The following is a 57,671-nucleotide window of genomic DNA, read 5'->3' as shown; positions in this document are numbered from 1 at the left end:
AGCCGTAACTGAGTCATAGACATCCTTATCTCCACCACTAGCAATACCCAGATTGCCAGAAATCAATTCCACATTTTCAATTAATTGATTACGTTTAATATAGTCCGTTAAGTCCTCTTTCAGTAGGTTTTGAATCATAAATGAATCAGCACCTACAGATTTTAAGTAACTAGCCGCATCAAAGGTTCTTGACCCTGTACGTAGAGAGAAATTACGTGTATCCACAATCATACCCGCTAACATAGCAGTTGCTTCAATTCGTTTGATTGGTTCACTTTCTTGATTTTGATACTCGAAGAACTCTGTAATTAACTCACTTGCAGAAGAAGCATAAGGCTCAATATATTCTAACAATACATTATCCGGTACTTCTTCCCCCTTACGGTGGTGGTCAATAATAATAACAGGTCTATTCGGTGTAATCAAGTCTGGTGCAGTGGTAATTGACGGACGATGTACGTCCACCAAGAATAATAGTGAATCCTGTGCCATCAACTCTTCTGCTTGTTCAGGCGAGATAATTGATTCCGCAATTGATTCATCCTTACGTAACTCCACCAATAAACGTTCAATATCAGCATTAATACGACTTTCATCAATAATCACATAACAAATTTGGTTATTCATTTGAGAAATACGACGAATACCCAAGCAAGCACCAACAGCATCCATATCTGGATAATCATGCCCCATAACGAATACTGAAGACGTGTTTTGAATCATTGTTGAAATAGTATTGGCGATTTGACGTGAACGTACACGTGTACGTTTTTCCATAGGGTTTGTCTTACCACCATAATAACGCGCTTTTTGATTTTTAGTACGGACAACGACTTGGTCACCACCACGACTTTGCGCAAGATCTAAGTTAGACTGTCCTTGTTCAGAAATATCATCCACATCAATAACGTCATCTTTCTCCTGGTATGAAATCCCCATAGAAATCGTTAATGGTGTATTGGCCTTTGATGTTTTCTCACGAAGGCTGTCAACGACCCCAAACTTGTTCTCTTCCATTCGAGACAACTGACCATAGGTTGATACCAGCAAGAAATGGTCATCATCCAAACGTTTAATATAAGAATCATAGTTCTTAGCCCACTTAGATAAATCACTCGTTACCAAGTTGTCAATCATAGATTTTCTTCTATCATTCATTGAAGATACCGTTTCATCATAATTATCGATGACAATATGACCAATTACAATACGGCCAAGGTCAGCATTCTTAGCAATAATGCCGTACTTGGTTGCATCAATAAAGTACATAGCATGCTCATCTCTTAAATAAGTTACCTCGAAATGCGCATTCTTCCACTGGAAGCGTTTAGCTTTCAGTGACGGGTCTTCACGGAATTCCTTGTACAATTCAAAAATTTCTTCATCTAAATCATTAATATCTAATCCAATGATTTCCTTCTGGTAGAAGTACTTTTGTAAAAAGGGGTTTACCCATTCAATTGTTGGGTCATTTTCATCGAATACAATAATACCAATAGGCATCTTCAACAGAATTTCGCTTTGCACAGATTTAATCTGATTACCTAATCCTAAGATATATTCACTCAAGGCGGTTAACATCTGGACCAAAGTAAAACCAAGTAAACCTATTACAACAACAACCAAACTAACAATTACAAAACCCATTTCTAAACTAACTGTTGCACTAATACCAATCACGATAATTAATAATAATAGCGCAATAATAAGTGGCCATATAATTACCGACTTCAATAAGAAAGAAGGAATTTTAGACTGCCAATTCTCTCTTTTCATAATAATCTCCTCTAGGTCAAAATTCGACACTTTATCATATACCATTTTAACACAATCTTAAAAAACAATCATTTTTATATATTTTACGCTCTATACAAACATATGTTCTTATTTGATCATAATGGAGCTGTTGATTTCTAGATAAAAAATTTATTATCAACATATTTTATAAAAATTCCATGTGTTGTAAAAATAATCTAAACCCCTATCATATAAGCATTTTGAAAATGGATAATCTCTTCCAATTGCTATGGTCTTATTTCTAGGTCGGAAGCATAAATACTTTTAAACGTTTTAGGTAAGTAAAAAATAGATATAGCATTCTTTAAATCGGTATCATTCATATCTTATTAGAAATACCAAAGTTGAAAACTTCATTAAGAGATATCCGACATAGATGTTTCACGTGAAACATTCATATTAATTATAGCGAGTCCTCAAGATTGCATGCTTTATAATATCTATATCCCTCCGGTACAGAAATCTTCCCACAATCCACTAACAATTGCTTCTAATGATGATATATCATTCTATCAATTTACCTTTTATTAATCTTATCCACCTAGCAAGTTAATCCTAAAAGCAACTGATTATTATACAGGCCTATCAATATTCACTAGAAGCTACTTGTTCACCGTACCTCAAATTGATGAATGAAAGCAATTATCCAATAGCTAGCTGCTAGCTACAATTTGAATGGATTTTGTCCAAAATTTCTTTTTATCATTACTAGCTCTATACCAACTATGATTTTTATTAAGATAAGAATGGATACAACTTCCGTAAATCTCTGATTGATAATCCCCATAATTTTACCGATAGCTCAATTAGTACCGTCGTAATTGTTTAATCATTAGTCACATATCTTTATATGGTAACCACCTATAGAATAAACCAGATATGATTAACTAACGGCCTTAATGACAATAGAATGGAATGCTACATAAACTCTCTATTCCTTACCACGAGTCGATATTGAAAATAAGTCGACAATTAATGATGTTTCACGTGAAACATCATGGAAGGTCAAATTGACTTCCAGTTTATTGGAGTTATGAAGTAGCTGCTGTATAATCTTAAATCAGCAGGACTCATACGGTTAGTCTTGGTTAGTCTTATCTATAATAATTAGAAATTTAACTTACTAGCTATTGAATAGCTACAATTACATCAACACATCATATTATCTACTAATCTTAGTCTTTAATGAAGTTCTTTAGTTTACTACTATAGAATGTTTTAAAATAACACACAGTGCTAAAAATAAATATTTGTGTCACAGAAAACTCAATATACGCCATTAAAATCTCTTACCACTAGTATTTTGCCTTTACCTGCAACATATAAATCCTATTAATCTTACAACCTTCTATTTACACCAAAGTAATACTAACCGAGTCTTCTTTTATGGAGGAGATTTGTTTCACGTGAAACATAATTAATCACGCTTTTTTTCTATATTTATAAAAATATTCTTTTGTAAAAGAAAGAAAGTAAAAAATTATTTATCAATGTAATTTAGCAACTAAAACATCCATCTATAGCAGTAACCATGAGCGGCTAATAATTATTCCTAATATATCGAACGTTATCCAAATGTGGCGGGGGTCTATTGCTTTTTTCTCTTTAAACATTGATTTGGAAAGATCACCCTGAGTTAATCAGTTTGTATAAGGGTTATAAACCTCAGGCATTTAACAGTTACCACACATAGAGGGATTTTCGAACGTTTCACGTGAAACATTTCTCTAGATTTATGAAAAATCCTAATTAAAGGTATCCGCATCTTGATAATATGTAAGTCATTTATAATCACAGAAACTTTTGTAACTAATTGTAGTAAAGCATCAATTTTACTTTTAACAGGTGAAGGAAATGGTGAATGGGATTGATTCTAGAAACCGGTACCCTACAAACTGTCTAAAATAAACCTTATTAATAGGATATTAGCCAAAAAATACAGTGAAAAACTCATGCATTAACCCTTCATTGAACAAGATATTGGTCAATCATAATATATAAGAGAAATTCAATAAATAGATCCTCATTAACTCTTGCCGGCTACTAAAAATAACCCATTAAGGAAGGATTGGAATAAGATAAGCAAGTAAGAAGGGCGCGCTTATTAATACATTTCCACGTGAAATGTCATTAAAATCAAGCAACAAATGATTCTTCTTATTCTACTTTTCTTGGTTATATGTATACTTCTCTCCGTTATTCACTTATTTCAAGTGTAACTAACACCGTACCTATCTAAATTTTCTTTAACTTTTCCTATTAGCTTGTTATATCAATACTTCCTTCTTCTTTTTGCAACCTCATTCGCTTGTGAAATTTCACATCTATATTCACTTGAAAAAAGATACTCCACCTATTCTTCTCTACTTTTGCTGCCTAATGAATATATCTCTTTACTTTTATACGAATAATTATGATCTTTTTATTACTTATCTTTTATCTACTTTTTACCTTACTTACCCTGATTTTTTCACATAAACCCACTTTCAATCCATATCCTCTTTTTAAAATTTGCAATCTTTTCACGTAAAACCCCTTCACTGTACTACAACAATTAGTAGTCGTATATGTTATATATCCTTACATGATATAGGCTATTTTTTCTTCTTATTTCATTACCAAATACTTACGTACCATCAATTTATCCACATCAATATGCAGCTACAACTATTTTTAACAATAGGTTTCACGTGAAATATCCATTTAAGTAAACATAATCGGTTAGAATCTACCTATTTTCATATGTGAATAAATCATTTATACACAGGAATCTACTTAAATTTTTGATTTTTATCCACAAGGTAATTAGCTACAGCCACAGGGGAATCCGAACGATTTTTCGACTTAGTCACAGACTTATCCACAAACACATGTTCCAACTTTGAATATAATTTTCAAGCGGCTTAATTCATTTCTCTTCCTATTATTAAAACAATAAGAGATAGTATTAAAAACGATTAAGAAAATTGTTAAGAAATTATGAACAAAGAGCTATTTTTCCTTAAAATTTCATTCTGGTTCATGTAAAGTATTTTAAAACCGAAACAATTAGAATTAAATTATAAAATTTATTGAAATATCATTTTTAAAGGAGCCGAAACCATGTCCTCTAACCAGGTATTATTAGAAATTAATCATTTACATACAGGATTTCGTTTTGGCAATGAGTACTTTAATGCTGTCGATGATGTTACTTTGACTTTGAATGAGAATGAGGTCCTTGCCATTGTAGGGGAGTCAGGGTCTGGTAAAAGTACTTTAGCTACCTCGATTGTTGGTTTACATAATCGAAATAATACGCAAATCCAAGGAGAAATTCTCTATAGAGGGAATAATCTTTTAGAAAATAGTGAAGCGCAGTTTAACAAAATTAGGGGAAATGATATTGGGATGATTTTCCAGGATCCTTTAGGTTCTTTAAACCCCTTGATGACAATACAAGATCAAATTGAAGAAACTTTATTGTATCATTCTGGTTTATCCAAATCTCAACGTCTTGCGAGGGTGGAGGAACTATTAACACAGGTTCAAATCCCTCATCCAAAACGTGTGATGAAACAATATCCGCATGAATTATCTGGTGGTATGCGCCAACGTGTAGTGATTGCAATTGCTTTAGCAAACAAGCCAGCCATTATTATTGCTGATGAGCCGACTACTGCCTTAGATGTGACTGTGCAGGCGCAAATCTTAGATTTAATGAATGATATTCAAGATGAGACGGGATCTGGCATCCTATTAATTACCCACGATTTAGGGGTAGTTGCACAAACGGCAGATAAGGTAGCCGTGATGTATGCCGGTGAGGTAGTTGAAATTGCTGATGTGTTTGAACTATTTAATAATCCAAAACATCCTTATACGCGATCACTACTGAATTCAGTGCCACACGAGCTTGAGAGTGAGGAAGATGAGCTTCATGTTATTCAAGGGACTGTGCCTTCACTGCAAAACCTGCCAAGAAGGAGTTGCCGTTTTGCTAGTCGTATTCCATGGATTGATGATAGTGAGCATGAAGAAAATCCGACCATGCATGAGCTGGCCCCAAATCATTTCGTGAAATGTACTTGTTGGCAGCATTTCCATTTCCCTGAGGAAGCGGATGTTGCGGACTTGAAGGAAGGGGTCGAGTAATGGGATTTATTGAAGTAAAAGATTTGAAAGTACATTATCCTATTCGCGGCGGATTCTTTAATACGGTACAGGACAATGTATTTGCCGTGGATGGTGTTGATTTAGAAATTGAAAGTGGTAAAACTTACGGCCTAGTTGGTGAATCAGGTTCTGGCAAGACGACTATCGGCCGTGCCATTATCGGTTTGGAGAAGGCGACTGCTGGACAGATTTTATATGAAGGAACCGATGTCACCAATAAAGCGCGGAAGCGATCTGGTAAATACGGCGAGTATAACCGTAATGTTCAGATGATCTTTCAAGATTCGACTATGTCCTTAAATCCGAAGAAACGGATTTTAGATGTGATCGCTGAACCAATTCGCAATTATTATCAATATCCCGAAAAAGAAGTGAAGCATCGGGTAATCGAGCTGTTAGAGATTGTTGGTTTGAATGAAGATACAATCTATAAGTATCCGCATGAATTCTCGGGTGGTCAACGGCAACGTTTAGGGGTTGCGCGGGCTGTAGCCAGTAACCCTAAACTGATCATTGCCGATGAACCTACTTCAGCCTTGGATTTATCGGTTCAAGCGCAGGTTTTAAACTTTATGAAGCAAATTCAAAGTGAATATAACTTGAGTTACTTGTTCATTTCCCATGACTTAGGGGTTGTGGAACACATGGCAGATGAAATTGCCATTATGCATAAAGGACGATTTGTTGAGCGTGGTTCCAAGAAAGAAATTTTCAATAACCCGCAACATATTTATACCAAACGGTTATTGGCTGCAATTCCTGAAATGGATCCGAATAAACGTGCTGAGATTAAAGCACGACGTCAGCAAATTGATGCTGAGTATCAAAAGACGTCTAACATTTATTATGATGAAAATAATCGTGTTTATAATCTATATCCATTCTCAGACAATCATGATGTTGCCTTTGATCAATCATTGAAAGGGGGCAATTAATATGTGGAAGACAATATTTAGAAGAGTTCTGCTGATGCTCCCGCAAATTTTAATTTTGAGTATCTTAGTATTCGCGGTAGCTAGATTGATGCCTGGTGACCCTTTCACAGGGCTTATCACACCAGAAACTGATCCTTCAACGATTGAAGCCTTGCGTGAACGGGCTGGTTTGAATGAACCGATTATCGTCCAGTATTTTAATTGGTTGAAGAATGCCTTCCAGGGTGACTTTGGGATGTCTTATACCTATAAAGTGCCAGTATCCACTTTAATTGGTGGACGGGCGGTTAACACGATCTTCCTGTCACTGCTCACTTTGATTTTTACCTACTTAATAGCCATACCGCTTGGGATTTTATCAGGTCGTTATAATAATACTTCTTTTGATAAAGGGGTCGTATTATACAACTTCATTTCCTACGCAATTCCTACTTTCGTACTTGCCTTACTAATGGTTTGGCTGTTCGGGTATGAGTTGCAGTGGTTCCCAACAAATGGGTCGGTATCTACTGGATTAAGTGATGGCACACCTGCTTATTACTGGGACCGATTCTACCATATGTTACTACCAGCAATCACCTACGCCTTGCTTGGTACAACAGGAATCATCCAGTATTTGCGGAGTGAGGTAATTGATGCAAAACAGCAAGACTATGTGAAGACGGCTCGGTCTAAAGGGGTACCTGAGAATGTGGTGTACAACCGTCACATTTTTAGAAACTCGCTATTACCAGTGGCTTCAACATTTGGTTATGAAATTACGGGTTTAATCGGGGGTTCAGTATTTATTGAACAAATCTTCGCTTATCCTGGTATGGGTCAACTATTCATTCAATCGATTACTAGTCGTGACTATTCGGTCATTACTGCCCTGGTATTGATATTTGGTATCTCAACAATTCTAGGTACGCTACTTTCTGACATTATTATGACGATTGTAGATCCTCGTATTCGGATTGATTAGGGAAGGGGTGATGACGAATGGAAAATTATAAAAAAACAACTGACCAAGATGCGATTGCACAAGAATTAGCTAGTGCACCGCCAACTGGTTTGCGCGTAATTTGGCGTGAATTTTTAAAAGATAAACTAGCACTATTTAGCTTAATCTTCTTTATCCTTATTATTCTTGGGGTATTCATTGGGGCAATTGTCATCGACCAAGATGAAGTATTGCGAATTTCTCTATTAGATTCCTATATGCCACCTAATGATGATTTTATCTTAGGAACTGATTCCGGTGGTCGTTCTATTTTTGGCCAACTAATTATAGGTGCTAGAAACTCCATTACGATTGGTTTTACCATTACGGCACTGACAAGTATCGTTGGAATCACGGTTGGCTTGGTTGCTGGTTACTATGGTGGTATTATTGATAATTTCTTGATGCGGATCATTGATTTTATCATGTTACTTCCAACCACCATGTTGATCATCGTATTTATCACACTGGTTTCAGACTATAATGTGTGGACATTCATCCTCATCATGAGTGCCTTCTATTGGGTAGGGCAAGCGCGGTTAATCCGTAGTAAAGCCTTATCTGAGAGTCGAAGAGATTATATCTCAGCATCAAGAACGATGGGGACACCAACTTACAAGATATTATTTAGGGAAATTCTCCCGAATTTAAGCTCTTTGATCATCGTAAATGTCACTTTGAACTTTGCCGCAAATATCGGTATTGAAACTGGGTTAAGTTATTTAGGATTTGGGTTACCTACTTCCACACCTAGTTTAGGGACATTGGTCAGCTACGCTCAGTCACCAGATATTCTGGAAAATAAGACTTGGGTATGGCTACCTGCATCACTACTGATTTTAGTATTGATGCTTTGCATTAACTATGTGGGTCAAGCATTAAAACGATCTGCAGATGCAAAACAACGTTTAGGGTAATTATATTTTTAAAAATTACAACATCACAATTTAGTTTAGGAGGAAAGTGTATGAAGAAATGGTATAGGTTATTGGGTTTAACAGCTGCAGCCAGCTTGGCTTTAGTGGCGTGTGGTAACAGTGATAGTGACAGTGAAACTGCAGATTCATCTTCTAGTAGCGAAAGTGGTGAGGTAGTTGCACCTGAACTAGCGGCTACAGTCGATAATGAAGGTGAAGCAATTGATGGTGGTACTTTACAAGTTGGTTTAGTAACGGACTCACCTTTCCAAGGTATTTTCTCTTGGGAGTTTTATGAAGATGCTTATGATGCAGAAATTATGCAGTTTGGTTTCGATTCATTATTTGGCACTGACGATGACTTCCAAATTGACGACTCCGGTAAAGCCACGTTGGCATTAGATCAAGAAAATAATAAAGCAACAATTACCTTAAAAGAAGGTTTGAAATGGTCTGATGGTGAACCATTAACTGCCGAAGATGTTATCTATTCTTACGAGGTAATCGGTCACCCAGACTACACTGGTATTCGTTATGATGGTACCTTCCAAAACGTAGTCGGTATGGAAGAATACCATAGTGGGGAAGCTGATACGATTTCTGGTATCACACAAGTTGATGATGTCACTGTTGAAATCGAATTCCAAGAAGTAAGCCCTTCAATGCTTCAAGCAGGTGGGGGTGTTTGGTCATACGCAATGCCTAAACATTATCTAGAAGATGTTCCAGTAGCTGAATTAGCTTCATCTGAGAAAATCCGTTCAACACCAGTTGGTGACGGTCCTTTCCGTATTACTAAAGTAACACCAGGAGAGTCCGTTGAATATGAAGCCAATGAATACTACTGGCAAGGTGAACCTCAATTAGACAACGTTGTCGTTGAAGTAGTGCCTTCAAGTTCGGTTGTACCAGCTTTAGAAAATGGAAAATATGACGTTGCTTTAAGTATGCCAACTGATTTATATGCAAGTTATGCAGAATTACCTGGTTATACATTACTCGGTCGCGAACAATTATCTTATACTTATATCGGATTTAAGCTGGGTAAATGGGACGCTGAAGCCGGTGAAGTTGTTTATGATGAAGATGCCAAAATGGCGGATAAATCCCTTCGTCAAGCAATGGGGTATGCTATTGATAACGATGCTGTAGCACAACGATTCTATAATGGTCTACGTTCCAATGCAAATACCGTTATTCCACCTGTATTTGGTAGCTTTGGGGCAACAACTGAAGAAGTACCTGGCTATAGCTACGATCCTGATAAAGCTAACCAACTATTAGATGATGCTGGTTATGTAGATACAGATAACGATGGTATTCGTGAAGATTCAGATGGTGAACCATTACAAATTAACTTTGCCTCTATGGAAGGTGGAGAAACGGCTGAGCCAATTGCACAATACTACACCCAAGCATGGAATGAAGTTGGATTAGATGTCCAATTAACAGATGGTCGTTTACTAGAATTCAACAGTTTCTATGACCGTATTGAAGCAGATGATGAAAATATCGATATCTATCAAGCTGCTTGGGGTACTGGTAGTGATCCTGCACCAAATGGCTTATATGCTCGTAATGCTGCCTTTAACTATACACGTTGGGCGACTGAAGAAAATGACCAATTCATGGCTGACTTTACAAGTTCAGAAGCCTTTGACGAAGAATTCCAACGTAATACCTTTGTTGAGTGGCAAAAATACTTCTCTGAAGAAGCACCAGTTATTCCAACATTGTTCCGTCAACAAGTTATGCCTGTTAACAACCGCGTAAAACACTTTGACTACGCGCATAACCCAGCGGATGACTTCGGATGGCACACAGTTGAAGTGACAGCAGATGCACCCGTATCAGAATAAAGTGATTTTAACTAGATATTACAACCACTTTTAGATAGTGATTAGGCGTACATGGCGTGGCCATGTACGCCTTTTTATTAGATAATTTTAATTTATTTGCACATTTATTAGATTTTCTTCATTTTACCTATTGCAATCATTATGATTTTGCGTTATATTAAATTCACATTAGAAAACGAAAGAGGTAGTCTCATGAAAAAGACAGCACAAGTGGTCATTATTATTAATAAACAGGACTTTACGAATTAGTGAGTTTCACTAATAACAAATCGTAAGTCCTATTCGTGCTTGTTAATGCTGAATGGGACTTAGGCCTCCCACCAGCGCGTGGGGGGCCTTTTCTTTTGCTAATAAATTGCTGATATTGTTACTTAGAAATTAAACTTAAAGGAGTTGCTCAATATGACTGACAAATTAAACTGGGATGAATTAGATTTTTCTTATACGGAAGTACCATACCGCTGGCGTGCATACTGGAAAGATGGCGAATGGTATAAAGCAGGATTAGAAACAGATCCTCAATTACCAATTCGTGAAGCTGCTCCAATCGTCAACTACGGCCAAGGGGTATTCGAAGGTAATAAAGCTTATGGTACAAAAGATGGCAAGATCGTTTTATTCCGTCCAGATGAATTTGGTGAACGTTTAAACCGTGGTGCTCGTCGTATGGCGATGCCAGAAGTACCAGTTGAAGAATTTGTCCGTGCCTGTAAGGAAGTTATTAAAGCTAACCGTGACTATGTGCCACCATATGGCCACAATGGTGCTGCAATGTTCATCCGTCCTATGTTATTAGGTATCGGTGACCACGTACAAGTATCAGCAGCCGAAGAATACTTATTTACAATCTACGTAACACCAGTTGGTCCTTTATATAAAGGTGGATTAGCACCACATAACTACATCATCGACCACGAACATGACCGTGTAGCAGCTGATGGTACTGGTAACATCAAAGCAACAGCTAACTACGCATCAACATTAGCAACAGCTAAACGTATCCAAGAATCTGGTTACGATGACGTATTATACTTAGACCCAGCAACACATACTAAAGTAGATGAATTCTCATCAGCAAACTTCTTTGCTATCGAGAAAGATACAAACAAATTTGTAACACCTAAATCAGACACGGTATTACCTTCAATCACTAAAAAATCATTGTTATGGTTAGCGGAACATCGTTTGGGCTTAGAAGTTGAAGAGGGCGATATTAAAGTAGATGACTTTGACAAATATTCTGAAGCAGGAGCTATGGGTAACGCGGCTGTTATTTCTCCAGCTGGTTCTGTAACATACAAAGACAACCGTCACGTATTCTTCTCAGAAACTGAGGTTGGTCCAGTATCACAAAAATTATACAAAGAATTAACGGGTATCCAATTTGGTGAATTAGAAGCACCTGAAGGATGGATCGTAGACGTTGATGAAGATTAATCATTTTGCCAAATGCCTTTTAAACCAGGCATAAATTAGTTTAAAAGGCTGATTATGTAGAAAGAAGGAAGATAAATATGTCTCTATCAGTAAACCTACCAAATTTAACAATTGGTGTTGATGCCTTTGATGCAATTGATGAATATTGTAGTCAATTTGGTACAACCGTCGCGATTCTAGGTGGTGAAAAAGCCTTGGCAGCCAGTAAGGAACGTTTAACTGCTGCCCTAGAAAAATCATCATTAGAAGTGGCAACCGTACAAGTCTACGGTAAGGAAGCTTCATATACCAACGTTGAGAAAATGAAAGCGATCAAAGAAGTGCAAGATGCGGATATGATCTTTGCAGTTGGTGGGGGACGCGCGATTGATACAATTAAGGTAGTAGCTCGTGACTTAGACAAACCATTATTCACTTTCCCAACTCTAGCTTCAGTTTCAGCGCCAACTTCGTCAGTATGTGTTATGTACCATGATAACCATGAGATGGCTGGTTTAGCTTATCGTAAAGCACCAGCTGACCATACCTTCATCGATACACAAATCATCGCTGAGGCGCCTGTTGAATACTTATGGGCTGGTATTGGTGATTGTATGTCTAAAGAAGTAGAGACTAGTTTTTCTTCACGTGGCAGAGACCTAAGCTTTGAAAATCGTTTAGGTGTAAATATTGTCAAAGGTACGAATGATAAATTGATGGCTGTTGGTGCTGAAGCTTTAGAAGCTGTACGTAACCAAGAAGCAAACCAGGCTTTAGAAGATGTTGTTCTTGAAATTATTGGTGCATCAGCTTATGCGTCTGTATTAGTGGAAAATGACATCAACTCAAACATGGCACATGCCTACTACTATGGCTATACTGTTCTGCCACAAGCTCATGAACACTTACACGGTGAGGTAGTATCATATGGTATCTTGTTATTACTAACAATGGACCAACAATTTGAATACCGTGATCGCATGAAAGCATTCATGGAATCAATTAAATTGCCAACTAAATTGGCAGCTCAAGGGGTAACAACGCAAGAAGATATCGACAAATTAGTTGATAAAGCGATGACTATGGACGATTTAACATTCTCTCCATATACCATTACCCGTGAAAAATTTGAACAAGCAATTAGAGATGTTGAAGCTTTAGACTAATCAGATTTTCCTCCTTAGAACATGAGATTAAACAAGTAATCAACATACTTAACATAGGAATTCTCCTAAGAACGAGTTGTGACTAGTGTCACAGCTCGTTTTGCTTTATCATATAATATGTAAGCGTATTCTAAATTACATACTAAAGGAGTTTATTTATGAAAATTGAACACGTTGCTTTATGGGTGACTGACTTAGAACTTGTCAAAGCATTTTATGAAAAATACTTTGAAGCCAAGGCAGGTGACCGCTACCACAATCCTAAAACGCGTTTTTCATCATACTTTTTAAGCTTTGATGAGGGCAGTCGACTAGAATTAACAAATAAAAAGCATTTAAGCCCCCGTGTTGCCGATGCTTTGGGTTATGGACATATTGCCCTAGCAGTAGGCAGTAAAGAGGCTGTAGACGAAAAAACAGCCCTATTAGTCGCAGATGGGTTCCCACTTTTATCTGGGCCACGAACAACCGGGGATGGTTACTATGAATCTGTAGTCCAAGACCCAGAGGGCAATCTGGTCGAAATTACGACGAATTAAGTTAGTTTAAACGTAGAAAAAAACCATTTCACCAGAAGGCGAAATGGTTTTTTGATTAGTATTAGTCTGCTGTAGTAAATGGAATTAAAGCCATAATACGAGCGCGTTTAATACCAGCTGTTAAAGTACGTTGGTGTTTTGCACATGTACCAGTTACACGACGAGGTAAGATTTTACCTTTTTCAGAAATATAACGTTTTAATAAATCTGTGTCTTTGTAATCTACATGATCAATGTGGTTAGCGCAGAAGAAACATACTTTTTTACGTCTACGACCACCGCGGCGTTGTGCTGCCATATTTTTTACCTCCCTTACTTATACCATTAGAATGGTAAGTCATCATCGGTAACATTGATTGAACCAGAACCATCATTAGATGACGGAAATGGGTTATCGTTACCATTGTTAAATGAAGAGGAGTCTTGATTAAAGCTGTTTCCACCAAATGGATCAGCATTTTGGTTGTTATAGCTGTTGTTGTTTGCGTTATTGTTATTAAATCCACCAAAACCACTGTTATTATTATTATCAGAGGCAGGGCGGCTTTCAGTAACTGATTTTGATTCTAATAAACTAAAGTTATCAACCAAAATCTCAGTAACGTATACACGTTGTCCTTGGTTATTCTCGTAGTTTCGAGTTTGGATGCTGCCTTCAACACCTACTAATGAACCTTTACGGGTAAAACGCGCAAAATTCTCTGCTGCTTTACGCCAGATAACACAGTTAATAAAATCTGTCTCACGTTCACCTTGGGCATTTTTAAAGTTTCTTTCAACGGCAACGCTGAAAGATCCAACGGCAACGCCACTTTGCGTATAACGCACATCAACGTCACGAGTTAAACGGCCGACCAGTACAACATTATTAATCATGAAATAACTCCTCTCTCACGAAATATGTATTGTTAATTAGTCTTCGATTTTAGTAATCATATGACGTAAGATATTGTCATTGATTTTGGCAAGACGGTCGAATTCGTTGATTCCTTCCGCATCGTCAGCTTCCATATCAACTAAGTGGTAGATACCCTCTTTGTAATCGTTGATTTCGTATGCAAGACGACGTTTTGCCCAGTCTTTAGATTCATTAATTGTTACACCGTTTGAAGTTAAGATTTGATCGAATTGTTCAACCAAAGCTTTTTTAGACGCTTCTTCCATATCAGGACGAATAATGTATAAAACTTCGTATTTAGTAGTGTTTTCACTCATCAGACTTTTGCACCTCCTTTTGGTCTATTGGCTCTCAACATCCCTGAGAGCAAGGAGAGTATATAATACTCACAATAAAATATTTTAGCAAAACATTCAATATAAATCAAGTAATATCTATAATTTGAAATGGATATTTTTTATATATAGTTTATTACAATATTATTCTTCTGATTCTTCATGATCTGGTAATGCGTCATCTGCGAATTCTTGCATACGAGAAATCATTTCATCAGAGGGTTCATCTGCTAATTGGGCATCAATAGCAGTTTCATTTTCTAGAGGTGTTGCTGCTAATACTTCTTCAATTGCTTCTACTTTAGCAATTGCTGATACATGTGAATCTTCAGCTAGACGGATTAAACGCACCCCTTGTGTTGCCCGGCCTGTTTGCGAAATATTTTTCGCATGGAAACGAATAGCTACACCTTGGTTGGTCATTAACATGATGTCTTCTTCTCCTGAAACGGTTGTTAAACCGACTAAGATACCATTTTTCTCGGTAACATTAATGGTTTTAACTCCTTTACCACCACGGTTTTTAATACCATATTCGCTGGCTGGTGTTTGTTTACCGTAACCTTTTTCAGTAACCACTAACACATTGTCATCTGGTCCAAGTACGGACATACCAACCACTTGATCGCCGTCATTTAAACGAATACCGCGAACACCTGTAGCGGTCCGCCCCATGCTACGGACGTTTGTTTCTTGGAAACTTACGGCATAACCATCTTGGGACGCGATAATAATGTTGTCATCACCACTAGTTAAGACGACTTTCACTAATTCATCGCCTTCAGCTAGTTTCAAGGCGATTAACCCATTGTTACGGATATTGAAGTAGTCACTTGCATTGGTACGTTTTACAGTACCGTTTTTCGTTACAAATAATAAGTGTTCTTTTACTTCTGCTTCTTCAATTGGGGTCACGTTGATCATGGCTTGAACAGTTTCGTCTTGTTGTAAGTTCAATAGGTTCACAACTGGAATCCCTTTTGCCGCGCGACCAAACTCTGGAATTTCATAACCTTTAGAGTGGAATACGCGACCAGTGTTGGTGAAGAATAGGACTGAGTCGTGGGTTGAGGTAGATAACATGGTTTCAACGAAGTCGTCATCGTTCATGCTCATCCCTTTAACCCCTGTACCTCCACGATTTTGAGCTCTAAATTCTACATCATCAATACGTTTGATATACCCATTTTGCGTTAAGGTAACAATCACGTTACTTTCTTCAATCAGGTCTTCATCATCGATATTGTGGATTTCACCAACCATTAACTCTGTACGACGGTCATCACCGAATTTACTTTCGATTTCAATTAATTCATCGTAAATGATTTGGTAACGCATTGTTTCAGATCCTAATACTTGGTTTAAGTAGTCGATTTGCGCCATTAATTCGGCGTGTTCTTTATCAATTTTCTCACGTTCTAAACCAGTTAGACGAACTAGACGCATGTCTAAGATAGCTTGCGATTGTTTATCTGATAGCTTGTAGTCCTCGATAAAACGGGCTTTCGCTTCGTCACCTGAACGTGATGTACGTAAGATATTCACAATTTCGTCGATATGGTCTAAGGCAATTTGCAACCCTTCTAGGATGTGGGCACGCGCTTCAGCCTTGTTTTTCTCGAAAATCGAACGACGACGGATAACTTCTTCTTGGTGAAGTAGGTAGTTTTGTAGAATTTCTTTCAAGCTTAGGGTACGTGGTACACCATTTACAATGGCTACCATGTTAATACCGAAGTTTGTTTGTAATTGCGTGTATTTGTAAAGGTTATTGACGATTACAGATGCGCTGGCATCTTTACGGCATTCAATAACGACACGCATACCTTCACGACCAGATTCGTCACGTACAGCGGTGATGCCTTCTACCCGTTTGTCGCGAGCTAGTTCAGCGATACGTTCGACTAATTTAGCCTTGTTCACCATGTAAGGAATTTCATGAACGATAATCCGTTCTTTACCTGAAGACAAGGTTTCAATGTCTAATTTAGCACGGACAATGATTGTCCCTTTTCCAGTCTCATAAGCCTTACGGATACCTGATTTCCCGATGACAATACCACCGGTTGGGAAGTCTGGTCCTGGTAAAGCCTCCATCAATTCGTTGGTTGTTGCGTCAGCGTTCTGCATTAAAATTTTAATAGCGCCGATGACTTCGCTTAGGTTATGGGTTGGGATATTGGTGGTCATCCCAACTGCGATACCGGTTGTCCCGTTTACTAATAGGTTAGGAAAGCGAGCTGGTAATACTTCTGGCTCACGCTCTTCACCGTCATAGTTAGGAATAAAATCAACGGTATCTTTATTCATGTCACGAACCATTTCGTGGGCAATCTTACTCATACGTGCTTCGGTATAACGCATAGCTGCGGCTTGGTCACCATCGACTGAACCGAAGTTCCCGTGACCATCCACTAGCATGTAGCGGTAAGAGAAGTCTTGGGCCATACGCACCATTGATTCATAGATAGCTGAATCCCCATGCGGATGGTATTTACCCATTACGTCCCCAACGATACGGGCTGATTTTTTATAGGGTTTATCTGAGGTTACCCCTAATTCATTCATTCCATAAAGGATACGACGGTGAACGGGTTTTAAGCCATCACGGACATCCGGTAGGGCACGCGCCACAATAACTGACATGGCATAGTCAAGAAATGACGTCCGCATTTCTTGCGATATCTCACGTTGTGGGAATTGTTCTTTAATCTCTTCACTCATGAAACTTTTCCCTCCTTACTATAAATCGATGTTGGCGTAGGTAGCATTCTCTTCGATGAAGTCACGTCTTGGTTCAACGTGGTCACCCATCAACATATTGATGATTTTGTCTGCTTCTACTGCATCGTCTACGTTTACTTGTAATAATGTTCTATTAGTTGGGTCCATTGTAGTTTCCCAAAGTTGTTCAGCGTCCATTTCACCCAAACCTTTATAACGTTGGATGGCTGGTTTTGGTGTTGCTGGTATAGTTTGTAGGTATTCTTCTAACTGCTTGTCAGTATCTAGGTAGACAATCTTTTTACCTTGACGGACTTGGTATAAAGGTGGCACTGCGATATAGACATAGCCAGCGTCCAAGATAGGGCGCATATAACGGTAAATTAAGGTTAATAGTAATGCACGGATGTGGGCACCATCGACATCGGCATCAGTCATAATAACCAATTTGTGGTAACGTGCCTTGGTAATGTCGAACTCATTTTGCCAGCCTGTACCCATTGCAGTAAATAATGAACGGATTTCTTCATTGGATAAAATTCTGTCCATCGATGCTTTTTCAACGTTCAAGATTTTACCTCGAATCGGCAAGATAGCTTGGAAGTGACGTGAACGGCCTTGTTTCGCTGATCCGCCGGCCGAGTTCCCCTCAACGATGAATAATTCAGATTCTTCTGGATTACGGCTTGAGCAGTCGGCTAATTTACCAGGTAGGTTAGAAATCTCTAGCCCTGATTTTTTACGGGTCATTTCACGTGCTCTTTTAGCAGCTAGACGTGCCTTAGACGCAACAGTACCTTTATCGACAATACGGCGGGCAATTTGCGGATTCTCTAGTAGGAACGTTTCAAAATGCGTCGCAAATAAATTATCGGTAATCGTCCGAACTTCAGAGTTACCTAATTTCATTTTAGTTTGACCTTCGAATTGAGGATCTGGGTGGCGGATGGATACAATTAATGTGATCCCTTCACGCACATCTTCACCAGTTAAATTATCTTCATTTTCTTTAATGAGTTTTTGTGAGCGGGCATAGTTATTAATCACACGAGTAAGAGCAGTCTTAGCTCCTGATTCATGCATACCACCTTCAAAAGTATGGATATTATTCGCAAAACTTAAGATATTTGAGTGGAAGCCATCCGTGTATTGTAAAGCTACCTCTACTTCAATCCCATCTTGCTCATCTTCAAGATAAATCGGTTGTTCAAATAAAACATCTTTATCTTTATTCATGTACTCAATATATTCTTTAATCCCACCTTCATAGTGGTAAGAAGCTGTTTCTTGGTTTTCTGATCTAGCATCCATTAAAGAAATCCGTAAGCCCTTATTCAAGAAGGCTAACTCACGGACACGTCGGTTTAAAACTTCAAATTCAAAGGTGGTTGTCTCGGTAAAAATCTCTGCATCCGGTTTAAAATGCACAACCGTACCATGGGTATCTGTATCACCAGTTTGTTCAACATCCGACACAATAGCGCCTTGGCGGAATTCTTGGTGGTAGATGCGGCCATTTTTATGGACATATACATGCAACCATTCAGAAAGGGCGTTTACAACAGAGGCCCCCACCCCGTGAAGACCACCGGATACTTTATACCCGCCACCGCCGAATTTACCACCGGCATGTAGGACAGTAAAGACTGTTTCTACCGCTGGACGACCGGTATTTGACTGGATATCAACGGGAATCCCGCGACCATCATCGACAACTGTTATGGAATTATCTTTTTCAATGGTGACTTGGATGTGACCCGCAAATCCTGCTAGGGCCTCATCAATTGAGTTATCGACAATCTCCCATACTAAATGGTGTAAACCACTAGCTGAAGTTGACCCGATATACATCCCTGGACGCTTACGTACAGCTTCTAGACCTTCCAATACTTGAATTTGGCTAGCATCATAGTCTTTCGCCAATTCGCGTTTCTTGGCCATTTTTTCTTCTTCAGAAACAAGGTCCTCTGGTTGGACGAGTGCTTCTTCATTGGTCAACATTTCATTTTCATTGTTGTTGTTTTCATTAGCATTGTTTGCCATTTTCCCACTCCTATTACGTGAATTATTCAATCTCAATAGCGCCATGGGATTTTAGGCCACGCCTAACCCGCACGCTTACTTATTCCGCTATCGCGCCTGCATCAATATTGAAAACCCTTGGTTCTTCAATTAATTCTCTTTGAATACCATCTAAACTTGTTGTTGTTAAAAAGGTTTGGACTTTCGACTGTATAGACTTCAATAAGTGGGTTTGCCGCTCATCATCTAATTCACTGAGTACGTCATCCAATAGTAAAATAGGGTATTCCCCTAAAACTTCATGCATGCATTCGATTTCTGCTAATTTCATACTCAATACAGTCGTCCGTTGCTGTCCTTGGGAACCAAATTTCTGCACATCACGGCCATTCACCTTAAAGGTCAAATCATCCCGATGTGGACCAACCAAAGTAACCCCTCTGGCAAATTCATGGTCTTTCTTCTCTTTAAATTTCGTCATCAACTGCTGGTAAATGGCATCTTCAGTCATATCTAAAGTCAACTCAATTGGACCACGATAAGCTAAAGTCAACTCTTCAAGCCCATGTGAAATGGTTGAATGGATGGGTTTAGCCCATGATTCCAGTTGGCCTACAAAACGTAGCCGTTGGTAAATAACATGGGTAGCAGACGCCGCTAACTGTTCAGTGAGAATATCTAAATAAATTTGATCTTGGGTTTCTTTATATAATAATTGCTTGAGGTAGGCATTTCGTTGCTTTAATAATCGATTATATTGAACCGACTCATACAGGTATTTCGGGCTCATTTGCCCAAGCTCCATATCAATAAACTTCCGTCTAAGTTGCGGGGCACCTTTAATCAGTTCTAAATCTTCCGGGGCAAAAAGGACCACATTCAATTTGCCAATATAATCACTCATCCGGTTTTGGTTTAAATGGTTCACTTTTGCGCGTTTACCAGATTTCGTGATGGTTAGCGCTAATGGTAAATCTGGATTCGTTCTCGTTGATATACTACCTTCAATACGCGCAAAGTCTTGTTGCCAACGGATGGTATCTTTTTCATTGGCCGTACGGTGACTTCTTGCCAGTGACATCATATAAATAGCCTCTAATAAAGATGTTTTCCCCTGGGCATTCTCGCCAATAAAGACGTTCACCCCAGGAGAAAATGTGACTGTTAGATCTTCATAATTTCTGAAGTCCTTTAACTTAATGTCATTCAGCTGCATGTCCATCACCATGCGCTTCATGGCTTTCGATGATAAATTCACCTTCATTCGGTATTGCAATAACCATACCTGGATACAATTTACGTCCACGTCGGTTATCAATTTCACCGTCTACAACGACATCATTTTCTTGTAGATACCATTTCGCTTCTCCGCCAGTACCTATCGCACCAGAAATTTTTAATAACTGACTCAATGTAATATATGCTGTTTTAATTTTTACGATTTCAGCCATCATTTCACCCCACATTCATCTTCCAAATTCGCTCTTCACATAAAATAAATCGTCTCTTCTTGCCATCACCGGACACAGCTAGTGGTCCTTAGCAGATTCAACGATTTCACTTTTATTTATACACCCTTAATTATACGCTAATTTACCGTATTTAGCAAATAAAGGCCCTGTATTAAAAGTTGGCATTTTAGATAGGGAAATACCTAGAATCTTACTTAAAGGGCTTAAAAGTCAAAAATTGGCACATTTTTATATGTAGACCGAAAAAAAGGACCAAAACCAGTAAATGATTTTGATCCTTATCCATTTGGCTAACCATATGAAAATGATTTGACCTTCGACATCAATTTTTAGCGGCTTCTGTCATTTCTCCAATTAGCTTCAATTAACCTCTTGGTGTACGAATTGGGGTAATCAATTGAACGAAATTGAAGTTATCAGTTTGGTCACTTGGTAATAGGGTGAAGGGGTGTGAAGATGACTGGAAGCCAATTTGCACATTTTGTTGACCAAATGATTTCAACGCTTCACGTAAGTAATCAGGGTTGAAGGAAATTTCTAAAGCTTCCCCTTCAGCTTTCACTACATTGATTTCTTCTTCTACATTCCCAACTTCAGCAGATTGACTAGATAAAATAATATCTTGGTCTGAAATATTCAAACGAACCACATTATTTTTACCTTCGTGGCTTAAAATCAAAGCACGTTCAACAGCATTCACTAATTCACTCGCTGCCACTTCAATAATTGTTGAGTGGTCATTAGGTAATAAACGGTCTGTATTCGGGTAGTTACCTTCTAGTAAACGAGAGTATAGGTAAATATTACGAGCTTTAAACAATACTTGATTGTCTGTCACCATCATCTCAATGTCTTCATTACTATCCACAATACGGATTAATTCTTGTAATGAACGACCTGGAATATTGATATCTAACACTGTATCACCAGCTACTTCTGGCATTGTTAACGGCATAATGCGTTGACTTAAACGATGAGAGTCAGTTGCAACTGCTTTTAACTCACCATTCCCAATTTCAAAATGAATCCCAGTGAAAATAGGGCGAATTTCTTGGTTAGATACAGAAATAATGGTTTGGTTGACCACTTGTTTGAAGGTATCTGTTGGTAATGCGTAAGTTTGTTTTGCATCGATTTCAGGTAAACGTGGGTATTCACTACCATTAATCCCATTTAATGTAAATGATGCACGGTCAGAAGTGATTTCTGTTTGGAAGTTTTCAACAACTTCTAAATTCATCATATCTGATGGTAATTTCTTCACTATTTCACCTAAGAAACGAGATGGTAAGACAATATCACCAGTGGCTTCAATTTTTAATTTATTGTCATCATCTTTAGCATCAATAAACGCTTCAATGGAAATTGTTGCATCAGATCCAGTTAAATAAAGTCCTTCTTCTTTAACTGAGATTTTAACACCTGTCAAAACAGGTATCGTTGTTCTTGAACTAATTGCTCTTTGAACGTCCGTCAAATTTTGAATAAAAACAGACCGATTAATAGAAAATTTCATGTGTGCACTCCTTGTATATATATTTTAATTATAGATAAAAAGATAGTAATAGTAATAGGCCCTGTTAATCTTGTTGATAACTTTTAGAAAGCTTGTCAAAATACACTTTTCCACATGTGTATAACCTGTTGAAAAAACAGAGAGGTTATGAACAATTATCCACAACCTCCTTTTCTTACCTATATTTTAGCATAAGTCATTTCAAACTTAGACTCAGATGATGTAGATAAGTCATTATTTTTCTAATAAACGACGAATACTGTCAACATCACGTTCTAACTCACTTTTTTCATCGATATCCTTTTTAATCTTGTCATAAGCGTGAAGGACTGTCGTATGGTCTTTACCGCCGAATTCCTGCCCAATTTTTGGTAGGGAAGCATCTGTTAATTCTCTACTTAAATACATGGCAATTTGGCGTGGAACCACGATTTGGCGTACCCGTTTCTTCCCTTTAAGATCAGAAACCTGCAAATTAAAGTATTGGGCCACTGTCTCAAGGATATTTGGAATGGTCGGTGAATTACTTTTCACATTGCTCTTGTAATTTCTGAGCGCTTTAGCTGCAGTATTTGGCGTTAAGTCCTCTTGGTTCATGACCGCAAAGGCCTGTACACTAGTTAAAGCACCTTCCAATTCACGAATGTTGGAGTCAATTTGTCCAGCAATATATGAAAGGGTATCGTCAGGAATTTGTAAGCCATTGACGTTGGCCTTATTACGCAAAATGGCAATCCGTGTCTCTAAATCTGGCGGTGTAATATCCGTTGATAAGCCTTGCTTAAAGCGGGAAACTAACCGGTCTTCTAACTCAGGGATCTGACTGGCGTCACGGTCACTGGTTAATACGATGTGTTTATTATTATTATAGAGCACGTTAAATGTATGGAAGAATTCTTCCTGGGTAGACTGTTTGTTCCCAATAAATTGAATATCATCCACTAATAACATATCGACTGTTCGGTACTCTTGGTGGAAGGCGTCTGTAGTGTTCTTACGAATGGCATTAATAAAGTCATTGGTGAAGGTTTCACTAGAGACGTATTTTATTTTAGCATTAGGGTTTGTCCGTAATACTTCATGGCCAATTGCTTGCATCAAGTGGGTTTTACCTAACCCTACACCACCGAAGAAGAATAGGGGATTGTAGTCGCGGCCGGGGCCCTCTGCAACAGCTAAAGCTGCTGCGTGAGCCATTTTATTGCCTTCACCGACGACGAAGTTATCAAAGGTATATTTTGGATTTAATAGATCTGATCCGTTGTCTTCAATATTGTCATTATGGTTGTTTACTTGAATTTGATTGGCTGATTGTGACCGATCATCTTTTAAACTCACGACTAGATTCACGTCATGGTTTAAGTATTCAAATAAAACTTGTCGAATCTGTATCGAATAATGTTTCTCAATATGGTCCTTGTGTAGCACTGAAATGGCTTTTAAATACAAGGTATCATTCTCAAAGGCAACAGGATCTAGGTCTTTAATCCAAGTATCGAAACTTGTTTTAGGCAACTCTTCTTTGAAGTATTGGGTGACGTAATCCCATAATCGGTTTAATTCACTCATATATTTCCTAGCTCCTTAGTGTACAAAATTTTTATATCAAACATATTGAACTATGTTAGTACGACGAAATTTTAAATTCGTTAAGCTCATTCATAATATCATGAAAAAAAACAGTTTTCCACAGAAAAATTAGGATGTGAATAAAAATAATACCAACTTTTGATAAATGTTTTCCACAGGATGTGTATAAACCTGTTAGCTTTTTACCAGATTAAAAGTCTTGTGTATAATTATGCTTGTTTAAAGGTCAATTTATAAGGGATTTTGATGAGTTATCAACAGGTGGGGAAAAGTTTTGCAAAACTGTGGATTTGTTGAAAAGTCTTTTAAAAACTTTTGGGATAAATCAAAACTTGCAGCAACTAACCACAGGCTTGTGCAAATTTCGTACACACTTTGTGAATAAGAGTTTACCATTTTTTTCTTCACATAGTTTGTGAAATTTAAAAAGGGAGTTTGTGAAAAAAGGGGACATCAATTTAGGGAGGATTTTTCTTTTTTCAGAAATATCTGTTATAATATAGACGAGTTTTACCGGTCGAAAACCGTGAAAAAAACCAATATTTGTACAAAAAGTATTGTGATATGGGGTATGATGTGGTAAAATCTTGATTACGAGTGCGAAATTTCGCACCTGAAATTGAATTTCGACTTTTTATTGTATATAATATTACAGTCGTTTTATATTAATAAAAAACGAAAGACTTAATCGCAACAGGAGGTGCAAGTAATGAAAAGAACATACCAACCTAAAAAACGTCATCGTCAAAAAGTTCACGGTTTCCGTAAACGTATGAGCACTAAAAACGGTCGTCACGTTTTAGCAGCTCGTCGTAGAAAAGGAAGAAAAGTTATTTCTGCATAAGATCACATTAATATGTGGTCTTTTTTTATTAAGGAGGCGAACTTACGTGCGGAAATCTTATAGAGTCAAATCTGAGAAAGATTTTGGCCAGGTATTTCATCACGGTCATAGTACTGCGAATCGCCAATTTGTTATTTATCGATTGGAGAAGGACCAACCCCATTTCCGGATTGGTATCTCTGTCGGTAAGAAAATTGGAAACGCTGTTACCCGTAATGCAGTGAAGCGAAAAATTCGTCAAAGCATTACCGAACTTAAGGCAGGCATTGATCCGTCTAATGATTTTATCGTGATTGCTCGTAAGCCAGCTGCAGATATGACAACAGCTGAAGTGAAAAAAAGTTTGATTCATGTGCTATCTTTGGCAAAAATTTATCATCCGATAAAAGAGGATACAAAAGCAAAGTCATTACCACATGAATAGTAGAATTCGTGGAGGATTTGTAAAAATTGAATATTCGAAGTAAAAAAATGTGGAAGATTTTAGCAATCACCATGATGGCTGTTATCTTTCTAGCGGCTTGTGGGACAAGTCCAATCGATGAGAATTCGACAGGTTTGTGGGACCGTTACATCGTCTATAACTTTTCACGTATTATTGTGTGGTTATCAGATATCTTTGGTAACTATGGTGTAGGGATTATTGCCTTTACCTTGATCATTCGTATCATTTTGATTCCATTAACCAAGTACCAAACACAAAGTACTGAAAAAATGCAAATGATGCAGCCTGAGCTAAAAGCCTTGCAAGAAAAATATGCATCTAAGGATCCAGAGACTCAGCAAAAATTACAAGAAGAAACAGCCAAGTTAAATGAAAAATATGACTATAGCATGTGGTCTGGTTGTTTACCAATGTTAATTCAATTGCCAATCTTGATGGCCTTATACCAATCTATTTCCAGAACAGAAATTCTAAGCCAAGGTCACTTCTTATGGTTAGAATTAGGAGTTCCTGACCAACTATTTGTAATCCCAATTATTGCAGCTATTCTAACATGGTATAACACACGTTTGACAACGATTGGTACACCAAATAGCAATCCATCAATGGCGATGATGCAATGGACAATGCCAGTAATGATTTTATTCATGGGTGTAACCTTACCATCAGCAATTTCACTTTACTGGGTGGCGTCCACTGGATTTACAATTCTTCAAACATTAGTGATGAATAATCCTTTTAAGAAGCGTGATGCACGCGAAGATCAAATTCGTAAAGAGAAAGAGCTAGAACGTCGTTTAGAAAAAGCAAAACGTAATCCTAATGGTAAGAAGAAATAACAGGAGGTTCTTGTATTGAAAACTGAAAGATTTGAAGCGACTTCAGTCGATGCTGCTATTGCCAAAGGCTTGCAACAACTTCGGTTGGCGCGAGAAGATGTTGAAGTTCAAGTAATTCAAGAAGCCAAAAAAGGATTTCTCGGTTTAGGGGCAAAGGATGCGATTGTAGCCATCCATTACCCTGAACGAGAAGTGTCCGAAATTGATGCCACAACAGATGATTTATTTTCCTTCTCTGATTTAGGTCAAGAAAACACATCAGCAGTGGTGCCATCTGAGGATTTAGAGGATCAACCGTCTGAAAATACAGATACAGAAATCAATTCAGTAACAGATGAAATCGAAGAAGAAGTTGTTGAATCAACAAGTTTTGAGGAAGCGCCAGAGACTCAAGGCGCTGAGTCTGAATCAGAGCAAGAAGTTGAAGAGGAACTTGCCTCTGATGAAGTGACTACTGAAAAGTCTGAACCATCAATTAATGAAGAAACTTTTACTAAAGAAGCAACTATTGCTGAAGTAGAAGTTGAATCAGAGGAAGCGGCAGCTGATGAGGCTGAAACGCCTGTTCAAGCGGACCAAGACTTAGAATTGGTAGATGAAGACTTCAAAGATGTGGAACATGTTGCTGAATACCTGATAGACGTGTTGGCATCTTACCTAGTAGACGCCAATATTGAGGTTGAAGACCGTGGTCGTACTGTTATTTACAATATCCAAACTGAGAAAAAAGGGTTGGTTATTGGTAAACACGGTAAGATCATTAATTCATTAGAAACACTTGCCCAGGTGATGACCCACCAATATGTGCGCCCACATGTCAAAGTGATTGTAAATGTTGGCAATTATCGGGAAAGACGTCAAGAAACCTTAGCGAGATTAGCACGTAAAACAGCGGACCAAGTAGCCAATTCAAAACAACCTGTTTTCTTGGACCCACTACCTGCTGCGGAACGTAAAATTATCCACGCGCAATTGGCTAGATATTCATATATTGCGACCCATTCTGAAGGGAAAGAACCGCATAGATATCTAGTTGTATCTTACAAAGATTAAAACTAATAAAAATATTAACAGCAAACGACCCCCATTATCACTGGATATTGAGGGTCGTTTTTTTCTGGTTATTATCGTAGTATTCACTCATTTCCTTATACAAATTGCCCCAGATTCACATCATATAGACCATTATCTGTTAGCCGTAATTCTGGAATGACCGTTAAGGCAATGAAAGATAGGGTCATAAACGAATCGATAGATTCAGGTACACCAAGTGCTCTAGCATGCGCCACCATCTTATTTAATTGCGCTTGTACCGTTTTGCCTGCCTGGATACTGATAATACCAGCCAATTCTAGTGGTAGGGCTGCAACAATTTCCCCTTTAGAAGCAATCACATAGCCCCCTTGAATACGGTCCAATTCTTTCACAGCCAGTAGTATATCAGCGTCGTTATCGCCCACAGCCGTAATATTATGCGCATCATGGGACACACTAGTCGCAATCGCGCCATTTTCAATATTATAGCCCTTAATCGCGCTCACACCGATACCACCCGAATGACCGTGACGTTCAATCACACAAGCCTTATTGAAGTCTCTATTGGCTTCAAATTTGCCATCTATACTAGGTAATATCTCTTCAGACCCTCTTGTCAAAATGGATTGTGCCACCAAGTTAATAACCTTTACTGGCGTGTTATCTGCCTTTAATTCAAGATTTTCTTGGTTGATTTTCGGCAGTTTAACTGAATTTAAGAGATCAGCATCTGATACGGGCGCAATATTTTGGCTATTTAACTGGTCAAAGTCAATGATTTCCCCGTTTTTGATGACAAGTTCAACTGATACTTGGTCAAGGTCATCGATAATGAGTAAATCCGCTAGATAGCCAGCCCCAACTGCTCCTAAATCATGTAAGTTATAGGCGCGAGCGGCATTATATGAAGCCATTTTGTAAGCTGTGGCAGCAGGGACGCCCAGTGCGATCGCCTTACGGACGCAAAAGTCGATATGGCCTTCTTTTTCAATATCTTCAAGATGTTTATCATCCGTACAGAACATGCAATGGTCTAGGGCGATATCATGTTCAACAAAGCCTTTAAGGATTGCCTCAAGGTTTCTAGCGGCACTGCCTTCACGGATCAACAATTTAAAGCCAGCCCGTAATTTTTCAATCGCTTCCTCGTAATTCTCCGCCTCGTGTTCAGTATCAATACCGGCAGCCCGGTATGCTTGTAAGGGTTTCCCCGTTAAACCAGGGGCATGACCATCTACAATTTGGTTTTTAAAAAGTATCAATTTATCTAGCATTTTCCCGTCAGCCTTAACCACATCATCAAACCGCATCATTTCAGCTAGACCAAAGACTTGCTTGTTTTCAAGGTAGGGTGCCATGTCAGCTGCTAAAATTTCGCCAGCCCCATTGGTGTCGATATCTGTTGCAGGCACACACGAAGGCATCATGATATGGGTAGTCATGGGCGTTTCTTCAATACTGGTCAGCATAAAATCCAAGCCTTTTTGCCCAAGCACGTTGACCAATTCGTGTGGATCAGCAAAAACGGTTGTTGTTCCTTTAGCTAGGGCGTATTTTGAAAATTCTAAGGGCGTCACCATGGCAGATTCGATATGCATGTGGGCGTCGATAAATCCTGGTGCAATGTATTTGCCTGTACAATCAATGGTTTGCTTGCCTTCATAGTCGCCTAAAGCCGCAATCCGGTTGCCTATAATGGCCACATCAGTCTGAATGATTTCTTCTGTAAATACATTAATCACATAACCGTTTTTTAAGACGATATCAGCTAATGCCTTGCCGTTTGCGACGTGAATTAGATTTTCCATGCTTGTCCCCTTTTTTGCTAACTAGTTGCCAAATATTGAAGTTAAACTTGTTGGAAGTAGCGAATCTTTCTTCACTACTTCAGGTCGATTAATCGGATTTGAAAATTTGAATAGTATTATAACCATAATCAGACCTAAAAGTATAGAACAAATTAATAAATATACGAATTATAAAATAAATATAATAAAGTATTGTTCGGATAAATTTATTTTTAATCAATAGATAAGGTCTGAATTTCGGGAAAAAGGGGTAAGATCCCGATTAAAGCTAGGTTAACCTTCCAAATTAAATGAAAACAAAAGTGTATTGCAAAAAACGCAGACTTGAAGTCTGCGTTTTAACATTTCTATTTATTAAGCCACTTTGGCTTATTTTCGTTCAATCGGGTGGCCACCAAATCCGGAACGCAAGGCGGAGACGACTTTGTTTGAAAAACTGTCTGGTAATTGACTGTCATTTCGAACAAATAGGGATTGGGCGATGATTGGAACGGGTACATCCAGTGATAACGCTTCTTCAACCGTGTATTTGGCTTCACCACTGGAATCTATTTTGCCTACGATTTTGTCTAACTGACTGTCGTCATTGAAACTTTCCTCTAAAAGTTCCATCAACCATGAACGAACGACAGACCCGTTGTTCCACAATTTAGAAACAGCTGCAAAATCAAAGTCATAATTTGAGGCTTCTAGGACGCTAAATCCTTCACCAATAGCCTGCATCATGCCATATTCAATCCCGTTATGGACCATTTTCAAATAGTGACCTGACCCACTAGGACCAGTATATAAATAACCGTCTGTACAAGCGATATCATTAAAGAAGGGTTCAACAACTTTAAAGGCTGTCGGATCACCACCAATCATCAAATTGACCCCATTTCTAGCCCCATCAATCCCGCCAGAAGTCCCGCAATCTAAAAAGTAAATCCCCTTATCTAATAGGATTTGCCCCATCAATAAGCTGTCTTTGTATTTTGAATTGCCAGAATCAATGACAATATCACCTGCCTGCAATGTTGATCCTAAGTCTTGAAGAATCTGGTTGGTAATGTGACCAGCAGGTGTTGATAGTAAGATGATTTTTTCTTGGTCCAGTGCTTCTAGTAAGGCTTCCTGACTTGCGACTGTTGGAATTCCTTGCTTTGTTGCTGATTCTCTTGCCTGGGCTGAGGCATCGTAACCAATGATGTTCCAACCATGGTCAAGGCCATTTAAGGCTAAGTTAGCACCCATTTTTCCAAGTCCAATAATACCAATTTTCATGTATTCCCACTCCTTTTTCTAAAGTCACCTAAATCTTAGCACGGAAAAATCAACCCTTCATTTCAAGTTTGGCACAATTGATGACGACAAATATAGCGCTTTCAAAACATTGAAGAAAGGGCTTTTAAGATTTATGATGGGAGTAATTTAAAAGTTTTGAGGAGGAATCGCAATGTCAGAAATGAGTACAAGTACAGTGTCAGATGCAGGATCAAATACGAAAATTTCTATGAAAACTCGGATTCAAAAATTTGGTTCTTATCTGAGTAGTATGATTATGCCAAATATTGGCGCCTTTATTTCTTGGGGGATTATTACAGCCTTATTTCTAGCCACTGGTTGGCTACCGAATGAAGAATTGGCTCAAATGATTGACCCGATGAAAAATTATTTACTACCTTTATTGATTGCTTATAGTGGTGGTAGTTTAGTCCACGGCCAACGCGGGGCAGTTGTCGGGGCGATTGGGACCATGGGGGTTGTGGTTGGTTCTGAAATCCCTATGTTTCTAGGGGCCATGCTGATGGGACCGTTTGCTGGTTGGTTGTTGAAGCAATTTGACGATAAATTTGCAGACAAGATTCCGCAAGGTTTTGAAATGTTAGTTAATAACTTCTCTTCTGGTATCCTAGGTTTTATTTTAGCGGTACTTGGCTATTACTTTGTTGGACCAACGATTGGTGCCATCACAGATATTGCCTCTGTTGGTATTCAAGCCATTATTTCCGACGGTTTCTTACCACTTGCCAATGTCATTACAGAACCTGCCAAGGTTATCTTTTTGAATAATGCTGTCAATCACGGTATATTTACGCCATTAGGTGCCCAACAAGCACAAGAAGCCGGTAAGTCTATTCTATATTTAGTGTCTATTAACCCAGGTGTTGGTGGCGGTATGTTGTTGGCTTATATGCTATTTGGTAGTGGGTCAGCTAAATCTTCAGCGCCAGGTGCCTTTATTATCCAATTCTTTGGTGGTATTCACGAGATGTACTTCCCTTATGTGTTAATGAAACCCTTGATGGTATTAGCGGTGATTGGTGGTGGGGTAACAGGTACTGCCATTTTCCAATTATTTGATGTAGGACTTGTAGGACCAGCGTCACCGGGATCAATTATTTCAGTGGTTGCCATGACACCACCGGGCGATTTATTTGGTATCCTATTAGGTGTATTCGGCGCCTTCTTGGTATCCTTCGCCATTGGGGTCGCTATCCTCAAATTTGACCGTTCAGAAGGTAAGGATTTTGAAGCTTCTAAAGATGCCGTTCAAGCAGAGAAACGTGCTGCTAAAGGTCAAACTACAAGCAATACGCAAGTAGCTGAGAATGTGGCCGACGTTCCAAAAGCTGAGAACGTCAATAAAATCATCTTCGCTTGTGATGCAGGAATGGGTTCAAGTGCCATGGGGGCCTCTTTATTACGGAAAAAGGCCAAACAAATCAATCTGAATATCCCTATTTCAAATTCTGCCATTAACAATCTACAGGATGAACCAGGTACATTAGTCATTTCGCAAAATGAATTAACCCCTCGAGCACGCCGTCAAAATCCATCTGGTATGCACGTATCAGTAGACAATTTCTTAGACGGTGACCGCTATGATGAGATTTTAGGGGCTATGATTGCGCAACCAATTGAGGTTAAAGAAACAGATAATACGGCAGCAAGCCAAACAACAAATATAGCGATTCAAAATATCGACAATATCTATCTACCATTTGAAGATAAGGTAGGCGAAACCACCATGGCGGCGTCTATTCTACGGAATAAATTGAAGAAGATCAATATCCATGATGTGACCGTCAAGGCTGTGGCAGTTGAAGATTTAGTCCATACCAATAAAACCGACGCTACTTTAGTTATCGGAAACCAAGCAATCGTCCAATCCTTACAGGAGTTATATCCAGATTTAGATGGCTTGGTCATCGAAGATTTACTAGAAGCCAGTGCTTACGACCAGCTGATTGAATCATAAGGACTTGGAAATATCGGAAAAGTCATTATTAAATAAGAAACAAGTAAGAAACAAAGGAAACTAATAGAAAACAAGCAAGAAATAAACAAAAGAAGGGAGCGGGTGCCAAATGTATCTATCACAGCGGGAAGCCATTATATTAGACCAGTTGTTATATAGTCATACGGAAATTCCTATCTCTTCTTTTCAAAGTTTACTGCAAGTGAGTCGACGGACAGTCTACCGGGAAATTACGAATTTAGAGGCGTCACTCAAAACCTTAAATATTGAGATTGTCAACGAACGGAACAAGGGTTATAAACTTGTTGGCCATGCGGAAACTTTAAATATGTTGAGGGAAGAAAATACTGCTCGAAATCAGTATGTTTTCTCTAAAGATGAACGGCAAGATGGCATTATTACCATTTTATTGGTCAATGAAGAGCCGGTGACAGCAGAAGTTTTAAGCCAACAATTTGCTGTCAGTTTAAATACCATCTATCAAGATATAGATGCTATTGAAGAAAGATTGGGGGCTAATCGTGTAAACCGGTTACCGGCGCAAGGCTTTACCTTGGATGTGGATGAAATTAACAACCGAAACATTGTGGCGACAACCATTTACAACAATCTATCTCCATCTGATAGCGCAACTTATTTATCCGATCTATCTGAAATTGGCGCTGCTATCGATAAACCCTTCTTCCTCACTTTTATTTCTGATAACAGTTTGAAAGCAGTGGTGGAAAGTTTTCATCAGAGTGACCTAAACTCAGGTAAGAAGATGAATGACAATCAAATTCGGCCTGTTTTGATTCAATTGGCTTATGCCCTTGATCGGATCCAGGCAGGCTTTTCCATAGGCGATATTGTCAGTATTGAGACCAACGTCCCAAGCGATATTATCAATTTGGCTTATCAAATTACGGGGCATATTGCTAATCAATTGAAAATCAACATTCCAATCAATGAGCGCAATTTATTGGTTAACCAATTGGAAGGCATCAATTTTAAGAATAAAGAATCGATTTTCAATGTGAACTTTGACACCCAATTATCCTACAAGGTACAGAAGTTTATCCGACTTATTTCTGAAAAAACGAGTAACGATTTTAGACAGGACAAACGCTTGTACAAGGGGTTAATTTCTCACATTCGGGCCGCCTTGAAGCGGATTGAAAATGACCCCATCACGAGTTTCAAAGATACTAGTTTAGAACCGGTTGTCGACCAATACAAAGACTTGTATGTCAAAGTAGAAGAAAGTTTTAAAGCAGTTTTTTCAACCGATATTTCACACGAAGAAGCGGCTTATATATTGATGCACTTTGCAGCATCTTACGAAGCAGGGCCTTCTTTAAACTATCAACCACGGTTATTAGTAATTGTCTCCAATTATGGTGGGACGGGTAAAATTATCAAAGAGCGGCTAGAAAAGCAGTTCCAAGCTATTTTTCAAGTGGATATCACACAATTATCTAAAATTGACCGATTAGATGTCGGGTCATACAGTATGATTCTGTCGACAGCCCCGCTTAAAAATTTCCCGGTTGAATACCAATTGATATCACCGGTACTAGCTGACAAGGATATTGACTTGTTAAAGGACTTTATCGAAACCTACAAACTAGGCCACAAAAACCCTTTGACCAACCATTTTGGGGATGATAATTACAAATTAACCTTTGAAGAGATGCGGGATTCCATCTTGATTGCGGATGATTTGTTAAAGCAGTTTGAGGTCAAAGACATTGACAGCAAAGAGCATGTGGAGGCGACCGTTGAGGCAGTGATACAATCGCTGAAACCACTTGCTGTGTCGGATGATGCCTTGGTGTCACAGGCAATTATTAAACGCTACAAGACCACGCCAATTGGTATTCCAAAGACCAATATGTCTCTATTTCATAGTGTGCACGAAGATGTGAAGACACCGGTGTTTAAGGTCTATAATCTGTCGAGTCCCTTTTATGTTGAAGGGATGGATCGGCAGATGATCCCACTAAAACGGATACTGTTATTGTTGGCACCAGCGCCACTAGATGCCAATGTTAAAACAGTTTTAGGTTGGATCAGCCAATCTATTATCGAAAATAATATTAATACCGATCTATATAATAAGGGGAATGAAGAAACTTTAAGGAATTTACTGAGTAGACTATTTGTTGAAGCGATACAGGAGTCAGGGAAGGGCGATGATTAAATGGAAATCAATCAAAATATGGTGAAATTAAAGCAAGATTTTCAAACGAAGGAAGCTGCGATAAGGGCAGCAGGTCAATTGTTAGTCGATAACGGACATGTCGATTCCTCTTATGTGGAAGCCATGCTCGACCGCGAGAATGAGGTAACAACTTACATGGGTAATTTCATTGCCATTCCTCACGGTACGGATGAGGCCAAAACAAGCATCCATTCTACAGGCATTTCGGTCCTACAAATCCCGTTTGGGGTAGATTTTTCTGACGACCCCAATGAAGAAAAGATGGCAATGGTTGTCTTTGGGATTGCCGGGGTTAACAATGAACACCTGGATTTACTTTCTAAAATCGCTATTTTCTGTTCAACCCTTGATAACGTGGTGAAATTGGTAAATGCTGAAAATGAGGCAGAAATTATGACTTTGTTGGATAGCGTTGAAGCAGCCTAATATAGAAAATTAAATGAATACATAAGGAGTTAGCTTATCTTTAGGGGTAAAGTTAGCTCTTTTTTTATTTAGCGTGTGGTTGAAATAATTCTTTTTTCAAGGAGTTAAAATACAAAATCCTCTAAAATTGTATTTATAATGTATTTTATATATAAATAAAAAACGCAAAACCCCATTATGCTAAAGGTTATAAAATAACCCGAAGTATATCGCGTGAATATCACTTATAAATATAGTAAACTAGAAATAGTCTTAAGGAATTCTTTATTTTTGAAGTTTTCCAAATAAATTTTTAGATAAAAGGAGATGGAAAAAATGGATTTAGCAGGTTTATGGGCTAGCTTAGCTGCTAGCATACCAGCCGTCATTGGTGGTATATTATTAATTCTTATTGCGTGGATCGTGGCAGTATTAGTGAAAAAGGCAGTTTCAAAAGGTTTACGAGCGGTGGGATTACCAGGTCGCTTCGTGAAATGGAATATTGCAGAGACTGAGGATCAAGCGGAAACTACGATTGATACCATCGCGCAAATTCTATACTACATTGTTTGGGTGCTATTCTTACCAGGCATCTTCGATACATTTGGTTTAGCTTCTATTGCGACACCAATTCGTGATATGACAGCAAATGCTTTAGGGTTCTTACCATCAATCGTTGGTGCAATCATTATTATGATTGTAGCGGTAGTGGTAGCGCGTTTAGTGAAACAATTAGTTTACTCACTAGTTAAAACAGTTAACATCGACAAGTATGTGGCTAAATTTACTGGTAACAAAACAGCAGACGGACAAACAGCAGATACACTTGCTAACGTACTTTCTTATGTAGCTTACATTGTTGTTTTCATCCCAATTGCAGTTGTAGCCCTTGAAACATTAGGGATTTCTTCAATTGCAACACCAATCATCGGTGTGTTAAATAGCGTAGCTGCTGCAATTCCAAATATCTTAGTAGCAGTAATCTTATTAGGTGTTGGATTTGCGATTGCTAAAGTCATTGGTGAGTTAGTACAAAACTTACTTGCGGGTACTGGTTTAAACAACTTATTCAACCGTGAAACTGGTGCAACAACTAAAAACATCAATGTTTCAGAAATCATTGGTCAAGTAGTTGCAGTAGTTATTGGTTTATTCTTTACCGTTGAAGCCTTAAATGTATTAAACTTAGCGATCTTAAACACTGTTGGTGCAGCAATCATTGCTTACTTACCGAACGTATTAATTGCCTTAATTATCTTAGGGCTTGGTATCTTTGGTGGCCGTTTCGTTGGCGACTTAGTGAATAAAGCAACTCAAAGCAAATGGGTTGGTGCAATCATTAAAGGCGTATTCGTAGTCTTCTCAGTATTTATGGCATTAGATCAATTGAACTTTGCTAACAATATTGTGAACATGGCCTTCCTATTTATCATTGGTGGTTTATCAGTTGCCTTTGCCTTATCATTTGGTTTAGGTGGACGCGACTTCGCGAAAAAACAACTAGAAAAATTAGACAAAAAAATTGAAGAAGAATCTGGTCAAAACAACAATAACAACCAATTCTAATCATTAATGAAAGATAAGATCTTACCCCTGGCTATATGCCGGGGGTTTTTCTTTGTGCTATTCAACTGCATGAAGTCTTTAAGACTGACTTAAGTTTTACCGTAACGCTTTAACTATATTATGAAAACAGATACAATAAAAGTAATAAAAGTATTCATGATTGATTCTGGGAGGTGTCAAAAATGAAACAGAAAGCAACATGGTTTTTACTATTGAGTACGTCATTACTGTTAGGTTCATGTTCTTGGTTTAATAATGCAGAAGATATTTATGATGAAAGTGAGACATCCTCTTCTGAACAAGTGTCCTCAAGTACTAATGATAGTGCGAGTGATGAAACATCAGAAGGTTCACAATCCAGTCAGTTGAGTTCAACAGCAGAAAGTGACACAGATGATGAAGCAAGTGAAAGTTCTTCCTCAGAAGTGGCGCCAGCTTTAACAGTGACTGACTATTTTCCAATGATTGAAGGGTATCAGGCAGTTTTTGAGGGTGATGGGAATGAGTTTGCGGGCTTTACCCGGACCTATGATTTTATTAATGATGAGTTTTTAACTATGCGGACGGCAACTGCAGGAACAACAACACTAGAGTTAATGGTGATTACAGCAGATAAGGCCGAAGTGATCGTGACCAAGCCAGAAACTTATAGCCATGAAGAATTGACCCGCGATATGATTACCCAAATAGATGAGCCAACGAGAGTCTTGATTGAGGAGCCGATTGAAGTGGGCCATACTTGGGATAGTGACGGACGGCAACGTAAAATTACTGGTATCGATGTGCCTGTTGAAACGAAGACTGGCAGTTACGAGACTTTAGAGGTCAGTGAATACAGTGAAAATAGTATTCGCAGAGAGTATTATGCCCCAGATGTGGGACTGGTTTACGCAGAAGATGAAAGTACCGACCCTGAAGCGTATTATTTCGTCACTCAAATTTTGAGTCAGTTATCTTTTGAAGGTTGGGGTGAAGAGGTTACTTTTTACTATCCAAATGGCGAAGGTGAATTTGAACAAGCAAATGAAACGGTGGCTATGACGACTAATGATGATATGGCGCTGAAATTCACGCAGATTTTCCAGGGAGGCAACAGCGCGGACCAACAAATGATGACTAATAGTGTTGATATCAATAGCATCAGTGTTGACGGTCAGGACCCAAGGAAGGGCAAGATTGTCTATGTTGACTTTAGCGAAAATATCAGTGAATTGGCGGATGATCCACAAGGGAAGGCTAAGTTGGATGCCATGATGGCAACGATGGTCCAGTATTATAATGCCGACTACATTCAACCTACTATTGAAGGCGACTATATGGTCATTGATGGTGTTGTTGAATTAACCCCAGCTTATCCATTATACGAAGTCCCTGAAAATATTCAGCCTTAAATGACAGGTAAATCGACAGATAAAGATGACAAAATGAACGCTCATCCTGAATTTAGCTGGGCGTTTAATAATGGGTGCCCAATAAAAGCTGCTTGCCCTTTTCTAAACAGTAGTAAACTAGGATGAAAAAGTCGCAATTTCTGAATTGAAATTGTTTACTTTTAAATTGAGATTGCGTATAATACCGAATGTATAAAAAAGTAGTTTGACAGTCAAAGTGTCTTTCTAGTCCGACCAGGCCATGGGAGGGGTAGATTGGGCGCTTTTTTATTTGCACAAATATAAACAATAGTAGATAAATTTAGATAGAAAGGAACATATTCATGATTACTCGTGGTTTTGATACAATTGCAGCTATTTCATCGGCGCCGGGCGAGGGTGCGATTGGGATTGTCCGTCTTTCAGGTGATGACGCACTAGCGATTGCAGATAAGGTTTATAATTTAGGTCAGAAAAAATTGAGTACGCAAGATAGTCATACCATTCATTATGGACATATTGTGGATCCAAAAGATGGTCAAGAGATTGACGAAGTGATGGTGTCTGTTATGCGTGAACCAAAAACATTTACGCGTGAAGATATTGTTGAGATTAATACCCATGGTGGGATTGTGGCGACAAATCGCGTGCTGGAACTCGTTTTGCGTGAAGGGGCTACCCTAGCAGAACCAGGTGAATTCACCAAACGTGCCTTTATCAACGGACGAATTGACTTAACCCAAGCAGAAGCTGTGATGGATTTAATCCGTGCTAAGACGGACCGGTCAATGGATTTAGCTGTGAAGCAGTTGGACGGAAAATTATCCAATTTAATCGAAAATTTACGTCAAGACATTTTAAATACCTTGGCGCAAGTTGAAGTAAACATTGACTACCCGGAATACGATGATGTGGAAGAAATGACCCTTAAATTATTGGGCGAGAAAACAACTATTATCAAGAACCGAATCGATGGCTTATTATCGACCGCTAAACAAGGAAAAATCTTGCGTGACGGGATTTCAACTGCCATTGTGGGTCGTCCAAATGTAGGGAAATCTTCCTTACTGAATGCCTTATTAAGAGAAGAAAAGGCCATTGTAACGGATATTGAAGGCACAACGCGTGATACGGTTGAAGAATATATCAATATCCGCGGGGTACCCTTGAAATTAGTGGATACAGCGGGTATTCGTGACACAGAAGATGTGGTGGAACGTATCGGTGTGGAACGGTCGAAGAAGGCCCTAAAGGAAGCAGAATTGGTGTTATTATTACTCAACCAATCTGAAGCCTTAACAGCTGGTGACCGTGAGCTTTTAGCCTTAACCCAAGACCATAAACGAATTATTATCATGAATAAAATTGATTTACCAAACCAACTTTTAAAAGAATCCCTATTAGAGTGGGTTGAAGAGGACGAAATCATTGCCACGTCTATGATGACTCAAGAAGGTATTGACGCTTTAGAGGAGAAAATTGCAGACTACTTCTTCTCAGGTCAATCAGGGGAAAAAGACGCGACTTATGTTTCTAACGCCCGTCATATAGACCTTTTACAAAAAGCGAGTCAATCATTAGACGAAGTGAAAAACGGGATTGATATGGGCATGCCAGTTGACTTGATTCAAATCGACTTTACCCGTGCTTGGGAAATTTTAGGTGAAATTATTGGTGAAAATGCGCCGGATGAACTATTAACACAACTATTCAGTCAATTCTGTTTAGGTAAATAAAAGAAGCGTAGAAAGGATGAGATGATGCAAACTTATGAAGCAGGCAAATATGATGTCATTGTAGTTGGTGCTGGGCATGCAGGTAGTGAAGCAGCTTTAGCCGCAGCGCGTATGGGCGCTGAAACCATGTTGATCACGATTAATATTGATATGGTTGCCTTTATGCCATGTAACCCGTCAATTGGGGGACCAGCTAAAGGGGTAGTTGTAAGAGAGATCGATGCCCTTGGTGGTGAAATGGGCCGCAATATTGATAAAACCTATATCCAAATGCGTATGCTGAATACAGGTAAGGGACCAGCTGTCCGTGCCTTACGTGCGCAAGCAGATAAAGATGAATACGCCAAAGAAATGCGTAGAACTATCGAAAACCAAGACCACTTAACCCTACGTCAAGGGTTAGTAGACGACTTGATTATTGAAGATGATACGGTTAAAGGGATTATCACCAACACAGGTGCTATTTACCGTGCAGATGCTGTTATTTTGACAACTGGTACGGCAGCCCGTGGTGAAATTATTATTGGGGAATTAAAATATTCTTCAGGTCCAAACAACTCGCAACCAGCTGAGAAATTGACTGGGAATATGGCGGGAAAATATGGCTTTGATATTGCCCGCTTTAAAACTGGTACACCGCCACGCGTGGACAAACGTACGATCAACTATGATGCAACGGAAATCCAACCGGGTGATGATGCACCAAATCATTTTTCATTCATGTCTAAAGACGCGGATTACTTACCATTAGTAGACCAAGTCCCATGTTTCTTGACTTATACTAATGAAGCAACCCATGAAACGATTCGTGAAAACTTACATCGTGCACCGATGTTTACAGGTATCGTTGAGGGTGTAGGTGCCCGTTATTGTCCGTCAATTGAAGATAAGATTGTGCGTTTTGCAGATAAACCAAAACACCAAATCTTCCTTGAGCCTGAAGGGTTAGATAACGAAGAAATCTATGTCCAAGGACTTTCAACTTCACTACCAGAAGACGTTCAAAATGACATGATTCATTCAGTTAAAGGCTTGGAAAACGCACGTATCATGCGTAACGGCTACGCCATTGAGTACGATGTGGTGAAACCAAACCAATTGAAAGTAAACTTAGAAACTAAACAAGTGGCCAACTTATTTACAGCCGGTCAAACAAACGGTACTTCTGGTTATGAAGAAGCTGCTGGTCAAGGTTTATACGCAGGGATCAACGCCGTCCTTAAAATCCGTGGCGAAGAGCCATTTGTTATTGGCCGTGACCAAGGCTATATTGGGGTAATGATTGATGACTTAGTCACAAAAGGGACAACTGAACCGTATCGATTATTAACATCACGCGCTGAATACCGTTTATTATTACGTCATGACAACGCTGATACTCGTTTAACTGAAAAAGGTTATGAATTTGGTTTAGTATCTGAAGAACAATACAGCTTATACAAATCAAACCAAGCAGAGGTTGCTGAAGAGTTAGACCGTTTAGCCAATGTTCGCTTGAAACCAACTCAAGAATTACAAGACTACCTAGCAGAGAAAAATTCCGCAGCCTTAAAAGATGGGATTATGGCGAGCGACTTACTACGTCGTCCAGAGCTTAAAATTGATGATATCCTTAAATTCGCCCCAAGCGACAAGGATTTATCACGTCAAGTAACAGAACAAGTTGAAATCCAAATCAAATATGCTGGTTATATTGTTAAAGAACAACGTAAAGTAGAAAAATTACACCGTTTAGAGCAAAAAGAGATTCCAGCTGACATCGATTGGGATGCCATCGACAGTTTAGCCACTGAAGCGCGCCAGCGCTTGAAAGAAATCGGCCCACGCACCTTAGCACAAGCTAGTCGTGTATCAGGTGTAAACCCTGCAGATGTATCCATTATCATGGTTTACCTGCAAGGTGGTCACGTCGCACGTGTTTAAGTCAGAAGATATGAAAAGCTATCCTACAATTCTGGGATAGCTTTTTAACGTATGATGAATCTAATCGTAAACGCCTATAATAGACTTAAGGCATATGCTATAATTTAAGGGAATGAAACGATTGATTACAAGATCGTTTAAAGCAAGATAATAGCTGTATGGTCCTAGTAAATTTGTAAGCTATACGAAAACAAATGCCAAGGTAAATAAATAAAAAGGAGTAATCTAATGTTAAAACGTGTTATTTTTCATGTACATGAGATGAAAGATTGGGAAACCATCTTACCAACTATTCAAAATGCGCTAAATGATGTGGAAGATTTACAAGTGATTGTCCTAGCCAATGGTCGTGCTGTCCGGGTTGCTGTGCGTGAAGAATATCACCAAAGCTTAGAAAAACTCGTGAAACAAGGTGTGACGGTTGAGTTATGCCAACATTCGCTACAAGCGCAAGGATTTGATCCAGAAATGGTGAATAGTCGCTTATTTACCTCGGTTGTATCAGGCATTGCCGAATTAATTAACCGCCAACATGATGGTTACGCCTATATTCGTGCTTAATTAATGACTTTACTTTATCAATCCAACCAGAATCTAATATAGAAAGTAGACAATCATGAATCCAGAATTATTTAAAAATAGCTTAGCGGATGCAGGTATCCACTTAAATGACCAACAAATGACACAATTCAACCGTTATTTCGAATTATTGGTTGAATGGAATGAAAAAATTAATTTAACCGCCATTACAGAACTTGAAGAAGTGTATTTGAAACACTTCTATGATTCACTGACTGTAGCAATGCATGTAGAGATGGCTGACCAGGGATATCGCTTGGTAGATGTGGGTTCAGGCGCTGGGTTCCCCAGCATTCCACTAAAAATTGCCTTTCCAAACTTAGACATCACTATTGTTGACTCATTGAATAAACGTATCAACTTTATCAATGAAGTGGTGAATGAACTTGGTTTAGAAGGAGTGCATGCCTACCACGATCGCGCTGAAACTTTTGGTCAAAACCCACAATTCCGTGGTCAGTTTGATTTTGCTACTGCTAGAGCGGTGGCTAGATTAAACTTATTAGCAGAATTTTGTTTACCCCTGGTGAAAAAAGATGGCCAATTCTTAGCGATGAAAGCACAGCAATCTGATGATGAAATTGAGGAAGCAAAACATGCTATTGCTGTCTTAGGTGGTAAATTTGCCGAAGACATTCAATTTGACTTACCAGCTGAAGCTGGGGAGCGTCATATTTTACGGATTGAAAAACCAAAAGAAACACCAAATAAGTATCCGCGTAAACCAGGAAAGCCAGCGAAAAGTCCGCTATAAATAAAGTGATTAAAAGTATTTTATGTGATAATAGAATTATTTAAACAATATATAGGCTTTTTTGGTACAATGGTAAAGAATAAATGACATGAGAAGCATAATATTGCGAAAAATAGGCCAAACTATTTTGAATGAATGCGAAAGGAACGGAAACGCATTCCGTTCCTTTTTTATTGAAAATGATGTATACAACGCAGGGGGTTAGAAAATGGGTAAAGTAATCGCAGTCGCCAATCAAAAAGGTGGTGTCGGGAAGACAACAACAACTGTCAACTTAGCATCCGCACTTGCCTATCAAGGAAAGAAAATTTTATTAATCGATAGTGATGCGCAAGGGAATGCGACGAGTGGATTAGGTATTGCTAAGGGTTCTGTTGAAAATAGCATCTATGACGTGTTGATCAACGAAGTTGCCGTAAAAGATGCGGTAGTATCTTCATCACGCGAGAACCTTTCTGTTGTACCGGCAACAATTTCATTGGCAGGGGCTGAGGTCGAACTTACCAGTATCGCCCACCGTGAACAAAAGATGAAAGAAGCCATTCAACCGATTAGAAATGACTATGACTATATCTTCATTGACTGTCCGCCTTCACTAGGTCACTTGACAATCAATGCCTTCACTAGTGCAGATTCCGTACTGATTCCAGTACAAAGTGAATACTATGCCCTAGAAGGATTAAGTCAATTGTTGAACACAATCCAATTAGTTCAAAAACACTTCAATGCAGGGCTAAAAATTGAAGGTGTTTTAATGACAATGTATGATGCAAGAACAAACTTATCGAATGAAGTTGTAGAAGAAGTCCGGAAGTACTTTGGTCAAGCAGTGTATACGACCTTGATTCCGCGAAATGTGCGCTTGTCTGAAGCACCATCATATGGACAATCCATCATTGATTATGATATTCGTTCTCGTGGCGCTGAAGTGTATCTGGAATTGGCAAAGGAAGTGCTAGAAAATAATGGCGAAACAAACAAATAAGCATAATAAGGGACTTGGCCGTGGGATTGATGCCTTTTTTGGTGGCGAAGCACTTTTTACCCAGGATGAGACAGACCAAGAGCAAGTTGACGTAAAAGATACAGCTGAAACAAGTAAGCAAACTGCAAACGAAGCGACTGTTGAAGCCCCTGCGACTGACAAAATGGTGCAGGAAATCAGTGTTGAAGATATTCGTCCAAACCCTTACCAACCCCGTCACCAATTTGATGAAGATGCCTTGAACGACTTGGCTAAATCTATTCGAGAGCAAGGCATTTTTCAGCCGATCACCCTACGTAAATCTGCGGTGAAAGGGTATGAAATTATTGCTGGTGAACGACGTTTTCGTGCGTCTAAAATCGCCGGTTTAACGACTGTCCCAGCCATTGTACGTGAATTTTCTGATGAACAGATGATCGAAGCGTCTATCATCGAAAATTTACAACGTGAAGACCTAACAGCCCTAGAAGAAGCTATGGCTTATCAACAACTGATTGATGTTTTAGCAATTACGCAAGATGAAGCGGCTAAACGCCTGGGGAAATCCAGAACTTATATCACCAACCATTTACGTTTACTAGGTTTGAGTGACGATATCAAAGCCCTAGTGCAATCAGGTGCCTTATCCGCAGGTCAGGCCCGGACTATTTTAGGTTTAAAATCGAAAAAAGACCAATCAAGTCTAGCTAAGAAGGTTGTTGCAGAAGGCATTACCGTTCGCCAATTGGAGAAAATGGTACAAGCCTTAAACGAGCCAGCGGACAAGGATATTAAAAAAGACGACGGCAAGAAAGAAGTCGTGCCACCTTATATCCGCGAAAGCGAAGACCGGTTAATGGATAAATTTGGGACGAATGTTCAAATCAATAGTCGCGGAAAACGCGGTAAAATCGAAATCGAATACCTTTCTGAAGAAGATTTAACCCGTATTCTAGATCTTTTGAATATTAAATTTGAAGATTAGAGGTGTATGTCTTGGGAGACAAAGAATATGGCATGCACGATATCGTGCAAATGAAAAAACAACACCCGTGTGGTGAAAATGCTTGGAAAATCATTCGTTTAGGTGCGGATATCCGCATCAAATGCCAAGGTTGTGGCCAATCAGTCATGATGCCACGCCGTGAATTTGAAAAGAAAATGAAGAAAATCATTAAACCAGCAGACAATAACTAGGGGTTAATACTCGTTTTGCCGATATTGGTCTAATGTGTTCGAGTTTTCAATCATCAAAATAACTTAAATGATAGAAATAAAGAAAAAATATCCTTAATAAAGAAAGTAGCGTGAAGAAATGGCTTTAACTGCCGGAATCGTAGGATTACCAAATGTTGGAAAATCTACCTTATTTAATGCAATCACAAAATCTCAAGTAGAAGCTGCAAACTATCCCTTTGCAACGATCGACCCGAATGTGGGAGTTGTAGAGGTACCAGATAGCCGTCTACAAACACTTACTGAATTCTACGTACCAAAGAAAACTGTCCCAACAACTTTTGAATTTACGGATATTGCCGGAATTGTTAAAGGGGCAAGTAAGGGTGAAGGTTTAGGAAACAAATTCTTAGCCAACATTCGTGAAGTAGATGCGATTGTCCACGTGGTTCGTTGCTTTGAAGATGGGAATATCACCCACGTTTCTGGAAAAGTAGATCCAGCTGACGATATTGAAACAATTAACCTAGAGTTAATCTTATCTGACCTAGAAACAGTCAATAAACGCTACGAAAAAGCAGTTAAAATGGCTAAATCAAAAGACCATGATGCAATCGTTGAAGCCAACGCTTTAGCTAAGGTAAAAGAAGTGCTTGAAGCTGGTAAATCAGCTCGAACAGTGACTTTTACTGAAGAAGAACAGCCATTTATTGATCGCATGTTCCTTTTGACAACAAAACCAATCTTATACGTAGCGAACGTAAGCGAGGATGATGCAGCAACTGGTAATGATTATGTTGAAATCGTACGCGGTATTGCTAGTGAAGAGGATGCTGAAGTGGTAATTGTTTCAGCGCAAATCGAAGAAGAGTTGGCATCATTGGACGATGAAGACCGTGAAATGTTCATGGAAGACTTGGGGATGGAAGTGTCTGGATTAGACCGCTTAATCCAACGCGCTTACACTTTATTAGGTCTTGAAACTTACTTTACTGCCGGTGAACAAGAAGTACGTGCTTGGACCTTCAAAAAGGGCATGAAAGCCCCACAAGCAGCGGGTGTAATTCACTCAGACTTTGAAAAAGGCTTTATCCGTGCAGAAACCTTATCTTATGAAGATTTACTGACTTATGGTAGTGAAAAAGCTGCCAAAGAAGCAGGTCGCTATCGTTCTGAAGGTAAGGACTACGTTGTGAAAGACGGCGATATCTTACTATTTAGATTTAACGTTTAAGATCATTCAGGCAAAAGGAGATTTGACCAACAATGGCATTAGGAAATGAGAAAAAATCGAGAGCTGAAATTCAAGCTGAACGTGAAGCGGCTGAAAAAGCAACCCACCAACGCATCAAAGACGAACGCGAAGGCCTATACGCAGGTTTAACCAAACGTAACCAAGAATTTATGATCAAATTTATGAATGAAATCAATGCTTTAGGTTACGATGGCGATATCGACTTAAAAGAAAATCAAATGTTACATACCCTTATTGAAGAGCAAGACAAAGGGGTTACTGCCAAACAATTATACGGCACACCAACAACTTACGCCCAAGAACTACACCAAAACCCTAACGACGGTAATGGGGCAGTTCAAGCAGGCGACAGCCCGTTCTGGCACTACTGGGTTGAAGGTGGCTTATTGATTGGTGGTGTATTCGCGGGTATTTCTGGATTGACCTTATTAATTGGTTCTGAAAATGCGAGCTCAGGCCCGGCTGGTTTATTCACGCTAATCTTGAACTTTATTATTGGGGGATTAGCTATGGCTGTGTTGACGACTAACCAACCTGATATGTCTAAACCGAAGAAAGAACGTGGCACTATGCGGTATATCTTAATTTCAGTAGCTGTTTTATTAGCTTGGATCCTACTCATTTCTCTAACTGAATTCTTGCCAGCGGGTATTAACCCAGAATTACCATTATTCGCTTACCTAGCTCTAGCAGTCCTAGGTTTAGCTGCCAGATGGTGGTTTAAACGCGAATTTAAAGTACAAAATACCTTGTTCTAAAAACATGAGTCTGTCAGTTATTCTGGCAGGCTTTTTTGATAGCTTCGAGTTGATATTTTTGGCATGACGAGAAAACTTCGTTAAGATAAGGGTATTAAAAGTACAAAGGACGTGTAATAAAATGGATGCAACAAATATTGATTTCTCAACAGTTTCAGATGACCTAGGATTTCGTTACGGGAAAGCAGACGCACCGGTAAAACTATATGCCTACTTAAACGTAGAATGTCCTTTTTCAAGGAAATTCGAACAACAAAATACGGCGATTATTCAAGAATTCGTTGAAGCGGGCAAAGTACAATATATTGTGAAGCCCATAAACCGCCCAACTGGTCATTTGCGTAAAGGGAATGTGATGCATAGTTACCTGACTTACGATGACCCGGAAAATGCCTTCAAGCAGCTAACAGAGATGTTTGCGACTCGTCAAGAATGGACGGAATTAGACGAAGCGGGCGTAGCAGCATATGCTGAAAGCCAATTAGGTTACACTAAACAAGACCACGATGATACCCAAGAAGCGATTAAAGCTGAAGCGGTTGAAGTAGGCGCTAAAACAGTGCCAACTGCCTATGTATTTGGCCAAGCCTTTGACGAGCACGAAGACAACGAGACTATCCGCGAATGGTTTAACGCTGCTTACCAAACAGCTACTGCAACAGAAGTATATGATTTCGGGGCCGACAAATTAGATTTAGACCAGGTTACGGATAAACGAGCTATTAAATACGGCCAAGATGATGCGCCGATTAAGGTGACAGAATACATCAACTTCCGTTGCCAAGGATCTAAAAACTTTGAAGACGCTGTGTCTGAAAAATTAGAGGGCCTAGCGGATGAAGGGAAGATTCAACGGATTATCAAACACGTTGATATCGATAAGGCTGGCTTAGCTAAAGGGGAAGTCATCAACCGCTTTGTAGACTACAAGGACCAAGAAAAAGCCTACAAACAATTCAAAGAAATCTTCGCCCGTCATGGTGAATGGAAAACGACAGACTTTGGTGGCATCGTAGACTATGCTATTGAAACGCTATCTTACCAATACCAAGGCAACCGCCTGCAAAATGATGTCGTTAAAGCTGAATTTGAAGCCCTTGGCGGTACAGCAACTCCAATAATCGTCGTAAATAATGATAAAGCTTTTGTGGGGCCAAATGCAGCAGCAGAATTAATTGCTTACTTAGACGAACAAATTGCTCAGTAAGGAAAATATAATAAGGAGGCATTTAAATGACCTTTCAAACAGATAAAATCACCTATCAAGATGCGATTAAACTTGGAAAAGATACAGCCAAGGTTAAAGTCGTTGAATACTACAACCTTGCTTGTCCGGATGCCTTAAATTACCAGGAGCAATTCGCCTTCTTCCTAGATCCATTAATTCAAACAGGGCAGGTGCAACGGATTTTGAAGCACTATGATAAAACCAGTCCGCGTCTACAAAAAGGTAATCTTGTCCATGATTACATCGATTACGACAACCAAGAAGCGGCCTATACTGTGGCAGACCAATACCTTCGGTCGCAAAAAGACTGGGCGCGTTTAGATCTAGATAAAGTTGAAGCCTATTTAGCCCAACAAGGACGTGTGCAACAAGACAATAGCGAACTAGCAGCCCGCGTATTTGAAGAAGCACAAGCAGTTGGTGTCGGCGCGGTGCCAACGGTTTTCATCGAAGACCAAGCCTTCGTTGAAACAGTAGACCCAGAAGCCTTCAAACAAGCCATAATGGAAAGAATCTAAGTATTTGGATTTTTCTCGGCAAACTTATACGAATAATTACTCAAAGGTCGTGGCTTAATGTCACGGCTTTTTGTGTCGTATAAATTTTGGATTTGTAATTTGAAAAGTATGTCGGTGAGTCATAGGTTTATGGGGGTCTTGTTAATACTGGATTTTGCTATAGGCATAAGGTAAATATATATAGGTAAAAGAAGAGATGATTTCTTTAACCAATTTCCGAACTATAACATTTGATCCAAGTTTCCAAAAGCGTATATATCTTTTTCAAACAAATAAAAAACGAACAATATCTTTAATATATAAAAATAATCCATTTGTTTACGAAATATAAGGTTGACCTTGTTGGTGTATGGTGGTAGGATAGTAAAAATCAATTTTATACAGAAAAGGGGAATAAATGAAAAATGACTACTGCATGGGAAAACAAATTCGCTAAAGAGGGATTAACATTCGATGACGTCTTACTATTGCCAGCGCATTCAGAGGTGTTGCCAAATGAGGTAGATTTAGGCGTAGAGTTGGCACCCAACTTGAAATTAAATATTCCAATCCTTTCAGCTTCAATGGATACTGTAACGGATGCAAGCATGGCCATCGCTATGGCACGCCAAGGTGGACTTGGTATTATTCATAAAAATATGACGATTGCCCAACAAGCGGATGAAGTCCGTAAGGTTAAACGTTCAGAGTCAGGTGTCATTTCAGACCCATTCTATCTATTCCCAGACTCACCAGTTCACGAAGCAGAATCCTTGATGGATCGTTACCGTATTTCTGGTGTACCGATCATCGACAATGAAGCAGACCATAAATTAGTGGGTATCCTAACAAACCGTGATATCCGTTTCTTAGAAGACCATGACCAACCGATTGAAAATGTGATGACCAAAGACAACTTAGTTATTGCACCACAAGGAACTTCTTTAGAAGAAGCGAGTCACATTTTATATGAAAATCGTATTGAAAAATTATTATTAGTTGATGATGAAGGTCGTTTAACAGGTTTAGTTACTATTAAAGATATTGAACGCGTTACAGACTATCCAAATTCTGCTAAAGACGCAAAAGGTCGTTTGATTGTGGGTGCTGCAGTTGGGGTTACTTCAGATACATTTGAGCGTGTGGGTGCTTTACTTGAAGCAGGTGCAGATGCGATTGTAATCGATACTGCACATGGTCACTCTGCAGGGGTTTTACGTAAAATTGCACAAATTCGCCAAGAGTTCCCAGAAGCTACTTTAATCGCTGGAAATGTAGCGACAGCTGAAGGTACGCGTGCTTTATATGAAGCAGGTGTAGACGTGGTTAAAGTAGGGATTGGGCCTGGTTCAATTTGTACAACACGTGTGGTTGCTGGTGTTGGGGTACCACAAATTACAGCGGTCTATGACGCAGCTAGTGTAGCCAACGAATACGGCAAGACCATTATTGCGGATGGTGGGATCAAATTCTCAGGTGATATTGTCAAAGCTTTAGCGGCTGGTGGCCATGCAGTCATGTTAGGTTCAATGTTAGCGGGTACTGACGAAGCACCTGGGGAATTAGAAATCTTCCAAGGACGTCAATTTAAAACTTACCGTGGTATGGGTTCATTAGGGGCTATGAAAAAGGGTTCTGCGGACCGTTACTTCCAAGGTGAAGTCAACGAAGCCAACAAATTAGTGCCTGAAGGCATCGAAGGACGCGTTGCTTATAAGGGTTCAGTTTCAGGTATTATCTTCCAATTACTTGGTGGTATTGAATCAGGTATGGGCTATTGCGGTGCTGCAACAGTTGAAGACTTACGTCAACATGCACAATTTATTCGCATGACAGGTGCTGGTTTAATTGAATCGCATCCACATGATGTACAAATCACTAAAGAAGCGCCAAACTATTCAAGAGGCTAATCGATTAAAGACGAAAATATTCCGAGGGCAAGTGGGTCAGCATGACTGCGCTTGTCCTTTTTCAATGGAAAAATCTTTAATATAGATCGGAAAAGCTTGTGATATCAAGTCTTAAGGCATTCTTAACTACTTTTAAATAGAAATATAGGACTTATGTGGTTGGGGTTTGTTAAAATAAGATAGAGAGATTATAGAGTTCGGAGGATAACCTAATGAAAATTTTAATTACTGATGACGATAAGGAAATCGTTGAATTATTAACTATATATGCTACAAATGAAGACTACGAGGTAATCCAGGCTTTTGATGGGGATGAGGCCTTGAAGAAAATTGCTGAGAATCCTGATATTGCGATGATGGTGTTGGATATTATGATGCCTGGTAAGGATGGGATTACGGTGATTAAGGAGTTACGGAAACGTGATGTGGATATGCCAATTTTACTATTATCTGCTAAATCGTCTGATATGGACAAGATTTCTGGTTTAACGACTGGTGCGGATGATTATGTGACAAAACCCTTTAACCCGCTTGAAGTGATGGCTCGTATCAAGTCTTTATTGCGTCGTGCTTCTACAGCTGGCGATGATTCAGCAACGATTGAAGTTGGCCCGCTTGTAATTAACAAAAATTCTCATGAGGTAACGACAACAGATGGTCAGCAAATTCAACTAACTGCGCTAGAATTTGGTATATTATACTTACTAGCTAGTAATCCAAATAACGTATTCTCTGCTGACGAGATTTTTGAACGTGTATGGCAGCAAGAGTCTGTGGTATCAGCGAAGACTGTTATGGTCCACGTGAGCCATTTGCGTGATAAGATCGGTGAAGCTACAGGTGGGGACAAGGTAATCTCAACTGTTTGGGGTGTAGGTTATAAAATTACAGCCTAAGCGCTAAGTATAGAAAGCGTCTGGTATCACGGCGAATGTTCTGTAAGACTGGGGAATGCGATATTGGTATCAACGCACCTAGTCTTTTTTACATTTTTATAGTAGCCAGTTAGTCGGTTAGGTAGTTAATAGTTCAATGACAGTAATAGTTAGAAGGTGCGCTCTTGCAAAAAAAGAAAAGTAGAATGCATACAGAGCTTTTTTTTGAAGCGATTGTGTGGCTAGCGATATTGGTCATACTGTATTTTGGGTTAATGTTCGTGTTGATCACGGTCTATGAAACCAATTATTCAGTCTTGTTACGGACATATCCTGGCTCTTTTTTTGTCCACCCACAATTTCAACAAAATTTCTTTCTGTCTCTAACCGTGGTTTACTTGGTGATGAGTGTTTCCTTTGTTGGCTGGCGGATTTATCGGCGGCTACGGGCGGTTCAATTGGGCTATGTGCTTGAAGAGCTGCACTATATTTCGCAAGGAAACTACCATCATAAGATTTCTACTTCCGAGTTGAATGGGATGCAGCCGGTTGTAGATTCGATTAATCGTTTGGTCGACTCCACTGTTAAAGCGCGGGAAGAAGAGCGGCGGATTGAACAGTCTAAGGATGACTTGATAACCAATATGAGTCATGACATTCGGACGCCGCTTACTTCCGTGATTGGTTACTTGACCTTATTGAAGCAGGAAGGGTTGAAAGACCCAGAAAAGGCTATGAAGTATATCAATATTGCTTACGATAAGGCCGTTCAAATGCAACGGATGACTGAAGATTTGTTTGAATATACTAAGGTCAAACAAGTGGATACTAAGTTGGCTATTAACCGGATCAATGTGGTACGTATGGTAGAACAAATTACGGTAGAGTTTGAATTAGAGGCCAATAAAGTCGGCCGTGAATTTCAAATTGTGGCCGAACCGGATGACAATATCCAAGTCGATATTGACCCAGAAAAATTTGTACGTATTTTTTCCAATTTATTTACCAATGCCTTTAAATATGGTGGAAAGGGTAAGTATATCAGGATTTCAATCTATCAAGACCAAGAAAAGACCAAGTTTGTCGTTGAAAATGACGGCGCTAAGATTCCTAAGGGGCAACTGAAGGACCTATTCCAGAGATTTTATCGGGGGGATAAATCTCGAACTGAGCCGCAGACGGGTAGTGGTTTGGGGTTAGCGATTACGCAATCGATTATTGAACTGCACCGTGGTGAAATTCACGCGGAGTCGGACCATAGAGGGACACGGTTCATTTTCACTATTCCTAATCGCTTTGAAGATTTAGAGGATCATGTAGAAATGGAGCGAATATAAGTGAAGAATAAGTTGACAAAAGTTTTGACCACAGCATTGGTTGCCTTGTTAGGCCTTAATTTGGCCCAAGTGCCGATGGCTGTGTTAGCAACTGAAAATACGACTGTAGACACTAGTCAAGCGAGTGAGGCTACAAGTGGTACGGTAGCAGAATTTTCAGAAGAAATTGCGACAAATTACGGGTTGAATATCGATGCCGCGATGGTCATTGATAGTGAATCTGGCCAAATTTTATATGACCAAAATGGGGCCGATTTACACGGGATTGCTTCATTGACTAAGTTAATTGCCTTGTTTGTTGTCTATGATGAAATTGCAGCAGGAAATTTGTCTTTTGACACTAAAGTGCCTGTCTCAGAGGCAGTTTCAGAGCTTTCCGTAGCGGCTGGTTTATCTAATGTACCATTAGAAGAATCAACTGATTATTATACAGTGGATGCTTTAATTGATGCTGCTGTGATTGGGTCAGGGAATGCAGCCGTAGTTGCCTTGGCAGAATATATTGCCGGCTCAGAGCAATCTTTTGTTGAAATGATGGATGACAAATTAACCAAATTAGGCATCAAAGACTTCGAATTATATACCGCTTCAGGTTTAGCCGGTTCATGGTTAACCACAACTGATGGTTCAGCGTCACCGTACTCAATTGACCAAGAAAATATGATGCAGGCCCGAGATATCTTGTTCGTGGCCCGTGAAATCGTCAATGAATATCCGGATGTTTTAGAACGGTCTAATGTCACTTCAAAAGAATTCCAAGTATCGGATACGGAGACTTATACTTTAGAGAGCACCAACCTGTTTTTACCAGGCAATGCCTACGAACGTGACGACGTGTCTGGTCTTAAAACTGGAACTGAATCTATTGCCGGTCGTTGTATCATCATCATGAGTCAAATCGATGGCCGCGACATCATGCTTGTGACCTTAGGTGCTGAAACAGAAGATGAACGGTATGTAAATACAGGCACATTACTGACTGCCCTACAAGAAAACCTTGCTTATACTACCCTTTATGAAGAAGGTGCCCCTTGGTTGCCTGCTGATAACGTAGCTATTTACCAAGGTGTCGTTAGTGGCGTAGATCTGAACTATGCCAAAACGAATGCCCTGTTCTTACCTTATAATTATGATTTAGAAAATAATTCGACTACAACTTATGATGCAGCCTTCCAATATGACGCTGTAGGGAACTTAGCGCTGACAGCGCCATTGTCAGTGGACCAATCAATTAATACTTTCAATACGACGGTGAACTTTGATGAAAGTCTCTTTAACCAATTGGATATGTCAAATGCCATTGTACCAGCAGAAGATGTCGACAAGGTCAGCATTGTTGTACAAGTGGCACGCATCATGGAAGACCTGTTTAAAGGCTGGATGGAAGATATCCAAGGCGTTTTTAGTTAACAACCGTATAGATTTTCAAGAAATGAAATACATCGTATTGCTCAAATGATTTATAAATTTATCTAGAGACGGACACACTTCGTTTTTTCTACAGGTTTGAACAACACTGTTTATAAAAGCTCTAGACAAGATACACGTTTGCGAGTGCCGTAATTAACAAAACTATCGTATGCATTTAGGTAAGATAACGATCTGATTTGTAGTCTAAAAGTACTGGTATTACAAAACTAAACAAATCTCATGAATATGATGTTTTGAATGTGTGACTGTTAGGAGTTGGAATGCTAATATAATGAGGCTTCTGATATGTTGATTAAGATAAATACAAGTTTTATAAATATTTTTTCGCTAAAGTCATGATGTCTTGTCATGGCTTTTATACGTGTCTAGAGAAGCGTATTTGTGACTTTATAAGGGTGCGTTGTACTAAGCAACGTAGATTTGAATGTTGCTTAATTTTGCATAGGTGAAGTGGTAGGCACAGGGGAAAATTCCAACTATCTATAAATGGCTTTTTTTCTAGCTCTGCACAAGTCTAAACGAATTTACGAATACCTAATTTGGCGCAATTGACTTTTATTTGCCTCAAATATATAATGGAGGCAATATAAGAAAAGTATCGATTGTGAATAGTAATATAGGCTGATTTCTAGAGAGCTTGCGGTAGGTGAAAGCAGGTAATTAAGCGATATGAATCCACACAATCACTGACTACGAATATGAGGATTTAATCCTAATTAAGTAGAGCCGGGTTAGCCGTTATCTAATGAGCGTAAGACATGGTATTTCTGTGTCTTAAAGTAGGGTGGCACCGCGCAATAATATATGAGCTTCAAGCTATTTCGTCCCTTCCAATTTTTTGGAAGACCGGAATAGCTTTTTTATTTACTTATTTATATATAGGAGGAAAACGAAATGATTGATATTAAATTATTAAGAGACAACTTTGATGCGACTGCGGAAAAATACGCTAGCCGTGGGGTTGCAAAAGATGAATTAGAGAAATTAATTGATTTAGACGGCCAACGCCGTGAGGTGATTTCTCAAACAGAAACTTTAAAAGCGGAACGTAATGCCGTTTCTGATGAAATTGGCTTATTACGCCGCAACAAAGAAAATGCGGATGATAAAATTGCCCGCATGAAAGAAGTAGGCGAAGAAATCCTTGTTTTAGACAAGAAACTTGCTAAATTGGATGAGCAAGTGACTTACATTATGGACCGTTTACCAAACTTACCACATGATTCAGTACCAGTTGGTGCCGATGAAGATGACAACGTTGAAGTGCGACGATGGAGCCAAGCCCCTGAGTTTGATTTTGAACCAAAAGCGCACTACGAAATTGGTGAAGAATTAGGTATTTTAGACTTTGAACGTGGGGCTAAAGTTTCAGGTGCGAGATTCTTATACTATCGTGGTTTAGGTGCCCGTTTAGAGCGTGCTGTTTATAACTTTATGTTGGATCAACACCAAGAAGAAGGTTACGAGGAAATCATTCCTCCTTACTTAGTGAACGACAAAGCTATGTATGGTACTGGTCAATTCCCTAAATTTACTGAAGATGTTTTCTCTACAACGAATGAAGATCGCCACCTAACATTAATCCCAACAGCAGAAGTACCATTAACCAATTATTTTGCAAATGAAATTATTCCTGGAGAAGATTTACCTATCTATTTCACCGCCATGTCACCGAGTTTCCGTTCAGAAGCAGGATCTGCTGGTCGCGATACACGTGGTTTAATTCGTCTACACCAATTCCAAAAAGTAGAGATGGTGAAGTTTGCCCGACCTGAAGATTCATATGACGAATTAGAAAAAATGGTGAATAATGCCGAAAATATCCTACAAAAATTAAACTTACCATATCGTGTAATGACATTATCTACTGGTGATATGGGGTTCTCAGCTGCTAAAACTTATGACTTAGAAGTATGGGTACCAGCGCAAGAAACATACCGTGAAATTTCTTCATGTTCAAACACTGAAGCCTTCCAAGCGCGTCGTGCTTTAATCCGTTTCCGTAACGCAAACGGTAAACCTGAATATGTGCATACATTAAATGGTTCTGGTTTAGCTGTTGGGCGTACAGTAACAGCTATTTTAGAAAACTATCAAAACGCAGATGGTTCAGTAACAATCCCTGAAGCGTTAGTACCTTACATGGGTGGTATTACAGAAATCACAAAAGAAAATGCTTCTGGCGTTTCAAAATTAAAATAATGTAATACAATAGAGGTGGATTAATTTTTTAAATTTAACGAAAGGGGCAATTAGGATGTCTAAAGAAACAGCAGTATTTGCCGGCGGATGTTTTTGGTGTATGGTTCAACCATTCGAAGAAATGGATGGTATTGAAAAAGTTACATCAGGATACACTGGCGGCCACAAAGAAAATCCTACATATGAAGAAGTTTGCTCGGGCACAACCGGTCATACAGAAGCAGTTGAGATTGAATTTGATAATGAAAAAATAAGCTATTCAGAATTACTAGATATTTATTGGCAACAAACAGACCCAACAGATGCAATGGGGCAATTTGTTGATCGTGGGGATTCTTATCGACCTGAAATCTTTGTGAACAGCGAAGAACAGGCTAAAGCAGCAATGGCATCTAAAGCAGCTTTAGATGCGAGTGGTCGTTTTAACAAACCAGTTCTAACACAAATCACGAAAGCAACAACTTTCTGGCCAGCAGAAGATTACCATCAACAATTCTACAAAAAGAATCCAGCCCACTATAAACGTTATAGTGAATTATCTGGTCGTAAAACATTCATCAAAGATAGTTGGGAAGAAGCTTAATCGCTGATTCCTACTAATCGAAATAAGAAGATCCTGGGTATATTATCTAGGGTCTTTTATTTTTTGAAGAAATACGAAAAATAGGTTTACAAGAATTGTGAAAGATGATACTATATTTTTCAGATGTTATTATTGTTTCTGTTGAAACATTGAAGAAAATATTTTGAAAAAATTGTTGACTTCAACCAGCTGAACATGGTAATATCTAATAGTTGCGTTACAACGTAACAACAACCGAGAAAACAACATTTTAAATAACTTTTAAAGAGTTGTTGACTTCCAGTTAAACTCGTGATACTATTAAATAGTTGTCACAAGGGCGACGAAATAGACCTTTGAAAACTGAACAAAGAAGACAAACCAAAAATTGTGTATGGAATC

The 57,671-nt window shown here is 39.0% G+C and carries 46 protein-coding genes and 1 other annotated feature (1 of these 47 running past the window's edge); of the genes, 34 read left to right on the top strand and 12 right to left on the bottom strand.

Going from position 1 to position 57,671, the window contains the following annotated elements:
• Positions 1-1,776 carry the 5' portion of a DHH family phosphoesterase gene (locus AC973_RS02730; RefSeq protein ID WP_048726955.1) on the bottom strand. Its footprint begins 252 nt before the window's first position, so only the first 1,776 of its 2,028 coding nucleotides appear in the window; its start codon is at positions 1,774-1,776; the stop codon falls past the left edge of the window.
• Positions 1,777-4,899: 3,123 nt separating this feature from the next.
• Here AC973_RS02730 and AC973_RS02725 point away from each other — a divergent pair.
• From AC973_RS02725 to AC973_RS02690, 8 genes are all read left to right on the top strand, one after another.
• Entirely contained in the window at positions 4,900-5,931 is a 1,032-nt protein-coding gene (locus tag AC973_RS02725; protein ID WP_048726953.1) for an ABC transporter ATP-binding protein, read from the top strand.
• Positions 5,931-6,887: an ATP-binding cassette domain-containing protein gene (locus AC973_RS02720; protein WP_048726951.1), complete on the top strand. Its 957-nt coding sequence runs from the start codon at positions 5,931-5,933 to the stop codon at positions 6,885-6,887. Before AC973_RS02725 ends, AC973_RS02720 begins: the two co-directional genes overlap by 1 nt.
• Position 6,888: 1 nt before the next feature.
• Positions 6,889-7,851 carry an oligopeptide ABC transporter permease gene (gene opp4B, locus AC973_RS02715; protein ID WP_048726949.1) on the top strand — a complete coding sequence of 321 codons (963 nt, stop codon included), beginning with the start codon at positions 6,889-6,891 and terminating at the stop codon, positions 7,849-7,851.
• A 17-nt stretch (positions 7,852-7,868) separates the two neighbouring features.
• Positions 7,869-8,786: an ABC transporter permease gene (locus AC973_RS02710; protein ID WP_048726946.1), complete on the top strand. Its 918-nt coding sequence runs from the start codon at positions 7,869-7,871 to the stop codon at positions 8,784-8,786.
• A 50-nt stretch (positions 8,787-8,836) separates the two neighbouring features.
• Positions 8,837-10,645 carry an oligopeptide ABC transporter substrate-binding protein gene (gene opp4A, locus AC973_RS02705; protein WP_048726943.1) on the top strand — a complete coding sequence of 603 codons (1,809 nt, stop codon included), beginning with the start codon at positions 8,837-8,839 and terminating at the stop codon, positions 10,643-10,645.
• A gap of 402 nt (positions 10,646-11,047) precedes the next feature.
• Positions 11,048-12,082 (top strand): branched-chain amino acid aminotransferase, encoded by a 1,035-nt coding sequence (locus AC973_RS02700; protein ID WP_003142898.1) that lies wholly within the window; start codon positions 11,048-11,050, stop codon positions 12,080-12,082.
• A 77-nt stretch (positions 12,083-12,159) separates the two neighbouring features.
• Entirely contained in the window at positions 12,160-13,227 is a 1,068-nt protein-coding gene (locus AC973_RS02695) for an iron-containing alcohol dehydrogenase family protein (protein WP_026465544.1), read from the top strand.
• A gap of 158 nt (positions 13,228-13,385) precedes the next feature.
• A complete protein-coding gene (locus AC973_RS02690) occupies positions 13,386-13,766 on the top strand; it encodes a VOC family protein (RefSeq protein ID WP_016897199.1) in 381 nt (126 codons plus the stop codon).
• A gap of 61 nt (positions 13,767-13,827) precedes the next feature.
• Here AC973_RS02690 and rpsR read toward each other — a convergent pair whose 3' ends face one another.
• From rpsR to dnaA, 9 genes are all read right to left on the bottom strand, one after another.
• Positions 13,828-14,064 (bottom strand): 30S ribosomal protein S18, encoded by a 237-nt coding sequence (gene rpsR / locus AC973_RS02685; protein ID WP_003142905.1) that lies wholly within the window; start codon positions 14,062-14,064, stop codon positions 13,828-13,830.
• Positions 14,065-14,090: 26 nt separating this feature from the next.
• Entirely contained in the window at positions 14,091-14,642 is a 552-nt protein-coding gene (gene ssb, locus AC973_RS02680; protein WP_048726938.1) for a single-stranded DNA-binding protein, read from the bottom strand.
• 36 nt (positions 14,643-14,678) lie between these two features.
• Positions 14,679-14,981, bottom strand: coding sequence for a 30S ribosomal protein S6 (rpsF, locus tag AC973_RS02675; protein ID WP_003142910.1), 303 nt, complete (start codon positions 14,979-14,981; stop codon positions 14,679-14,681).
• 162 nt (positions 14,982-15,143) lie between these two features.
• A complete protein-coding gene (gene gyrA / locus AC973_RS02670) occupies positions 15,144-17,723 on the bottom strand; it encodes a DNA gyrase subunit A (protein WP_048726934.1) in 2,580 nt (859 codons plus the stop codon).
• Positions 17,724-17,741: 18 nt separating this feature from the next.
• Positions 17,742-19,664, bottom strand: coding sequence for a DNA topoisomerase (ATP-hydrolyzing) subunit B (gene gyrB, locus AC973_RS02665; RefSeq protein WP_029315740.1), 1,923 nt, complete (start codon positions 19,662-19,664; stop codon positions 17,742-17,744).
• A gap of 181 nt (positions 19,665-19,845) precedes the next feature.
• On the bottom strand, positions 19,846-20,961 hold the full coding sequence (recF, locus tag AC973_RS02660) for a DNA replication/repair protein RecF (RefSeq protein WP_048726931.1): 1,116 nt from the start codon (positions 20,959-20,961) through the stop codon (positions 19,846-19,848).
• Positions 20,948-21,196, bottom strand: coding sequence for a S4 domain-containing protein YaaA (yaaA, locus tag AC973_RS02655; protein ID WP_026465537.1), 249 nt, complete (start codon positions 21,194-21,196; stop codon positions 20,948-20,950). Before yaaA ends, recF begins: the two co-directional genes overlap by 14 nt.
• A gap of 385 nt (positions 21,197-21,581) precedes the next feature.
• Positions 21,582-22,733: a DNA polymerase III subunit beta gene (gene dnaN, locus AC973_RS02650; RefSeq protein WP_003142917.1), complete on the bottom strand. Its 1,152-nt coding sequence runs from the start codon at positions 22,731-22,733 to the stop codon at positions 21,582-21,584.
• 234 nt (positions 22,734-22,967) lie between these two features.
• A complete protein-coding gene (dnaA, locus tag AC973_RS02645) occupies positions 22,968-24,302 on the bottom strand; it encodes a chromosomal replication initiator protein DnaA (RefSeq protein WP_003142919.1) in 1,335 nt (444 codons plus the stop codon).
• Positions 24,303-25,032: 730 nt separating this feature from the next.
• Between dnaA and rpmH the strand changes: the two genes are divergently transcribed.
• From rpmH to jag, 4 genes are read left to right on the top strand one after another with little or no spacing between them, the layout of a single operon-like run.
• Positions 25,033-25,167: a 50S ribosomal protein L34 gene (gene rpmH, locus AC973_RS02640; protein WP_003142921.1), complete on the top strand. Its 135-nt coding sequence runs from the start codon at positions 25,033-25,035 to the stop codon at positions 25,165-25,167.
• Between the two features lie 46 nt (positions 25,168-25,213).
• On the top strand, positions 25,214-25,591 hold the full coding sequence (gene rnpA / locus AC973_RS02635) for a ribonuclease P protein component (RefSeq protein ID WP_003142923.1): 378 nt from the start codon (positions 25,214-25,216) through the stop codon (positions 25,589-25,591).
• Positions 25,592-25,623: 32 nt separating this feature from the next.
• Positions 25,624-26,451: a membrane protein insertase YidC gene (yidC, locus tag AC973_RS02630; protein ID WP_026465534.1), complete on the top strand. Its 828-nt coding sequence runs from the start codon at positions 25,624-25,626 to the stop codon at positions 26,449-26,451.
• A 15-nt stretch (positions 26,452-26,466) separates the two neighbouring features.
• On the top strand, positions 26,467-27,504 hold the full coding sequence (gene jag / locus AC973_RS02625; protein WP_048726927.1) for an RNA-binding cell elongation regulator Jag/EloR: 1,038 nt from the start codon (positions 26,467-26,469) through the stop codon (positions 27,502-27,504).
• A 95-nt stretch (positions 27,505-27,599) separates the two neighbouring features.
• Here jag and ade read toward each other — a convergent pair whose 3' ends face one another.
• Both ade and gnd read right to left on the bottom strand, forming a co-directional pair.
• Positions 27,600-29,294 carry an adenine deaminase gene (gene ade, locus AC973_RS02620; protein ID WP_048726923.1) on the bottom strand — a complete coding sequence of 565 codons (1,695 nt, stop codon included), beginning with the start codon at positions 29,292-29,294 and terminating at the stop codon, positions 27,600-27,602.
• 369 nt (positions 29,295-29,663) lie between these two features.
• Entirely contained in the window at positions 29,664-30,560 is an 897-nt protein-coding gene (gene gnd / locus AC973_RS02615; RefSeq protein ID WP_048726920.1) for a phosphogluconate dehydrogenase (NAD(+)-dependent, decarboxylating), read from the bottom strand.
• Between the two features lie 172 nt (positions 30,561-30,732).
• Between gnd and AC973_RS02610 the strand changes: the two genes are divergently transcribed.
• The 22 genes from AC973_RS02610 (at position 30,733) to msrA (ending at position 57,290) form a co-directional block, all read left to right on the top strand.
• Positions 30,733-32,538 carry a PTS mannitol transporter subunit IICBA gene (locus AC973_RS02610; RefSeq protein ID WP_065419848.1) on the top strand — a complete coding sequence of 602 codons (1,806 nt, stop codon included), beginning with the start codon at positions 30,733-30,735 and terminating at the stop codon, positions 32,536-32,538.
• 109 nt (positions 32,539-32,647) lie between these two features.
• Complete coding sequence (locus AC973_RS02605; RefSeq protein ID WP_048726917.1) at positions 32,648-34,720, top strand: HTH domain-containing protein; 2,073 nt, start codon at positions 32,648-32,650, stop codon at positions 34,718-34,720.
• On the top strand, positions 34,721-35,167 hold the full coding sequence (locus AC973_RS02600; RefSeq protein WP_016897186.1) for a PTS sugar transporter subunit IIA: 447 nt from the start codon (positions 34,721-34,723) through the stop codon (positions 35,165-35,167).
• 315 nt (positions 35,168-35,482) lie between these two features.
• A complete protein-coding gene (locus AC973_RS02595; protein ID WP_048726913.1) occupies positions 35,483-36,712 on the top strand; it encodes a mechanosensitive ion channel in 1,230 nt (409 codons plus the stop codon).
• A gap of 182 nt (positions 36,713-36,894) precedes the next feature.
• On the top strand, positions 36,895-38,103 hold the full coding sequence (locus AC973_RS02590) for a GerMN domain-containing protein (protein ID WP_048726910.1): 1,209 nt from the start codon (positions 36,895-36,897) through the stop codon (positions 38,101-38,103).
• Positions 38,104-38,426: 323 nt separating this feature from the next.
• On the top strand, positions 38,427-39,818 hold the full coding sequence (gene mnmE, locus AC973_RS02585) for a tRNA uridine-5-carboxymethylaminomethyl(34) synthesis GTPase MnmE (protein WP_016897183.1): 1,392 nt from the start codon (positions 38,427-38,429) through the stop codon (positions 39,816-39,818).
• Positions 39,819-39,842: 24 nt separating this feature from the next.
• Positions 39,843-41,741, top strand: coding sequence for a tRNA uridine-5-carboxymethylaminomethyl(34) synthesis enzyme MnmG (gene mnmG, locus AC973_RS02580; RefSeq protein ID WP_048726907.1), 1,899 nt, complete (start codon positions 39,843-39,845; stop codon positions 41,739-41,741).
• 228 nt (positions 41,742-41,969) lie between these two features.
• Positions 41,970-42,302: a DsrE family protein gene (locus AC973_RS02575; RefSeq protein WP_048726904.1), complete on the top strand. Its 333-nt coding sequence runs from the start codon at positions 41,970-41,972 to the stop codon at positions 42,300-42,302.
• Positions 42,303-42,357: 55 nt separating this feature from the next.
• On the top strand, positions 42,358-43,074 hold the full coding sequence (gene rsmG / locus AC973_RS02570; RefSeq protein WP_048726901.1) for a 16S rRNA (guanine(527)-N(7))-methyltransferase RsmG: 717 nt from the start codon (positions 42,358-42,360) through the stop codon (positions 43,072-43,074).
• 208 nt (positions 43,075-43,282) lie between these two features.
• The gene (locus tag AC973_RS02565) at positions 43,283-44,059 is read left to right on the top strand and encodes a ParA family protein (RefSeq protein WP_026465522.1); all 777 of its coding nucleotides are present in this window, start codon (positions 43,283-43,285) and stop codon (positions 44,057-44,059) included.
• Positions 44,040-45,023, top strand: a complete 984-nt coding sequence (locus tag AC973_RS02560) for a ParB/RepB/Spo0J family partition protein (protein ID WP_048726898.1) — start codon at positions 44,040-44,042, stop codon at positions 45,021-45,023. Before AC973_RS02565 ends, AC973_RS02560 begins: the two co-directional genes overlap by 20 nt.
• An 11-nt stretch (positions 45,024-45,034) precedes the next feature.
• The gene (locus tag AC973_RS02555) at positions 45,035-45,235 is read left to right on the top strand and encodes a DUF951 domain-containing protein (protein ID WP_016897177.1); all 201 of its coding nucleotides are present in this window, start codon (positions 45,035-45,037) and stop codon (positions 45,233-45,235) included.
• Between the two features lie 118 nt (positions 45,236-45,353).
• Positions 45,354-46,448 (top strand): redox-regulated ATPase YchF, encoded by a 1,095-nt coding sequence (gene ychF / locus AC973_RS02550; protein WP_048726896.1) that lies wholly within the window; start codon positions 45,354-45,356, stop codon positions 46,446-46,448.
• 32 nt (positions 46,449-46,480) lie between these two features.
• Positions 46,481-47,227: a DUF1129 domain-containing protein gene (locus AC973_RS02545; RefSeq protein WP_048726895.1), complete on the top strand. Its 747-nt coding sequence runs from the start codon at positions 46,481-46,483 to the stop codon at positions 47,225-47,227.
• A gap of 121 nt (positions 47,228-47,348) precedes the next feature.
• Positions 47,349-48,434: a thioredoxin domain-containing protein gene (locus AC973_RS02540; protein ID WP_048726894.1), complete on the top strand. Its 1,086-nt coding sequence runs from the start codon at positions 47,349-47,351 to the stop codon at positions 48,432-48,434.
• A gap of 26 nt (positions 48,435-48,460) precedes the next feature.
• The gene (locus AC973_RS02535; protein WP_048726892.1) at positions 48,461-48,973 is read left to right on the top strand and encodes a thioredoxin domain-containing protein; all 513 of its coding nucleotides are present in this window, start codon (positions 48,461-48,463) and stop codon (positions 48,971-48,973) included.
• A gap of 404 nt (positions 48,974-49,377) precedes the next feature.
• Positions 49,378-50,862: an IMP dehydrogenase gene (gene guaB, locus AC973_RS02530; protein ID WP_048726890.1), complete on the top strand. Its 1,485-nt coding sequence runs from the start codon at positions 49,378-49,380 to the stop codon at positions 50,860-50,862.
• A gap of 212 nt (positions 50,863-51,074) precedes the next feature.
• Positions 51,075-51,758 (top strand): response regulator transcription factor, encoded by a 684-nt coding sequence (locus tag AC973_RS02525; RefSeq protein ID WP_016897171.1) that lies wholly within the window; start codon positions 51,075-51,077, stop codon positions 51,756-51,758.
• Positions 51,759-52,012: 254 nt separating this feature from the next.
• The gene (locus tag AC973_RS02520; RefSeq protein ID WP_225968917.1) at positions 52,013-53,074 is read left to right on the top strand and encodes a sensor histidine kinase; all 1,062 of its coding nucleotides are present in this window, start codon (positions 52,013-52,015) and stop codon (positions 53,072-53,074) included.
• Positions 53,075-54,484 carry a D-alanyl-D-alanine carboxypeptidase family protein gene (locus AC973_RS02515; RefSeq protein ID WP_048726882.1) on the top strand — a complete coding sequence of 470 codons (1,410 nt, stop codon included), beginning with the start codon at positions 53,075-53,077 and terminating at the stop codon, positions 54,482-54,484.
• 610 nt (positions 54,485-55,094) lie between these two features.
• Positions 55,095-55,337, top strand: a binding site (T-box leader).
• 62 nt (positions 55,338-55,399) lie between these two features.
• Positions 55,400-56,707, top strand: coding sequence for a serine--tRNA ligase (gene serS, locus AC973_RS02510; RefSeq protein ID WP_048726880.1), 1,308 nt, complete (start codon positions 55,400-55,402; stop codon positions 56,705-56,707).
• Between the two features lie 55 nt (positions 56,708-56,762).
• Positions 56,763-57,290, top strand: a complete 528-nt coding sequence (gene msrA, locus AC973_RS02505) for a peptide-methionine (S)-S-oxide reductase MsrA (RefSeq protein ID WP_003142973.1) — start codon at positions 56,763-56,765, stop codon at positions 57,288-57,290.
• Positions 57,291-57,671 lie beyond the last annotated feature (381 nt).

Origin of the sequence: Carnobacterium sp. 1290_CSPC (genome assembly GCF_001053265.1) — a bacterium.
GTDB lineage: Bacteria > Bacillota > Bacilli > Lactobacillales > Aerococcaceae > Aerococcus > Aerococcus urinaeequi.
This window is presented reverse-complemented; position numbering and strand designations above follow the sequence as displayed.

Excerpts from the sequence above, each read along its gene's own strand:
- AC973_RS02725 (WP_048726953.1), top strand. The coding sequence starts at position 4,900 with ATGTCCTCTAACCAGGTATTATTAGAAATTAATCATTTACATACAGGA.
- AC973_RS02720 (WP_048726951.1), top strand. The coding sequence starts at position 5,931 with ATGGGATTTATTGAAGTAAAAGATTTGAAAGTACATTATCCTATTCGC.
- opp4B (WP_048726949.1), top strand. The coding sequence starts at position 6,889 with ATGTGGAAGACAATATTTAGAAGAGTTCTGCTGATGCTCCCGCAAATT.
- AC973_RS02710 (WP_048726946.1), top strand. The coding sequence starts at position 7,869 with ATGGAAAATTATAAAAAAACAACTGACCAAGATGCGATTGCACAAGAA.
- opp4A (WP_048726943.1), top strand. The coding sequence starts at position 8,837 with ATGAAGAAATGGTATAGGTTATTGGGTTTAACAGCTGCAGCCAGCTTG.
- AC973_RS02700 (WP_003142898.1), top strand. The coding sequence starts at position 11,048 with ATGACTGACAAATTAAACTGGGATGAATTAGATTTTTCTTATACGGAA.
- AC973_RS02695 (WP_026465544.1), top strand. The coding sequence starts at position 12,160 with ATGTCTCTATCAGTAAACCTACCAAATTTAACAATTGGTGTTGATGCC.
- AC973_RS02690 (WP_016897199.1), top strand. The coding sequence starts at position 13,386 with ATGAAAATTGAACACGTTGCTTTATGGGTGACTGACTTAGAACTTGTC.
- rpsR (WP_003142905.1), bottom strand. The coding sequence starts at position 14,064 with ATGGCAGCACAACGCCGCGGTGGTCGTAGACGTAAAAAAGTATGTTTC.
- ssb (WP_048726938.1), bottom strand. The coding sequence starts at position 14,642 with ATGATTAATAATGTTGTACTGGTCGGCCGTTTAACTCGTGACGTTGAT.
- rpsF (WP_003142910.1), bottom strand. The coding sequence starts at position 14,981 with ATGAGTGAAAACACTACTAAATACGAAGTTTTATACATTATTCGTCCT.
- gyrA (WP_048726934.1), bottom strand. The coding sequence starts at position 17,723 with ATGAGTGAAGAGATTAAAGAACAATTCCCACAACGTGAGATATCGCAA.
- gyrB (WP_029315740.1), bottom strand. The coding sequence starts at position 19,664 with ATGGCCAAGAAACGCGAATTGGCGAAAGACTATGATGCTAGCCAAATT.
- recF (WP_048726931.1), bottom strand. The coding sequence starts at position 20,961 with ATGCAGCTGAATGACATTAAGTTAAAGGACTTCAGAAATTATGAAGAT.
- yaaA (WP_026465537.1), bottom strand. The coding sequence starts at position 21,196 with ATGGCTGAAATCGTAAAAATTAAAACAGCATATATTACATTGAGTCAG.
- dnaN (WP_003142917.1), bottom strand. The coding sequence starts at position 22,733 with ATGAAATTTTCTATTAATCGGTCTGTTTTTATTCAAAATTTGACGGAC.
- dnaA (WP_003142919.1), bottom strand. The coding sequence starts at position 24,302 with ATGAGTGAATTAAACCGATTATGGGATTACGTCACCCAATACTTCAAA.
- rpmH (WP_003142921.1), top strand. The coding sequence starts at position 25,033 with ATGAAAAGAACATACCAACCTAAAAAACGTCATCGTCAAAAAGTTCAC.
- ade (WP_048726923.1), bottom strand. The coding sequence starts at position 29,294 with ATGGAAAATCTAATTCACGTCGCAAACGGCAAGGCATTAGCTGATATC.
- gnd (WP_048726920.1), bottom strand. The coding sequence starts at position 30,560 with ATGAAAATTGGTATTATTGGACTTGGAAAAATGGGTGCTAACTTAGCC.
- AC973_RS02610 (WP_065419848.1), top strand. The coding sequence starts at position 30,733 with ATGTCAGAAATGAGTACAAGTACAGTGTCAGATGCAGGATCAAATACG.
- AC973_RS02605 (WP_048726917.1), top strand. The coding sequence starts at position 32,648 with ATGTATCTATCACAGCGGGAAGCCATTATATTAGACCAGTTGTTATAT.
- AC973_RS02600 (WP_016897186.1), top strand. The coding sequence starts at position 34,721 with ATGGAAATCAATCAAAATATGGTGAAATTAAAGCAAGATTTTCAAACG.
- AC973_RS02595 (WP_048726913.1), top strand. The coding sequence starts at position 35,483 with ATGGATTTAGCAGGTTTATGGGCTAGCTTAGCTGCTAGCATACCAGCC.
- AC973_RS02590 (WP_048726910.1), top strand. The coding sequence starts at position 36,895 with ATGAAACAGAAAGCAACATGGTTTTTACTATTGAGTACGTCATTACTG.
- mnmE (WP_016897183.1), top strand. The coding sequence starts at position 38,427 with ATGATTACTCGTGGTTTTGATACAATTGCAGCTATTTCATCGGCGCCG.
- mnmG (WP_048726907.1), top strand. The coding sequence starts at position 39,843 with ATGCAAACTTATGAAGCAGGCAAATATGATGTCATTGTAGTTGGTGCT.
- AC973_RS02575 (WP_048726904.1), top strand. The coding sequence starts at position 41,970 with ATGTTAAAACGTGTTATTTTTCATGTACATGAGATGAAAGATTGGGAA.
- rsmG (WP_048726901.1), top strand. The coding sequence starts at position 42,358 with ATGAATCCAGAATTATTTAAAAATAGCTTAGCGGATGCAGGTATCCAC.
- AC973_RS02565 (WP_026465522.1), top strand. The coding sequence starts at position 43,283 with ATGGGTAAAGTAATCGCAGTCGCCAATCAAAAAGGTGGTGTCGGGAAG.
- AC973_RS02560 (WP_048726898.1), top strand. The coding sequence starts at position 44,040 with ATGGCGAAACAAACAAATAAGCATAATAAGGGACTTGGCCGTGGGATT.
- ychF (WP_048726896.1), top strand. The coding sequence starts at position 45,354 with ATGGCTTTAACTGCCGGAATCGTAGGATTACCAAATGTTGGAAAATCT.
- AC973_RS02545 (WP_048726895.1), top strand. The coding sequence starts at position 46,481 with ATGGCATTAGGAAATGAGAAAAAATCGAGAGCTGAAATTCAAGCTGAA.
- AC973_RS02540 (WP_048726894.1), top strand. The coding sequence starts at position 47,349 with ATGGATGCAACAAATATTGATTTCTCAACAGTTTCAGATGACCTAGGA.
- AC973_RS02535 (WP_048726892.1), top strand. The coding sequence starts at position 48,461 with ATGACCTTTCAAACAGATAAAATCACCTATCAAGATGCGATTAAACTT.
- guaB (WP_048726890.1), top strand. The coding sequence starts at position 49,378 with ATGACTACTGCATGGGAAAACAAATTCGCTAAAGAGGGATTAACATTC.
- AC973_RS02525 (WP_016897171.1), top strand. The coding sequence starts at position 51,075 with ATGAAAATTTTAATTACTGATGACGATAAGGAAATCGTTGAATTATTA.
- AC973_RS02520 (WP_225968917.1), top strand. The coding sequence starts at position 52,013 with ATGTTCGTGTTGATCACGGTCTATGAAACCAATTATTCAGTCTTGTTA.
- serS (WP_048726880.1), top strand. The coding sequence starts at position 55,400 with ATGATTGATATTAAATTATTAAGAGACAACTTTGATGCGACTGCGGAA.
- msrA (WP_003142973.1), top strand. The coding sequence starts at position 56,763 with ATGTCTAAAGAAACAGCAGTATTTGCCGGCGGATGTTTTTGGTGTATG.